General features: G+C 72.1%; 39 protein-coding genes. 10 read left to right on the top strand and 29 right to left on the bottom strand.

Translation table 11 applies throughout. From position 1 onward, the window contains the following. Positions 1 to 293 precede the first annotated feature (293 nt). Both ACFXKG_RS19875 and ACFXKG_RS19870 read left to right on the top strand, forming a co-directional pair. Positions 294 to 2,087, top strand: a complete 1,794-nt coding sequence (locus ACFXKG_RS19875) for a rhamnogalacturonan lyase (RefSeq protein WP_384840698.1) — start codon at positions 294 to 296, stop codon at positions 2,085 to 2,087. An 87-nt stretch (positions 2,088 to 2,174) separates the two neighbouring features. Further along, positions 2,175 to 2,999, top strand: a complete 825-nt coding sequence (locus ACFXKG_RS19870; RefSeq protein WP_384840356.1) for a pectate lyase — start codon at positions 2,175 to 2,177, stop codon at positions 2,997 to 2,999. 33 nt (positions 3,000 to 3,032) lie between these two features. Here ACFXKG_RS19870 and ACFXKG_RS19865 read toward each other — a convergent pair whose 3' ends face one another. From ACFXKG_RS19865 to ACFXKG_RS19850, 4 genes are all read right to left on the bottom strand, one after another. After that, positions 3,033 to 3,512 carry a hypothetical protein gene (locus ACFXKG_RS19865; RefSeq protein ID WP_384840353.1) on the bottom strand — a complete coding sequence of 160 codons (480 nt, stop codon included), beginning with the start codon at positions 3,510 to 3,512 and terminating at the stop codon, positions 3,033 to 3,035. A 164-nt stretch (positions 3,513 to 3,676) separates the two neighbouring features. Then, positions 3,677 to 4,855, bottom strand: coding sequence for an NAD(P)/FAD-dependent oxidoreductase (locus ACFXKG_RS19860; protein ID WP_384840350.1), 1,179 nt, complete (start codon positions 4,853 to 4,855; stop codon positions 3,677 to 3,679). 166 nt (positions 4,856 to 5,021) lie between these two features. Beyond that, a complete protein-coding gene (locus ACFXKG_RS19855) occupies positions 5,022 to 5,702 on the bottom strand; it encodes a response regulator transcription factor (RefSeq protein ID WP_384840347.1) in 681 nt (226 codons plus the stop codon). Continuing rightward, the gene (locus tag ACFXKG_RS19850) at positions 5,699 to 6,208 is read right to left on the bottom strand and encodes a MarR family winged helix-turn-helix transcriptional regulator (protein ID WP_384840344.1); all 510 of its coding nucleotides are present in this window, start codon (positions 6,206 to 6,208) and stop codon (positions 5,699 to 5,701) included. Before ACFXKG_RS19850 ends, ACFXKG_RS19855 begins: the two co-directional genes overlap by 4 nt. A gap of 92 nt (positions 6,209 to 6,300) precedes the next feature. Between ACFXKG_RS19850 and ACFXKG_RS19845 the strand changes: the two genes are divergently transcribed. Beyond that, positions 6,301 to 7,065 carry an SDR family NAD(P)-dependent oxidoreductase gene (locus tag ACFXKG_RS19845; protein ID WP_384840341.1) on the top strand — a complete coding sequence of 255 codons (765 nt, stop codon included), beginning with the start codon at positions 6,301 to 6,303 and terminating at the stop codon, positions 7,063 to 7,065. A 210-nt stretch (positions 7,066 to 7,275) separates the two neighbouring features. Here ACFXKG_RS19845 and ACFXKG_RS19840 read toward each other — a convergent pair whose 3' ends face one another. From ACFXKG_RS19840 to ACFXKG_RS19770, 15 genes are all read right to left on the bottom strand, one after another. Then, complete coding sequence (locus ACFXKG_RS19840) at positions 7,276 to 7,476, bottom strand: ferredoxin (protein ID WP_384840338.1); 201 nt, start codon at positions 7,474 to 7,476, stop codon at positions 7,276 to 7,278. A gap of 22 nt (positions 7,477 to 7,498) precedes the next feature. Next, the gene (locus tag ACFXKG_RS19835) at positions 7,499 to 8,149 is read right to left on the bottom strand and encodes a TetR/AcrR family transcriptional regulator (protein WP_384840335.1); all 651 of its coding nucleotides are present in this window, start codon (positions 8,147 to 8,149) and stop codon (positions 7,499 to 7,501) included. A gap of 2 nt (positions 8,150 to 8,151) precedes the next feature. Beyond that, positions 8,152 to 9,372 carry a cytochrome P450 gene (locus tag ACFXKG_RS19830; protein ID WP_384840332.1) on the bottom strand — a complete coding sequence of 407 codons (1,221 nt, stop codon included), beginning with the start codon at positions 9,370 to 9,372 and terminating at the stop codon, positions 8,152 to 8,154. A gap of 75 nt (positions 9,373 to 9,447) precedes the next feature. Next, on the bottom strand, positions 9,448 to 10,674 hold the full coding sequence (locus ACFXKG_RS19825; protein WP_384840329.1) for a cytochrome P450: 1,227 nt from the start codon (positions 10,672 to 10,674) through the stop codon (positions 9,448 to 9,450). A gap of 163 nt (positions 10,675 to 10,837) precedes the next feature. Next, complete coding sequence (locus ACFXKG_RS19820; RefSeq protein WP_384840326.1) at positions 10,838 to 11,911, bottom strand: alpha/beta fold hydrolase; 1,074 nt, start codon at positions 11,909 to 11,911, stop codon at positions 10,838 to 10,840. A gap of 293 nt (positions 11,912 to 12,204) precedes the next feature. Continuing rightward, positions 12,205 to 13,386, bottom strand: coding sequence for a macrolide family glycosyltransferase (locus tag ACFXKG_RS19815; protein WP_384840323.1), 1,182 nt, complete (start codon positions 13,384 to 13,386; stop codon positions 12,205 to 12,207). Positions 13,387 to 13,454: 68 nt separating this feature from the next. After that, a complete protein-coding gene (locus ACFXKG_RS19810) occupies positions 13,455 to 14,441 on the bottom strand; it encodes a Gfo/Idh/MocA family protein (RefSeq protein WP_384840320.1) in 987 nt (328 codons plus the stop codon). Further along, a complete protein-coding gene (locus ACFXKG_RS19805; protein WP_384840317.1) occupies positions 14,438 to 15,847 on the bottom strand; it encodes an NDP-hexose 2,3-dehydratase family protein in 1,410 nt (469 codons plus the stop codon). The genes ACFXKG_RS19810 and ACFXKG_RS19805 overlap by 4 nt, the downstream gene beginning before the upstream one ends. 43 nt (positions 15,848 to 15,890) lie before the next feature. Next, positions 15,891 to 16,634, bottom strand: a complete 744-nt coding sequence (locus ACFXKG_RS19800) for an NAD-dependent epimerase/dehydratase family protein (protein ID WP_384840314.1) — start codon at positions 16,632 to 16,634, stop codon at positions 15,891 to 15,893. A gap of 43 nt (positions 16,635 to 16,677) precedes the next feature. Beyond that, positions 16,678 to 18,000 (bottom strand): lipopolysaccharide biosynthesis protein RfbH, encoded by a 1,323-nt coding sequence (gene rfbH / locus ACFXKG_RS19795; RefSeq protein WP_384840311.1) that lies wholly within the window; start codon positions 17,998 to 18,000, stop codon positions 16,678 to 16,680. Positions 18,001 to 18,002: 2 nt separating this feature from the next. After that, positions 18,003 to 19,001, bottom strand: a complete 999-nt coding sequence (locus ACFXKG_RS19790; RefSeq protein WP_384840308.1) for an NAD-dependent epimerase/dehydratase family protein — start codon at positions 18,999 to 19,001, stop codon at positions 18,003 to 18,005. Next, positions 18,988 to 19,974 (bottom strand): dTDP-glucose 4,6-dehydratase, encoded by a 987-nt coding sequence (rfbB, locus tag ACFXKG_RS19785; protein ID WP_384840305.1) that lies wholly within the window; start codon positions 19,972 to 19,974, stop codon positions 18,988 to 18,990. Before rfbB ends, ACFXKG_RS19790 begins: the two co-directional genes overlap by 14 nt. Beyond that, entirely contained in the window at positions 19,971 to 21,038 is a 1,068-nt protein-coding gene (locus tag ACFXKG_RS19780) for a glucose-1-phosphate thymidylyltransferase (protein ID WP_384840302.1), read from the bottom strand. The genes rfbB and ACFXKG_RS19780 overlap by 4 nt, the downstream gene beginning before the upstream one ends. Before the next feature lie 118 nt (positions 21,039 to 21,156). Then, positions 21,157 to 21,729 carry a dTDP-4-dehydrorhamnose 3,5-epimerase family protein gene (locus tag ACFXKG_RS19775; protein WP_384840299.1) on the bottom strand — a complete coding sequence of 191 codons (573 nt, stop codon included), beginning with the start codon at positions 21,727 to 21,729 and terminating at the stop codon, positions 21,157 to 21,159. Positions 21,730 to 21,789: 60 nt separating this feature from the next. Then, positions 21,790 to 23,076: an activator-dependent family glycosyltransferase gene (locus ACFXKG_RS19770; protein ID WP_384840296.1), complete on the bottom strand. Its 1,287-nt coding sequence runs from the start codon at positions 23,074 to 23,076 to the stop codon at positions 21,790 to 21,792. A gap of 562 nt (positions 23,077 to 23,638) precedes the next feature. On the opposite strand from ACFXKG_RS19770, the gene ACFXKG_RS19765 reads away from it, so the two are divergent. The 6 genes from ACFXKG_RS19765 (at position 23,639) to ACFXKG_RS19740 (ending at position 32,630) form a co-directional block, all read left to right on the top strand. After that, on the top strand, positions 23,639 to 24,886 hold the full coding sequence (locus ACFXKG_RS19765) for a sensor histidine kinase (RefSeq protein WP_384840293.1): 1,248 nt from the start codon (positions 23,639 to 23,641) through the stop codon (positions 24,884 to 24,886). A gap of 80 nt (positions 24,887 to 24,966) precedes the next feature. Continuing rightward, positions 24,967 to 25,575 (top strand): DNA-binding response regulator, encoded by a 609-nt coding sequence (locus tag ACFXKG_RS19760; RefSeq protein ID WP_384840290.1) that lies wholly within the window; start codon positions 24,967 to 24,969, stop codon positions 25,573 to 25,575. 154 nt (positions 25,576 to 25,729) lie between these two features. Beyond that, complete coding sequence (locus ACFXKG_RS19755; protein ID WP_384840695.1) at positions 25,730 to 27,604, top strand: 2-oxoacid:acceptor oxidoreductase subunit alpha; 1,875 nt, start codon at positions 25,730 to 25,732, stop codon at positions 27,602 to 27,604. Continuing rightward, on the top strand, positions 27,597 to 28,673 hold the full coding sequence (locus ACFXKG_RS19750) for a 2-oxoacid:ferredoxin oxidoreductase subunit beta (RefSeq protein WP_384840288.1): 1,077 nt from the start codon (positions 27,597 to 27,599) through the stop codon (positions 28,671 to 28,673). The genes ACFXKG_RS19755 and ACFXKG_RS19750 overlap by 8 nt, the downstream gene beginning before the upstream one ends. Positions 28,674 to 28,848: 175 nt before the next feature. Beyond that, a complete protein-coding gene (locus ACFXKG_RS19745; protein WP_384840285.1) occupies positions 28,849 to 29,856 on the top strand; it encodes an AfsA-related hotdog domain-containing protein in 1,008 nt (335 codons plus the stop codon). A gap of 38 nt (positions 29,857 to 29,894) precedes the next feature. Next, entirely contained in the window at positions 29,895 to 32,630 is a 2,736-nt protein-coding gene (locus ACFXKG_RS19740; RefSeq protein WP_384840283.1) for a BTAD domain-containing putative transcriptional regulator, read from the top strand. A gap of 34 nt (positions 32,631 to 32,664) precedes the next feature. On the opposite strand, the gene ACFXKG_RS19735 is transcribed toward ACFXKG_RS19740, so the two are convergent. The 10 genes from ACFXKG_RS19735 to ACFXKG_RS19690 form a co-directional block, all read right to left on the bottom strand. Then, the gene (locus ACFXKG_RS19735; protein ID WP_384840280.1) at positions 32,665 to 33,534 is read right to left on the bottom strand and encodes a 4'-phosphopantetheinyl transferase family protein; all 870 of its coding nucleotides are present in this window, start codon (positions 33,532 to 33,534) and stop codon (positions 32,665 to 32,667) included. Continuing rightward, positions 33,443 to 34,297 carry a 2-oxo acid dehydrogenase subunit E2 gene (locus tag ACFXKG_RS19730; protein ID WP_384840277.1) on the bottom strand — a complete coding sequence of 285 codons (855 nt, stop codon included), beginning with the start codon at positions 34,295 to 34,297 and terminating at the stop codon, positions 33,443 to 33,445. Before ACFXKG_RS19730 ends, ACFXKG_RS19735 begins: the two co-directional genes overlap by 92 nt. Continuing rightward, complete coding sequence (locus ACFXKG_RS19725) at positions 34,294 to 34,560, bottom strand: phosphopantetheine-binding protein (protein ID WP_384840274.1); 267 nt, start codon at positions 34,558 to 34,560, stop codon at positions 34,294 to 34,296. The genes ACFXKG_RS19730 and ACFXKG_RS19725 overlap by 4 nt, the downstream gene beginning before the upstream one ends. Beyond that, complete coding sequence (locus ACFXKG_RS19720) at positions 34,557 to 35,579, bottom strand: 3-oxoacyl-ACP synthase III family protein (protein WP_384840271.1); 1,023 nt, start codon at positions 35,577 to 35,579, stop codon at positions 34,557 to 34,559. Before ACFXKG_RS19720 ends, ACFXKG_RS19725 begins: the two co-directional genes overlap by 4 nt. Next, positions 35,576 to 38,638, bottom strand: coding sequence for a type I polyketide synthase (locus tag ACFXKG_RS19715; RefSeq protein ID WP_384840692.1), 3,063 nt, complete (start codon positions 38,636 to 38,638; stop codon positions 35,576 to 35,578). Before ACFXKG_RS19715 ends, ACFXKG_RS19720 begins: the two co-directional genes overlap by 4 nt. Further along, positions 38,638 to 38,961 carry an acyl carrier protein gene (locus tag ACFXKG_RS19710; protein ID WP_384840268.1) on the bottom strand — a complete coding sequence of 108 codons (324 nt, stop codon included), beginning with the start codon at positions 38,959 to 38,961 and terminating at the stop codon, positions 38,638 to 38,640. Before ACFXKG_RS19710 ends, ACFXKG_RS19715 begins: the two co-directional genes overlap by 1 nt. A 136-nt stretch (positions 38,962 to 39,097) precedes the next feature. Next, positions 39,098 to 40,888: an acyl-CoA dehydrogenase gene (locus tag ACFXKG_RS19705; protein WP_384840266.1), complete on the bottom strand. Its 1,791-nt coding sequence runs from the start codon at positions 40,886 to 40,888 to the stop codon at positions 39,098 to 39,100. Then, on the bottom strand, positions 40,882 to 42,741 hold the full coding sequence (locus ACFXKG_RS19700; protein ID WP_384840263.1) for an acyl-CoA dehydrogenase family protein: 1,860 nt from the start codon (positions 42,739 to 42,741) through the stop codon (positions 40,882 to 40,884). Before ACFXKG_RS19700 ends, ACFXKG_RS19705 begins: the two co-directional genes overlap by 7 nt. A 1-nt stretch (position 42,742) precedes the next feature. Beyond that, positions 42,743 to 44,551 carry a fatty acyl-AMP ligase gene (locus ACFXKG_RS19695; protein ID WP_384840261.1) on the bottom strand — a complete coding sequence of 603 codons (1,809 nt, stop codon included), beginning with the start codon at positions 44,549 to 44,551 and terminating at the stop codon, positions 42,743 to 42,745. Between the two features lie 172 nt (positions 44,552 to 44,723). Further along, on the bottom strand, positions 44,724 to 46,658 hold the full coding sequence (locus ACFXKG_RS19690; protein ID WP_384840258.1) for an HAD-IIIC family phosphatase: 1,935 nt from the start codon (positions 46,656 to 46,658) through the stop codon (positions 44,724 to 44,726). A gap of 228 nt (positions 46,659 to 46,886) precedes the next feature. Between ACFXKG_RS19690 and ACFXKG_RS19685 the strand changes: the two genes are divergently transcribed. Then, on the top strand, positions 46,887 to 48,155 hold the full coding sequence (locus ACFXKG_RS19685) for an FAD-dependent oxidoreductase (RefSeq protein WP_384840255.1): 1,269 nt from the start codon (positions 46,887 to 46,889) through the stop codon (positions 48,153 to 48,155). The last annotated feature ends 71 nt before the right edge of the window (positions 48,156 to 48,226 follow it).

The following is a 48,226-nucleotide window of genomic DNA, read 5'->3' as shown; positions in this document are numbered from 1 at the left end:
TGTCTTGCGGGGGGTGGGCTCCGGCGCCTCCCGGGGGGGCCGGTTGGGGGGGGGGGGGCGGGGGGCGGCCCCCCCCCCCCCGGCCGGTCTCCCCGCCGAAACTTTCCCGACCCGAGCCGGCAACCTTTCCCGCACGGGCGGCGACCGGAGAGCACAGGGGCCCCAACCCCCCACCCCCTCTGGAGGATTCCGTGCGGTTCAGACCCCCACCCCCGGGCAGTTCCCACCCGCGCGCCCGCGGCCTGCACCTGCTCGGCGTGCTCGCTCCGGCCGGCGCGGTCGTCGCCGCCCTCATGTCCCCCGTGGCGAGCCCCGCGCAGGCCGCCGACGCGCCGCCCCAGGCCCAGCTCGCCGCCGCACGCATGGAGCGGCTCGACCGCGGCCTGGTGAGCGTGCACACCGGCAACGACAACCTGGTGAGCTGGCGCTGGCTGGCGACCGACGCCGACAACGTCACGTTCAACCTCTACCGCGGCTCGCTCAAGGTCAACACCGAGCCCATCACCACCACGAACTACCTGCACAAGGACGCGCCCAACTCGGCCGACTACACCGTGCGGGCCGTCGTGAACGGCACGGAACAGGCCGCCTCGCCCAGCGCCGTCCAGTTCCGGCCGGGCTATCTCGACGTACCCATCTCGGTGCCGCCGGGCGGCTCCGACTACACATACGAGGCGAACGACGCCTCCGTGGGCGACCTCGACGGCGACGGCGACCTCGACATCGTCCTGAAGTGGCAGCCCACCAACGCCAAGGACAACTCGCAGTCCGGGGTCACCGGCAACACCGTCGTCGACGGCTACACCCTCCAGGGGCAGCGGCTGTGGCGGATCGACCTCGGCCGCAACATCCGCTCCGGCGCGCACTACACCCAGTTCCAGGTCTTCGACTACGACGGCGACGGCAAGGCCGAGGTCGCCATGAAGACCGCCGACGGCACGGTCGACGGCACGGGCAAGGTCATCGGCACCGCCTCGGCCGATTACCGCAACTCCTCCGGCTACGTCCTGACCGGGCCCGAGTACCTGACCGTGTTCAACGGACAGACCGGCGCCGCGCGTTCGACCGTCGACTACGTGCCGCCGCGCGGCACCGTCTCCTCGTGGGGCGACTCGTACGGCAACCGCGTGGACCGCTTCCTGGCCGGCACCGCCTATCTGGACGGGGCCACGCCCTCCCTGATCATGGCCCGCGGCTACTACACCCGTACGGTCATCAGCGCCTGGAACTTCACCGGCGGACAGCTCACCCGCAAGTGGACGTTCGACACCAACAGCTCCACCAACACCGGCAAGGGGTACGACGGCCAGGGCAACCACGCCCTGACCATCGGTGACGTGGACGGCGACGGCCGCGACGAGATCGTCTACGGCTCGATGGCCGTCGACGACAACGGCGCGGGGCTGTGGACGAACAAGAACGGCCACGGCGACGCGGCCCACCTCGGCGACCTCGACCCGTCCCGGCCGGGGCTGGAGTACTTCAAGGTGGACGAGGACGGATCGAAGCCGTCGTCGTACTTCGCGGACGCCAGGACCGGGCAGGTCCTGTGGTCGACCCCGGCCTCCGGCGACAACGGCCGCGGCGTCTCCGGCGACATCTGGGCGGGCAGCCCCGGCGCCGAGTCCTGGTCGTCGGCCGACGGCTCGCTGCGCTCCACGAGCGGCGCCGCCCTGGGCCGCAAGCCGTCCTCGACCAACTTCCTGGCCTGGTGGGACGGCGACCCGGTGCGCGAACTGCTCGACGGGACACGCATCGACAAGTACGGCACGTCGGGCGACACCCGGCTGCTGACGGCCTCCGGCGTGCACTCCAACAACGGTACGAAGGCGACCCCTTCGCTCTCCGGCGACATCCTCGGCGACTGGCGCGAGGAGGTCATCTGGCCCACCGCCGACAACACGGCGCTGCGCATCTACTCCACACCGCACCTGACCGACCGGAAGATCACCACCCTGCTCCACGACCGGACCTACCGGACGGCACTGGCCTGGCAGAACACGGCGTACAACCAGCCGCCGCACCCCGGCTTCTTCATCGGCAACAACATGCCGACGCCACCGCGCCCGGTCATCACCACCCCGTGAAACCCACGCCACGGCACCCACGCCATGACACCCACCCCGTGACACCCACCCCCACACCCACACCCCCACCGAAGGAGCCGTCTCACCATGAGTGACCAGCAGCACGGCAAGCAGCTCAGTACCAGGTCCGGTACCAGGAGGCGCCGGTTCGTCGCCGGCGGCCTCGGCGCCGTCGCCCTCACCGTCGGCGCGCTCACCTCCGGACTGACCCTGCCCTCCGCGATGGCCGCCACCTGGCCGTCGGCCAACGGCAGCGAAGGCGTGGGCGCGACCAAGCCGGTCAGCGGCACCGTCGACGGCGGCATGAAGCGCTACTACGGCACCGGCGACCTCGGCACCGGCGGCCAGAACGAGGACCAGGACCCGCTGTTCAAGCTCGCCGACGGCGCGACGCTGAAGAACGTCATCCTCGGCGCCCCGGCCGCCGACGGCATCCACTGCTCCGGCAGCTGCACGCTGCAGAACGTCTGGTGGGAGGATGTCGGCGAGGACGCGGCCACCTTCCGGGGCACCGGCAAGACGTTCAACGTCGTCGGCGGCGGCGCCCGCAAGGCCGCGGACAAGATCTTCCAGTTCAACGGCGGCGGCACGCTGAACATCTCCAACTTCGCGGGGCAGGACTTCAAGACGTTCGTCCGCTCCTGCGGGAACTGCTCCTCCCAGTACAAGCGCACGATCAACGTCACCAACACGGAGATCACCGCGCCCGGCGGGGTCATCGGCGGGATCAACACCAACTACGGTGACTCGCTGACCCTGCGCGGCATCACCATCGTCGGGGACAGCAGCAAGAAGATCGTGCCGTGCCAGAAGTACATCGGCAACAACACGGGCGCCGAGCCCACGAAGAACGGCACGGGCCCGGACAGCACCTACTGCAAGTACTCCGCGTCGGACCTCACGTACCGATAAGCCCGGGGCGGCACTTCAGCGCCCGTGGTCCCGTCAGGGCCCGTAGACGTCTTCTCCGGTGCTGGTTCCGGTACCCGTACCGTTACCGGTGCCGGAGGAGGCGTACCCCTTGCCCTCCTCGACCGTGCCGCCGAGCTCGCCCTGAACGGCCTCCAGGTTCGGCCCCTTGTTCGTGCCGATCGCCCACCGGTTGCCGACCAGGTACCAACCGCCGTACATCTTCGCGTAGTCGACCCAGTCCCGCTGGTTCTGTTCCGTGGTGAAGGTGATGAGCGTGTACGGGAGCTCGCCCTTCTTGCAGACCCCTTGCCGGTAGTCCTGCACCTTCATCCTGATCTGGGCCTCACAGCCGACGGCCTCGGCGAGCTGCTCCACCGTGGCCGGTTTCGCGGCCTTCACCGGCTCGACGGAGGGCGCGGCGGCGCCGGCGCGCCGCTCCGGCTTCGCCGAGTCCTTGTCCTGGTCCGTGTCGCCGCCCCCGCACCCGGCGAGGAACAGCACCCCCACGGCCATCAGCCCCGCTGTCGCAGAACGGGGTCCCGGGCGTCGCGGCCTGTGCCGCCGGTGTGCGAGAAGGCGTATCACGCCCACGTATACGTACGCGGCGGCGCGCGTGTTCAACGCCGGCGCGACGCATTCCCGCGGCTGAGCCGGGCCGCGTGCTGAGCCGGGCCGCGTCACGCGGCTCCGCCGATGGCCTCCCGCCACGTGGTGCGGGTCGCGACGGCCTGCCGCCAGGGGCGGATCGCCTTCGGCGGCATCCCGACCGCGAGGACTCCGGCGAGGCGGTCGCCGGCGCGGTAGGCGACCACGCAGCGGCGCTCGCCGAGGTCGCCCGCGACGACGGCGACCTCCTCGTGGCCGCGCAGGTATCCGTACGCCTGGATCTTCATGTCGTACTGGTCCGACCAGAAGTACGGGACCGGCGCGAACGGCTTGCGCGCGTCCGGGCGGAGCAGGTTGCGGGCGGCTGCCATGCCCTGTTCGGCGGCGTTGGTACGGTGCTCGATCCGCATGTCGACTCCGAACAGCGGGTTGTGCCAGCGGGCCACGTCCCCGGCGCCGTACACACCGGGGGCGGCGGCGCTGAACTCGTCGCAGACCAGGCCGTTGTCGAGGGTCAGCCCGCTGCCGGTCAGCCACTCGGTGTTGGGCAGGGAGCCGACGGCCATCAGCACCTCGTCGGCGTCGACGACGCCGCCGTCGGCGAGCCGTACGCCGTCGCCCGTCACCTCGGTGACGCTCACGCCGGTGCGCAGCTCCACGCCGTGGTCGAGGTGGGCCCCGGACAGGACGCGGCCGACCTCCTCGCCGACCGCGTGGGCCAGCGGCACCGGGGCCGGTTCCAGCAGGGTGACCCGCGCACCGAGCCCACGGGCCACGGCGGCGGCCTCCGCACCGAGGAACCCGGCGCCCACCACGACCAGATGCCGCCCCGGGCCGAGCCGGTCCCGCAGCGCGAGGGCGTCGTCGAGGGTGCGCAGCACATGCGCGCCCGCGCCGGGCAGGGTGCGCGGCCGTACGCCGGTGGCCACGATCAGTCCGTCGTACGGCAGCGACTCGCCGTCGGCCAGCGTCACCGTACGGTCCTCGGGGTCCAGTCCGGTCGCGGCGACCCCGAGACGCAGGTCGAGGCCGAGCGCCTCCAGGTCGTCCGGGGAGCGCAGCGCCAGTCTCGCCCTGTCCCACTCCCCGGCGAGGATCTGCTTGGAGAGCGGCGGCCGGTCGTACGGGGCGTGCCGCTCGTCGCCGACCAGGGTGAGCATCCCCGCGTACCCCTCCCGGCGCAGCGTCTCGACGGCGGCGAGTCCGGCCGCCGAGCCGCCGACGACCACGATCCGCGTGCTCTGTGTCATGTCTCCGACTCTGTCTCTGTCCTCGGTGGGCGGGGGTCGCTCCGCGCGGGGCGGAGGGGTGGGTCTCCATGGAACCGGAACGGGCTGACGCCTTCCGGTCGGTTACCTGACGGGAAGCTGACGTGAGGCAGGTCACAGGAGTGACAGGGGTGCGGTGCCGTGACCGTCAGTGGCCCAGCCAGTAGCCGAAGCCCTTACGGGTGTGGATCAGGGGCGGGCCCTCCTGGTCGACCTTGCGCCGCAGCCGGGAGACCAGCTTCTCGATCGCGTTGTCGGCGCGGCCCTCGCCCCATACGTGCCGGCAGATCTGTTCCTTCGAGAGGACCTGTTCCGCGTTGACGAGCAGGTGGCGCAGGAGCCGGTATTCGGCGGGGGTGAGATCGAGCGTGCGCCGGCCGCGCCGGGCCCGGCAGGTGGCGTCGTCCAGGGTGAGGTCGTCGTAGCGCGGCGTCCCGGTCCGCCCCTCGGCGCTCCGGGTGCGCAGCAGCGTCTCGGCCCGGGCGAGGACCTCGGCGATGCGGAACGGTTTGGTCACGTAGTCGGCGCTGCCCGTGACGAGTCCGGCGGCCAGGGATTCGAGGGAGTCCAGGGCGGCGAGGAAGAGCAGCGGCGGCCGGTCGGCGACGGACAACCGGGGAAATTTGGCGAACCGCTTCATCCCGGGCATGGTCATGTCGAGGACGACCAGGTCGGCCGGCTGCTCCACGAGCCGCGACAGCGCCTCCCGTCCGGTGCTCGCCGTTCCGGTCCGGTAGCCGGCGAGCCCCAGGGTGGTGGTGAGCAGTTCCACCGTTGCGGGATCGTCCCCGACGATCAGGACCCGCCGCCCGTTCCCGCGGGCGCTCACGCGGTGCCCGGGGACCCGGCGTCGTCGTCCTCGACGGAATGGCTGAGGAAGTTGTCGACCATCCGATGGAAGAGGGTGGCGAGCTGGTGGAGGTCCTGCGGCGACCAGTCCCCCAGGGCCATCTCCATGCCCCGGCGGCTCGCGTCGCGGATCCGGTCGATGGCGTCGCGGCCGACCGGCGTGAGCTGGACGCGCTGGGCCCGGCGGTCGTCGGGGTCCGGGACGCGGGTCACGTAACCGGACTTCTGCAGCTGCTGCACCTGGCGGGTGATGTGCGACGCCTCGACGCCGAGGCGGACCGCCAGCTCGCCGGGGCGCAGGGCGTCGGAGTCGGCCATCGCCCGCAGGATGGCGACGGCGGCACGGTCCAGCGAGACACCGGCCAGCGCCATGAGGCGCTCGTGCTGCCGGACCCGGTTGGTCAGGTACGAGATGTGGGTGAGGGCGCGCTCGATCTCGATGATGTCGGGGGAGACGGGGACGGTGGTGTGCGGCGGTGTGGGCATGTGCATCACTTTATCATCTGCTTGCTTGACTCAAGTAACTCAAACGTGCTTGCCTGACGCAACGAACCGGGTCAGAGGAAAGCAGGCACACCATGAGCAGCACGGGCCTTGAAGGACGCAGTGTCGTCGTCACCGGCGCGGGATCGGGGATCGGCCGCGCCGCGGCCCTCCACTTCGCCCGGGAGGGAGCCCGGGTCCTGGTCGCCGACCTGAACCAGGAGGGCGCCGACGGCACCGTCGCCGCGATAGCGGAGGCGGGCGGCACGGCCCGCGCGGTCGTCGGCGACCTGAGCGACCGGGCCGTGGCGGAGCAGGTCGTCGCCGCGGCCGTGGAGAGCTTCGGCGGGCTGGACGTCCTGGTGAACAACGCCGGTGTCATGGACCGCATGTCGGCGCTGGGCGAGACCGACGACGCCGAGTGGGAACGGGTCATCGGGATCAATCTGACGGCGCCGTTCGTGCTGACCCGCGCCGCCCTGCCGCACCTGCTGGCCACGGGCAACGGCGCGATCGTCTTCACCGCGTCGGAGTCCGCTCTGCGCGGCAGCGCGGGCGGCGCCGCGTACACCGCGGCCAAGCACGGCGTGGTCGGGCTGACGAAGTCGCTCGCCGTGATGTACCGGACGCGGGGGGTCCGTACCAACGCGGTCGCGCCCGGCGGCACCGCGACCCACATGCGGGTCGACGCCAGGCCCGACGCCGAGGGTCCCGCCACGCTCGGCCCCTACCTCGGCCTGGTGGGCAAGGTGTCCGCGCCCGAGGAGCAGGCCGCGGCGATCGTCTTCCTCGCCTCGGACGCGGCGAGCAACATCAACGGCGCCGTACTGCCGGTGGACAACGGCTGGTCGGCCGTCTGAGCCCGTCCCGCCCGGTCCTTCCCGCCCGGCTCTTCCCGGCGGAAGCCACCGGGGCGGAGACGTTCCGCGTCGAACGTCTCCGCCCCTGGCCTCTCCGCCGCGGGCGGAGCGCGATCATGCGACCGGGCTCAACCGCGCGCGGTCTCCCCTGCTCAATCTCCCCGGCTCAGTCTCCTCGGCTCACTCGTCCCCGGCTCACTCGTCCTCGGCTCACTCGTCCTCGGTCACCGAGATCGCGGCGGCCGGGCAGACGGTGGCGGCTTCCCGGACGGTCGGCCACAGCTTCTCGTCCGGGCCGGGGTCGAGGAGCACCACGATCCCGTCCTCGTCCCGCTGGTCGAAGACCGCGGGCTCCAGCAGTACGCAGGTGCCGGCGCCGCAGCACTTGTCCTGGTCGACGGTGACTTTCACGGTCGTTCCTCTCTCGTCCTGTTCACGGGCGATGGGTCGTGGGGGCCAGCCACATTCCTACGAGGGCGTCCACCATGCCGGTGGCCGCGTCGTGCCAGCAGGAGTGGACCGTGCCCGCGCCCTCGGCCAGCGCGCGCTCCCGCTCCGCGCACATGTGCACCATCAGGTGGCGTGCCATCAGTCCGCGCTCCGCGTGCACCTCGGCCGGCAGATCGGGCAGCGTACGGTTCAGGCCCTCCACGATCCCCCGGAGCGCGGGGGACGTCATCGACTCCTCGATCATGGTGGCGCGCAGCGCCGGGTCGGTCATCGCCTGTGCGCAGAACCGCGCGTACCAGGTGGGGCTGCCCAGCGCCTCCAGATGCTCCGTCAGCGGGTAGACCAGGCAGGTCACCCAGACCCGTACATCGGTGGAGTCACCGGCGCCGGCCAGCCGCTCCGCCCTGATCCGTTCGATCTGCGCGGCGTGTTTGCGGGCGATCGCCCGCACCAGGTCCGCCTTGGTCCCGAAGTGGTAGCCGACCGCGGCGTTGTTCCCCTGTCCCGCGGCCTCGCTGACCTGCCGGTTGGAGACCGCGTACACGCCGCGCTCGGCGAACAGCCGCTCCGCGGCGGTCAGTATCGACTCCCGTGTCGCGCTGACCTGTTCGGCCCGTACGGTCCTGCCTGCCATGTTCACCATCTCACCGGTACTTCACGCAGCCCTCCGACCATCAGGCCTTCGAGCTTGGGGAGTTCTTCCACGGTGACAGCGAGGCGCAGCGTGGGCAGCCGGCGCAGCAGCACGTCCAGTACGGCCTGCAGCTCGGTGCGGGCCAGCGCCTGTCCCAGGCACGAGTGCGCCCCGGTGCCGAACGCCAGATGGACGTTGGGGGTGCGGCCGAGCTCCATCTCCCCCGGGTTCTCGAAGACCCGCTCGTCCCGGTTGGCCGCGCTCATGTTGCACATCATGGTGGTGCCGCGCGGCACCAGCGCCCCGCCGACCTCGGTGTCCTCGGTAATGTACCGCGGCAGGCCGAGCCCCCCGCTGGCGTCCAGCCGCAGCGCCTCCTCCACCGCGGAGCGCACCAGCGACCGGTCGGCGAGCAGCTGCTCCCAGAGCCGCCGGTCGCCGAGCAGCATGGCGGCCATCTTGCCGATCTGGTTGGCCGTCGTCTCATGGCCGGCGAGCAGCAGCCCGCGCCCGGTGGCGACCAGTTCCGCGTCGGACATCCGGTAGCCGTCGGCGCCGGTGGCCACGATCAGCTCGCTGAGCAGGTCGTCGGTCGGTGCGGCCCGTTTGGCGTCGATGTGTACGGCCATGTAGTCGGTGAACGCGCGGTGCGCCGCCTCGACCTCCTCCTCCGTGTAGCGGGTGAGGTTGAGCAGCGAGTCGGACCAGTGGGAGAACTCCTCCCGGTCCGACTCGGGCACCCCGAGCAGATCGCAGATCACCCACACCGGCAGCGGGAAGCCGAGTGCGGCCTTGAGGTCGGCCGGCTGGCCGCTCGCCACCATCTCGTCGATGAGCCGGTCGGCCATCGCCTCGATGCCGGGGCGGAGCGAGGCCATGCGCTTGGCCGTGAACCACTTCCCGACCAGCCGCCGCCACTGCTGATGCTCCTCACCGGTGTCCGGGACCGATGCCGACATCGAGCTGTTGAAGAGCCCGCCCGATGTGGTGGCGGAGATCCGGGCCGCGTCGGCGGCGTCGAGCCTGCGCGGGAACCGGGGGTCGGACAGCACCTGCTTGACGTCGTCGTACCGCGTCACGACCGACGCCTCGTCGCCGCTGGGCAGCTTCACCCTGGCGACCGGGCACTGCTGCCGGAGCCGCGCCCACTCGGCGGGCGGCTCCAGGGGCGCGTCGTTGGGGATGGGGTAGGTGAGGACCTGCTCGTCGTCGTTGCGGCTCATCGTGTCTCCTCGGTCAGGGAAGAACGGTCGGGGGAAGAGCGGTCGAGCGGAGAGCGCTGGAGTCCTGAGAGGCGGTCACCAGGCCACCGGCAGCTCGTACACGCCGTAGACGGACCCGTCGTGCTTGAACGGGATCTCCTCCATCGGGGCGGCCTGCCGCAGCCCGGGAACGCGCCGGTAGAGGGTGCTGTACGCGACCTGGAGTTCCATCCGGGCCAGCGTCTGGCCCAGGCACTGGTGGACGCCGAAGCCGAAGGCCAGGTGGCGGCGGGCGTCGCGGCGGATGTCGAGCCGGTCGGGGTCCTCGAACATGGCGGGGTCCCGGTTGCCGATGTCGTTGGGCACGATGATCCCCTCGCCCGCGCGGATCACCTCCCCGGCGATCTCGATGTCCGCCAGGGCCACCCGGCGGCGCCCGTTGTGCGTGATGTTGAGGTAGCGCAGCAGCTCGTCCACCGCCGAGGCGACCAGCGCCGGGTCGTCCGTGTCCCGGAGCAGGGCGAGCTGGTCCGGGTTCTCCAGCAGGGCGAGCGTGCCGAGCGCGATCATGTTCGCGGTGGTCTCGTGCCCGGCCAGCAGCAGGAGGACGCCCATCTGGGCCGCCTCGGAGCGGGTCAGCTCACCGGCCTCGATCCGTGCGACCAGCCCGGAGAGCAGGTCGTCGGCGGGGCGGGCGATCTTCTCGCCCATCAGCTCGTCGAGATAGCCGGCCAGCGCCGCCGAGGCGGCGGCCCGCTCCTCCGGGGCCGCCGCGCGGTTGATGAGGGTCTTGCTGTTCTCCTGGAAGAACTCGTGGTCCCCGTAGGGCACTCCGAGCAGTTCCGAGATGACCAGCGAGGGCAGCGGCAGCGCGAACGCCTGGACGAGGTCGACCGGTACGGGGCCGGCCAGCATGGCGTCGATCAGCTGGTCGGTGATCTTCTGTACGGCCGGTCGCATCGCCTCCACCCGCCGGACGGCGAACGGCGCCGTCACCATCCGCCGCAGCCGTGAGTGCTCGGGGTCGTCCATCAGGATGAACCCGATGGACCCCGCGCCGGAGACCGGCACGTCGCTCGGATAGCCGGGCCGGGTGATGTCGGAGCTGAGCCGCGGGTCACCGAGCAGGGTGCGCTGGTCCGCGTAACGGGTCACCAGCCACGGCGTGCTGCCGTCCCACAGCCGCACCTTCGCGAGCGGCCCTTCCTGTTGTTTGTCCCGCAGCCCGGGGGGCGGGTCGAACGGGCAGCGCGCCGCCCGTTCCATCGGAAACCCCGGTACGGCGGCGTGGTGCGGGTCCGCGGCGTTCAGTGTGCCGGCCATCGCTCGCTCAACTCCCTCGACTGCGCTCGGAACTGGTCCTTCCGGTGCGGTCAGGCAATCTCACCCCGTAATCTAAGTCAAGCATGTGACTTAAAAAGGCGCGCGCCGGCCGCCCGAACCGGCCACCCCCGTGGACTCCCCCTCTTCCCGCTCCCGGGCTCGCTCAGGAGGGGCGCGCGCCGGGTGACGTGGGGGAGGCCGGCCGGGGGCGGCGGCGCGCGAGGCGCAGCCACAGCAGCTGGGAGAAGAGCCAGCGCCGCATCGCGCCGAGATGGACGGGCGATCCGTGCACGTCGTCGAATGTCCTGAACCGGATGTCGTCGAGCGTCCTGCGCAGCAGCGCCTGCTCCGTGGCCGGGATGATCTCGTCGCGGCCGCTGGCGACGTACCGGACGGGGATCCGCACCTGCCGGAGCTGCTCCGGTGTGAGGGCGAATCCCGGCAGCAGCCGCCGGAGTGCGTCGAGGTCCTCGGCGCCGGTGAGGCGGCGCAGGGTGTCGGCCGTGATGCCGGGCACCCGGGGCCACCAGGTCTCGTCGGTGAAGAAGCCGGCGACGGGTGCGCCCACGGTGAGGACGCGGCGGATCCGCGGGTCCTCGGCGGCGGCGCGCAGGGCGAGATGGCCGCTGAAGCTGAGGGCGAGCATCGAGGTGTCGGAGACCCGGGCACGGCCGGCGAGCCGGTCGAGCAGGAAGCCGAGGGTGCGCCAGGAGTCCGGGCCGTAGGGGACGGTGTTCTCGCCGACGCCCGGCAGTTCGGTGACGACGGCGGCGAAGCCGAGTCGGCTCAACAGGGGCAGGAGCGGCGCCCACTGTTCCTTGACGCTGACGATGCCGCCCATGACGACCAGCAGCGGGCGGTCCCGGTCGAGCCCGGCGGCCCAGCAGGCGACGGTGCCGCCAGTGCCGTCGATGTGGGTGAACTCCAGGCGCTCGACACCGCCCCGGTCACGGCGCCACCGGTCGAAGGTGTCGACGCAGAGCCGCTGGGCGCCCAGTCGGCCGGCGTCGCCGTGGTACGGGAAACGGGCGAGCGCGTAGTGCCGGCACGCGTCGAGGAGGTCGCCGCGGTCGGCGGCGGCCCGGCCCTCGGCGGTCCACACCGCGGCCCAGGAATCCGGGTCCCCCGTGGTGTCGTTGGTGATCCGGGCGAGGACCCGCGTGGCGTGCTCGGCCGTCATGCCCTGGCCCCGGGCGTGCAGGCGGGCGAACTCCTTGAGTTCTTCGAGGTGGTCCATGGTTCTCGGGTCACTGTCCCGTTCGGTGGGTGGCGCCGTCGGGAGGGCGCCAGAGCGTGTCGCGGAAGTCCCGGCCGGGACAGCCGGTGTCGGCCGGTGCCGTACGGCAGGTCTCGCACGGCCGGTGTGTCGCACGGCCGATGTGTCGCACGGCCGATGTGTCGCACGGCCGATGTCGCACGGCCGATGTCGCACGGCCCGTGGGTCCGCGCCGGGAGGGCGCCGGGGCCGTGCGACACCGGTGGGGGGCCCGCCCGCGACACGGATCCGCGGCGCGGCGGCGGTGCTCGGGTTCAGCTCAGCCGGGCCAGGTACGACTCGACGGCGTCGGCCCCGACGGCCGGGCCGTTGACGGACCGCATGCGCTCCCCCATGGCCCGCACCCGTCCGGTCAGGGACGCGTCGCCCGTGACCTGGGCGGCGGTCTCGCGCAGGCTCTCCACCGTGACGTCCTCCTTGGCGAGGACCCGGCCGAGGCCCAGCTCTTCCACGCGCAGGGCGTTCGCCCGCTGCTCGTTGGTCTGCGGCACGGCCACCATGGGCACGCCGTTGTTCAGCGACTCCATGATGCTGTTCATGCCGCCGTGCTGGATGAACAGCCGGGCGTGGCGGAGCACGTCGAGCTGCGGCGCCCACCGTCGTACGTCGACGTTCGCGGGCAGCGGTCCGAGGCCGGCCGGGTCCGTGTGGTCGCCGACGGTGATGAGCACGTCCCACTCGGAGTCGCCGAAGGCCTCGATGGCCATGGTGAAGAACTCCGGCCAGTTCCTGGCCGAGGTGCCGAGCGAGATCAGCAGCACGGGCCGGTCCGCCGAGGCCGGCTCCCAGGTGCCCTGGTAGGGGCGTTCGGCGATGCAGGGGCCGGTGAAGACGAACCGTTCGTCGAAGGTCTCGCCGGCGTACTGGAAGTCGCGCGGGAGGAAGATGATGCCGAGCTTCCCGATCTCCGCGATGAAGCCCATCGGGTCGGCGGGCAGACCGAACTGCGGCAGCACGCCCGCGAGTTTCTGCACCGCCTCCATCATGCGCGGGTCGGTCAGCTCCGCCACCGGGAACTTCTCGCGGATCGAGAAGTGTTCGTTCGCCCCGAACACCGGATAGGTCCGGATCAGCGGAATGTCGTTCCCGGCGGCGAAGAACCGCGCGCCCCACGCCATGAAGTCGTGGACGATCACATCGGGCCGGTTCTCCTCGTAGAACGGCCCGACCTGCTCCACGAGGGAGAGCGCCTCGTCCAGGCACCGCAGCCCCTCGCCCGCGTTCTCCTCGGGGGTGAGCGGGACGCGGTAGAAGTCGCCGAAGACCGAGTCGTACCGGACCGGTTCGGCGCCGGCGGCCTTCACGATGGGGGCGAAGTGGTCGGTCACGGTGCAGGTGACGCGGTGGCCCCGCTTCACCAGTTCCTCGACCACGCCGATCGTGGGATTGACATGGCCTACGGCCGGAAAGTTGAAGAAAGCGATGTGGCGTTGCACGGGTGTCTCCTTTCATGCGCCGGCGGTGTCCTTCGGCGGTCGTCGCCGAGGGCCCGGTCGGCGGCCGCTCATCCAGTGGTGACGGGTGCTCCGCGCGAGGCGGAGCGGTGTGTCTCGTCGAGGAGTTCCGCCTGCCGCAGGGTGGTGTGGGTGTCCGGGAGGGTTCCGGCGCGTACCGCGGCCGCGAAGGCGGCGACGGTGGCGGCCACCTGGTCGTGCGGTGCGAGCCGGATCTCCTCGGTCTTCCCGCCGCGGTGCAGGCCGATGACGGGGGCGTGGTCGGCGGGCGGGGTGAAGGCCCGGTCGACGGTGATGCCGCCCTCGCTGCCCCACAGTTCGTACGAGGAGCGGTAGGCGTGCTCCATGCCGAAGGTGATCTGGGCGGTGACGGCGCCGGGAGTGCTCAGCAGCGCGGCGCCGGAGGTCTCGACGCGCCGTCCCGGGCCCCGGTCGAGGCGGGCGCCGACGACGTCGAGCCCGGGGCCGAGGAAGTGCAGTGCGGCCCGCAGGGGGTAGACCCCGACATCCGCCAGTGCTCCGCCGCCGAGTCCGGGGTCGTACCGGATGTCACCGTCCGGCAGCGGCGGGATGGTGAACACTGCCTGGAATCCACGGAGTTCGCCGATCGCCCCGTCGGCGATCAGGTCCCGCACGGCCCGGTGCCGGTGGTGATGGACGAACATGACGTTCTCCATGAGCACCAGGCCGCGGGCGCGGGCGAGTTCGAGCAGTTCCGCCGTGCGGTGGCGGTCCGTGGTCAGGGGCTTCTCGGCGAGGACGTGCCGGCCCGTGTCCAGTGCCGCCTCCGTCCACCGGGCGTGCAGCGCCGCGGGCAGCGGTATGTAGACGGCCTGGATGTCGTCGCGTTCGAGGAGCGCGTCGTATCCGTGCACGGGACGGCAGCCGAAGCGCTCCGCGACCTGCCGCGCCTTGGCCGGGTCCCGGCTGGCCACGGCCGCGATCTCGATGCCGGGGCAGGCCGCGAAGGCGGGAAGCATGCGGCGCACCGCGATGCCCGCGCATCCGAGCACCCCCACCCGCAGGGGGCCGGTCACCGGGGGCTCAGCGCCGTCGCGTGGAGGCAGGCGAGCATGGTGCGGGCCTGGACGTTGAGGTAGTGGCCGTGCCGGACCAGGAAGGTGAGCTGCTCGCGGGTGACCCAGGCGTAGCCGGGCGGCGGGTCGAGCGGGGCGTCGGCCTCGTCCGCGTCGACGATGAGGAAGCGGCTCTCGGCGTTGAGGAAGCGCCCGCCCTCCTCGGAGTGCACGACTTCGTACCGGATGCGGTCCGCGCCGGCCCGCAGCACGGTGTCCAGGAACCGGGGGCGTTCCCGCTCGGGCAGGTGGGCGTAGTTGTCGGGGGTGCACTGCACGGTCGGTCCCAGCTCGACGGTGTCGAGGAAGCCCGCCTCGACCCGGGCGTGCACCAGCACGTGCGGGACGCCGCCGAACTCGCGGGTGAGGAAGGCGGTGACACCCAGGCCGACCGGCTCGAAGAGGGGCTGGGTCCACCCCGTCACCTCGCGGTTTCCGGCCTGTACGGACACGGCCACGACGTTGAAGTAGCGGCCTTCCTCGTGCTCGATCGCGCTCTCGCCGCGCTTCCAGCCGGGGATGGAGTCCAGGGGGACGCGTTCGGTCCGTACGGAGTGGCGGGTGCGCTCTCCGGTGATCCAGGAGAGCAGTTCGATGTCGGAGTGGAGCGCGCCGTGCGAGGTGTCCTCGAAGGGCAGGCAGGACAGCACCGTACGGGAGTCCATGTTGACCACGTTGTCCCGGCGCAGCAGTGCGTGGATCTGTCCGAGGGTGAGCCAGCAGAAGTCGTCCAGCAGCGGGACGTCGCCCACCGCCTCCACGACCATGTTGCGGTTGGACTTGCGGTAGAACCACGAGCCGTGCTCGGACTGGAGCACGTCCGCGATGATCCGGCCGCGCTGCGGCCCGACGAAGTATTCGAGGTACTTGACGTCCGCGCCCTGGTGGGCCTTGGTGTAGTTGCTGCGGGTCGCCTGGACCGTGGGCGAGAGCTGGAGGAGGTTCGGGTTGCCCGGCTCCATCTTCGCCTGCATCAGGAAGTGCAGCACCCCGTCGAACTCCTTGACGAGGATGCCGAGGATGCCCACCTCGGGCTGTTTGATGATGGGCTGGTACCAGTCGGCGTAGGGGCCGTCGCCGTGCGGCTGGGCGTCCTCCGTGATGTGCAGGCCCTCGACGGTGAAGAACCGGCCGCTGCGGTGCACCAGGTTCCCGGTGGACTCCTCGAACGACCAGCCGTCCAGCTCCGCGAACGGTATCCGCTCCACCCGGAAGGCGTTGGCCCTGCCGCGTTCGGCCAGCCAGTCGTCGAAGTCCTCGGTACGCAGGTGCGCGCCCCGGGCGGCGGCCGACCGGGCGATACGGGCGGGCAGGCTCGGGTGCCCGGCTGTCTGGTTCTCAGCTGTCTGGATGAGTGGGGACGGCATCGGAGGGACTCCCCGCCTTTCTCGTGACGCGTACGCGGCCGGGTCAGGCATGTTCGGCCGCGAGGAAGTGGTTGAGGACCAGCTGGTAGTAGTCGGGGCCGAAGCCCATGTCGGCCACGTGGGGGACGAGGGCGCGGAGCTTCCGGGTGGAGATGGTGTACGGGACGCCCGTGGCCACGTACTCCGTGCGCGGTTCCAGCCCCAGCGCGCCGGCGAGATGGCCGACGATGTCTTCCACCGGGACGGCGAATCCGGAGGCCACGTTGACCGTGTCGGCCCGCGCGCCCGTGGCGAGCAGCCGGTCGATGACGGTGATCGCGTCGCCGACGCGGATCAGGTCACGGGTGGCGCCCCGGTGCAGGGTGACCACGCCCTCGCGTATCTGCCGTACGAGCGTGGGGACGAGCTGGTGGTACCGCCCGTACGGTCCCACCAGGTGCGCGAGCCGGAGGATGAGGTGGTCGGCCCCGGAGTCGCGCAGCTGCTCCTCCAGGGCGAGTTTGTGTGCGCCGTAGGGGGTGCAGGGGATCACCGGGACGTCCTCGCTGCCCGGCCCTTCGGCGCGCCCGTACAGTCCGGTCGCGGCCGTGGAGAAGAACAGCAGCCGCTGCCCGTCGGCCGCGCACCGCTTGGTGACATCGCGGAGCAGTGCGGCCTCCCGCGCGAAGTCCGCGTCGGAGGCGCCGCTCGTTCTGGATTCCCCCGCGGCGAGGGCCACGGTGTCCGGATGCCGGCCTGCCAGCGGACGCAGACAGCGCGCCAGGAATCCGGTTCCCACTATCTCCATCGTCGTCTTCCTGATCTCTGGGTGGGAGGCGATGGGTCCGGGCTCAGCCGCGCTGGGCCACGAACTCCTTGATCGTGGCGGTCACGTAGTCGAGCATTTCGTCGGTGAGACCCGGGTAGACGCCGACCCAGAAGGTGTGCTCGGTGATGATGTCGCTGTTGGTGAGGTCGCCGACGACGCGATGGGGCTGGCCGATGTAGGCCGGCTGGCGGGTGAGGTTGCCGGCGAACAGCCGCCGGGTGCCGATCTTCCGCTCCTCCAGGTGGGCGACGAGTTCGGCGCGGGTGAAGCGGGCCTCGGGGTCGACGGTGATGACGAAACCGAACCAGCTGGGCTCGGAGCGCGGGGTGGGCTCGGGGAGCAGCAGGCCCGGAACGCCGTCCAGCCCCTCGCGCAGCCGGCGCCAGTTGCGCCGCCGCGCCTCGATGAAGCCGTCGAGCCGGTCGAGCTGGGTGAGGCCCAGCGCGGCCTGGATGTCGGTTCCCTTCAGGTTGTAACCGACGTGGGAGAAGATGTACTTGTGGTCGTATCCGGCGGGCAGGTTGCCCATCTGGTACTCGAACCGCTTGAAGCAGGTGTTGTTCTTGCCGGGTTCGCACCAGCAGTCCCGCCCCCAGTCGCGCAGTGACTCCACGATGCGGGCCAGGCCGAGGTCGGAGGTGAGGACGCAGCCGCCCTCGCCCATGGTGAGGTGGTGCGCGGGGTAGAAGCTGACCGTGGTGAGGGCGCCGAAGGTGCCGGTGATCCGGCCGTCGTAGGTGGAGCCGACCGCGTCGCAGTTGTCCTCGATGAGGAAGAGGCCGTGCTCCTCGGCGAGTTGGGCGACCTCGGCGACCTCGAAGGGGTTGCCGAGCGCGTGGGCGATGATGATCGCCCGGGTCTTGGGGCCGATGGCCGCCGCCACCCGGTCGGCCGTGGTGTTGTACGTGGTCAGGTCCACGTCGACGAAGACCGGCAGGAGCCCGTTCTGCAGGATCGGGTTGACGGTGGTGGGGAACCCCGCCGCGACGGTGATCACCTCGTCGCCCGGCTTCAGCCGTCGGTCGCCGAGCTGGTGGGAGGTGAGGGCCGAGACGGCGAGGAGGTTCGCCGACGATCCGGAGTTGGTCAGATGGGCCTTGCGCCGCTTGAGGCGCTTGGCGAAGGCCGACTCGAACTTCCTGGAGCTGGGCCCGGCGGCGATGCGCAGGGTCAGCGCGGCCTCGACGATCGCGACCCGGTCCGCTTCGTCGAGGACCGCCCCGGACGGCCAGATCTCGGTCACACCGGGCACGAACTCCCGGTCGGGCGCGGTCTCCCGGTGGTATCTGCGGACCTCGTCGAGTACCCGCTCTTTGTTGTCGGCGGTTACGGCGGTATCGCTCATCGTCATTCCTTTTCGTTGGCTGGCGTCGGTACCGCGGCCGCGAGCAGGTCGCGCAGCGAGTCGTCGAGGGTGTGCCGCGGCTGCCAGCGCAGGAGCCGCAGCGCCCGGGACACGTCCAGTTGCAGCCACTCCGCGTCCGTGCGCGCGGGCCGGCCGGCGTCGGCCTCGGTGACCGGGAGGTCCACACCGCTGAGTTCGACCATGCGGTGGATCAGCGCACGCATCGGGACGGCCTCGCCGCGGCCGATGTTGATCACCTGGCCGCCGAGGTCGGCCGCCGGTGCGACGGCGGCGGCCCGTACGGCGTCGACGGCGTCGCGCGCGTCCACGATGTCGCGGTGGGCGCGCAGCGGCGGCAGCCTCAGCTCGTCCGGTGTCCCGCCCAACGACCGGGCGCGGGCGGCGGCGCCGAGGTGCGCGGCGACCGTGCCGAAGAGGCTGCCGGCGGGCACCCCGGCGCCGATCACATTGGCGAGGCGGAGCACCACACCGTCCAGGCCGTGTTCCGCCGCGGCCCGCAGCACGATCCGGGTGCCGAGGAGTTTGGTGCGCCCGTACGGGGTGACGGGGGCGGGCTCCTGCTCCTCGGCGGTGCCGGCCCCCGGTGTGCCGGCGCCGTACTCGTGGACGGTGCCGAGCTGGATGAAGCGCGGCGGGCGGGGCAGGCCGGCGAGTGACTCCGTGACCCGGGCGACCAGGTCCGCGTTGCCCGCGGCCATCTCGGCCTCGCCGGACCGCCAGACCCGGCCGGCCGCGTTGACCACCACGTCGGGCCGCACCGAGCCGAAGAACCCGGTGAGTTCCCGCGGGCCCGCCGCCAGCAGGTCCATGCGGACGGTACGCGGGTCCGCCGGGCCGCCCGGCGCCGGGCTCCGGGACACCAGGTGCACCAGGGCGCCGTCGGCGGTGAACGCCTCGCCGAGGCGGCGGCCCAGGTAGCCGGTGCCGCCGAGCACCACGACGCGGAGCCCGGCGGCTCCGCCGGTGTCAGCCGCCGTCATGTCCGGCCTCGTACAGGACGGTCTTCCACCAGTCGGTGTGGTCGCGGTACCAGGCCACCGTGGCGGCCAGGCCCTCCTCGAATCCGGTCAGCGGCGCATAGCCCAGCTCGTCGCGGATCTTGGACTCGTCGATGGAGTACCGCAGGTCGTGCGCCTTGCGGTCGGCGACGGGGCGGATCATCTCCGGTCCCGAGCCGGTCAGTTCGAGGAGCCGCTCGGTGATGGCGCGGTTGGTCCGCTCGTTGCCGCCGCCGATGTTGTAGATCTCACCGGCCCGGCCGCCCTGGAGCACGAGGTGGATGCCCCGGCAGTGGTCGTCCACGTGCAGCCATTCGCGGACGTTGCGTCCGTCGCCGTACAGCGGCACCTGCCGGCCCTGCAGCAGGTTGGTGACGAAGCGCGGGATGAGCTTCTCGGGGTGCTGGTACGGCCCGTAGTTGTTGGAGCAGCGCGTGACGGAGAGGTCCACCCCGTGGGTGCGCCAGTAGGTGCGGGCGACCAGGTCGGAGCAGGCCTTGGAGGCCGCGTAGGGGGTGTTGGGCAGCAGCGGCAGGTCCTCGGTCCAGGAACCCTCGTCGATCGAGCCGTACACCTCGTCGGTGGAGACGTGCACGACCCGCTCGACACCGCTGTCCAGCACGGCGTCGAGCAGTGTCTGGGTGCCCAGGACGTTGGTGCGGAAGAACTCCCCCGCGCCCTGGAGTGAGCGGTCCACGTGGGACTCGGCGGCGAAGTGCACCACGGCGTCGTGTCCGGGCAGCAGTTCGCGCAGCAGGCCCGGGTCGCAGATGTCGCCGCGGACGAACTCCAGGCGCGGGTGCGAGGCCGGCAGGTTGTCGCGGTTGCCCGCGTAGGTCAGCTTGTCCAGGGCGGTGACCCCGGCGTCCTCCCACCCCGCGTAGGTGTTCGCGAGGAGGTTGCGGACGAAGTGGGAGCCGATGAAACCGGCCGCTCCGGTGACGAGGATCCTCATGCCGCGACTTCCACTCGGGTGTGGTCTCCGACGACCAGGCGGTAGCGGTCCGTGCTCTCCAGCGTGGTGCCGACGGAGGCGGAGCGGCCGATGAGGGAGCTGCGCAGGCCCTGGACGCCGGTGACGGACGCCCCGTCCAGCGCGATGGAGTACTCCAGCCGGCTTCCGGTGACCACGCAGCCGCGTCCGATGGACGTGTGCGGGCCGATGTGGCTGTCCTCCACGACCGTGCCGGCGCCGATGATCGCCGGCCCCTCGATGCGGGAGCGCACGACGCGCGCCCCCTCTTCCACGACGACCGGTCCCGCCAGCACGCTGGCGCCGTCGACCTCACCGGCCACGGAGGGCCGCAGGCCCTCCAGGATGCGCTGGTTGCACTCCAGGACGTCCTCGACGTTCCCGGTGTCCTTCCAGTAGCCCTCGTACTGGCCGGCCCGTACCTCCGCGCCCGCCGACACCAGCCACTGGATCGCGTCGGTGATCTCCAGTTCGCCGCGGGCGCTGGGCTCGATGGCCCGGACCGCCTCGTGGATGGCGGGGGTGAAGAAGTACACGCCGATCAGGGCCAGGTCACTGCGCGGCTGCCGCGGCTTCTCCACCAGGCGCAGCACGGTGCCGTCGGGGCCCAGTTCGGCCACGCCGAAGGCCCGCGGGTCCGGGACCTTGTGGACGACGACATGGGCGGCCGGGCGGTGTGCGGCGAACTCCTCGGCGATGCCGGCGATCCCCTCGGGCAGCATGTTGTCGCCGAGGTACATCACGAAGTCGTCGTCACCGAGGAAGTCCCGGGCGATGGCGACGGTGTGGGCGAGGCCGAGCGGGGCCTCCTGCCGGATGTAGGTCAGCCGTGCCCCGAACCGCGATCCGTCCCCGAGGGCCTGGTGGATCTCGGGGGCGCGGTCGCCGACGACGACCCCGATCTCGGTGACGCCCAGGTCCAGGATGTTCCCCAGGACGTATTCCAGGACCGGTGTGTTCGCGATGGGGATGAGCTGTTTGGGCATCGAGTAGCTGAAGGGCCGTAGACGGGTGCCCGATCCGCCGGCCAACACCAGAGCCTTCATGGCAGGTCCTCTCGAATCATGTGGTGATGCCTCTTCGGGTCCGGTGCGCGATGTGCGCGGCCGCTCGGACGTGCCGTTTCGGCGTGCCGGCGGGTGGCGGGACGGAGATGTCGCCGCGTCAGGCGGCGTGGAAGTCGGGCAGCGTGCCCGCTGCCAGGGCCTCGGCCAGGGAGGGCGCCTGTGCGTCCTTGTCCGAGATCAGTGGTGCCCCGGCGCAGTTCCAGGGCAGGTCCAGGTCGGGGTCGAGCGGGTTGATGTCGATCTGTGTGCCGGGGACGTATGTGCTGGAGACGACGTAGCAGATGCAGCTGTCGTCGGTGAGTGCCAGGAATCCGTGGCCGACGCCTTCGGGGACGTACACGGACCGGCCCGAGGCGGCGTCCAGTTCGTTGACCTGGTGCCTGCCGAAGGTGGGCGAGCCGACCCTGAGGTCGACGACGATGTCGCGCAGCACGCCCCGGACGCAGGTGACGAACTTGGCCTGCCCCGGGGGGATGCTCACGCTGTGGATGCCGCGCAGGGTGTGGCGTCTGGAGACCGAGTAGTTGATCTGACGGGGTCGGAAGGTGATCCCCGCGGACCGCTCCAGTTCGTCGGTCCGCATCGACTCGTAGAACACCCCCCGGTCGTCGGAGAGTTGGTCCGGCTCGATCAGAAACGTGCCGGGGATGGTGGTTTCCTCGATGCGCACGACTCGCTCACCCTTTCGTCCTGGACTCGACTCGTGTGGTGCGGGCGCAGGCCCGGCGCTTCAGCCGCGGTGCTCCGCGGTCAGCCGCTCCAGGACCGGGACCACGTCCTTCGGCGCCGGGGCGGCCAGCATGTCCTCGTACAGTCCGCGGGCCCCGAGCTGGAAGGACGGCTCCTCGAGCAGCCGGAGGAGGTCCTTCCGTACGGTGTCGGCGTCGATCGCCGCCGGGTCGGCGGCCAGTCCCGCGCCCCGGCGGGCGACGTACCGCGCCGTGACCATCTCGTCCCACATCGGGAGCGGCACGACGAGCTGCGGCACCGTGAACGCGACGGCCGCGGCGAACGTCCCGCCGCCACCGTGGTGGATGATCGCCGAGCTGGTGGGCAGCACCTGGTTGAGCGGTACGTACTCGATGGCGCGGACGTTGTCCGGGAGCGTGCCCACGGCGGCGAGCTGCTCGCTGTTCAGCGTCGCCACCAGCTCCAGGTCCAGGCCGGACACGGAGTCGAAGAACTCCCGCATCGGGAAGCCGCTGTGCCGTCCGGCGAGCAGCCGGCGGCTCACCCCCAGGGTGAGCACCGCGCGGGGCCGCTCGGGCCGGGAGTGCAGCCACGGGGGGAGTGTGGCGGCGCCGTTGTACGGGACCCGGCGGACCGGGACGTACGTCAGGTCCAGCGGATCGCGCATCCGGGACTGGGTCAGGTCAAGGGTCCACTGGCCGACCAGTGTCTCCTCGGCGAAGTCGAGGCCGTAGCGCTCCAGCACCGGGCCCAGCCAGGTCATCCACGGGTCCTCGGTCAGGCCCGAGGCCGGATCGGCCAGCTCCTGCCGTGTCCTGGAACGGATCAGACCGGTGTTGTCCATGCCGAACAGAAGCCGCGCGTGGGCGGCGCCGCAGGCCCGCGCGGCCACCGCCCCGGTCGGCGCCAGCGGATCCCACAAAACCAGGTCGGGGCGCCAGTCGCGGGCGAACTCCACCAGTGTGTCGAGGACCGGCCGACGCCCGCCGCCCGCCGGCTCCGGCGGGTAGTACGCGTGGAACATGCCCGCCAGTACGGCCCTGGCCTGGCGCCAGGCGTTCTCGTCGGCGGGGTCGAGCGCCAGGGTGGGCCTGTTGGGGCCCGCGCCGGCCATGAGGGGTGCCAGCGAGGCGGTGAGTTCCTCCTTGCCGCCCAGCGACACCGCGGTGAGGCCGGCCGAGGTGATGTTCTCGATCACCTTCGGGTCGACCACCCCCTCGGGGCTCGCCACCACGACCTCGTGACCGGCACTCTGCAGCGCCCATGCCAGCGGGATGGCTGGGTAGAGATGTGCCGATGTCGGAAAGATGGTGAATAGAACGCGCATCGCTGACCTCTCCGAGACTGCCGGCCCGACGCCGACGGCGTGCTGTTCGCTCGAATCCTGCGAGGGGGCTCTAAAGAGCCGCTTGTGCAGAGCGGACAGGGAGCGGCCTCCCGGGGGCGGCCGGCGCGGCGACCGGGGCGGCGGTCGGCGAGGTGACCGGGGCCCGGGGCGGCGGCCGGCGAGGTGACCGGCGCGGCGGCCAGGCCTCAGGCCCCGCGCGGGCGTTCGGATGCCGCTGCGCGGGACGACAGGCGCCAGGGCCGGTCGCTCACCGCCCGGTTCCGGTTTCCCCGGCCACGACCGGAGCTGCCCCACGCCGGGGACATACCCGCACCCATCACCCTTTTAATGATCCATCCGCCACGCACCCGCCGGAACACCCACCCGCCGCGCCCCATACCGGGTGCCTGACCAGCAGAAACGGTGAAACGCCACGGAAGCATGACGATCGATTGGTTCCGCAAACTTGTGCCCACAAGACCCTGATCGCCGCACAGTCTTTACTGAGTTGACTTATCCTCGCCGCAGGATGACGCACATGTTGCGGGGGACAGTGCAGATGATGGACAGTCACGATCGTTCCGGCAGTGCGGACGAGTCGAGGGGAAGCAGACCCGAGGCGGTAACCCCGCCCAGTCCCAGCATCGGCATTCCCGTATCCCGGCCGGCCCGCGCCCTCCTCGTCGCCACGCTGCTCGGCTACGCGCTCCTCACCACCACGGGCATCCTGAGCGCCGGAATGCCGCCGACGGCCGAGGCGATCAGCCTGCTCCTCCTCCTGCCGGTCCTCGCCCTGCAGCTCCTCCACTCCACACCGGGCGGGAGCCGGGCCCCCCTGCCCCGGAGATGTCTGACCCTCGCCCTCCAGGCACTCCTGACGTACTTCCCCGTCGTCGTCCTCGGGACCTACTGGGAAACCATGGCCGGCTACCTGGCCGGCTCACTCCTGCTCCTGCTGCCGCCCCGGGTGGCCTGGCCGCTCTACGCCGCCGTGGGCCTCAGCATGCTCGTCCCGCCGCTCCTCGACGCCCGCACCGTCATCGAGAGCGCCGCCTTCTCCCACACCACGCTCCTGCCGGGACTCGTCCTCTACGGACTCGCCCGGCTGACGGAGCTGGCCGCACACCTTCACACCACCCGCGCCGAACTCGCCCGTCGAGCCGTCACCGGCGAACGGCTCCGCTTCGCCCGCGACCTGCACGATCTTCTCGGCTTCAGCCTCTCCTCCATCGCCCTCAAGAGCGAACTCATCCACCACCTCATCCCCACCCACCCGCAGCGCGCCATGGAGGAGGCCGGCGAAGTCCTGACCATCGCCGGCCAGTCCCTCGCCGATGTCCGCAGAGCCGCCGGCGGTTACCGCACCCTGTCGCTCCGTCAGGAGATCAGAACCGCACAGACGATGCTCGACGCCGCCGGCATCGACGTACGGGTGCGGGTCGAACTCGCCACACTCTCCCCCCACGTCGAGACCGAGCTCGCCACCACACTGCGCGAAGCCGTCACCAACCTCCTGCGGCACAGCAAAGCCCGACACTGCGCCATCGAAGCCGTCCAACAGGACGGCCTGGTCCGCCTCGTGGTCGAGAACGACGGCGCCGACCCCGCCCACCACAACCCCGGACCACACAGCGGCAACGGACTCGGCAACCTCCACGCACGCATGACCGCGCTGGGCGGACGCCTCGAAACGGGCCACGGGGAGGACGGCACCTTCCGTCTCCTCGCCGAAGCATCTGCCATGAGAACAGCGGACGCTTGCGCGGAACTGAAGGAGATCACCTTCCCGCCCAACGGATCAGCCGCATGACCACGCGCCCCCGCGGCAACGCCCCGGACCCCGCCGCCTCGCCACGATCCGGGCCCTCACGGACCACAGACGGGAGCTCAGTGATACGCATACTGATCGCCGAGGACATGAACATGGTCCGCGGCGCCCTGGTCGCCCTGCTGAATCTCCAGGACGATCTCGAAGTGGTCTGTGAGGTCGAACGCGGCGACGAGATCGTCGACATGGCGCTCAAGCACCGGCCCGAGGTCGCCGTCATCGACATCGATCTGCCCGGTGTCGACGGTCTGTCGGCCGCGACGCAGCTGCGCGAACGGCTCCCGCAGTGCGGCGCCCTCCTCCTCACCAGCCTCGGCCGGCCCGGCACTCTGCGCCGGGCCCTTGAGGCCCGGGTCTCCGGCTATCTCCTCAAGGACGCCCCCTCCTCCGAACTCGCCGCCGCGGTACGGCGGGTGGCCGCGGGGCACCGGGCCTTCGACCTGGAACTGGCGCTGGCGGCCTGGGGTGAGTTCGAGAACCCCCTCACCGACCGCGAGGCCCAGATACTGCGGCTCACGGCGGAGGGCGAGGAGGCACGGGAGATCGCCTCCGTGCTGCGGCTGTCGGTGGGGACCGTACGCAACTATCTGACCACCATCGTCAGCAAGCTCAACGCGCGTAACCGGATCGACGCGATCCGCATCGCCCGGGACGCGGACTGGCTGCCGTGACGGCGTCCGCCGGTCGCGGTCACGCGGCTTTGGCCGGTCACAAGGGCCGCTCAATACCGTGCGCCGGCAGACAGTTCGCCGCGTTGACGGGAAGGAGCGGCCTGTGGCCGTTGACACGACTCAGACGAGTGACCCGAGCCCCTCCGGGGACCACCTGGACGGAACGGCTCGTCCGGAGAAGGCGATCCGTCGTCTGGAGCGGGTGATCATTCGTTTCGCGGGTGACTCCGGTGACGGGATGCAGCTCACGGGTGACCGGTTCACCTCCGAGACCGCGTCCTTCGGCAACGACCTGTCGACCCTGCCGAACTTCCCCGCCGAGATCAGAGCACCCGCCGGAACCCTCCCCGGCGTCTCCTCCTTCCAGCTCCACTTCGCCGACCACGACATCCTCACCCCCGGCGACGCACCCAACGTCCTCGTCGCCATGAACCCGGCGGCGTTGAAGGCCAACATCGGCGACGTACCACGCGGCGCGGAAATCATCGTCAACACCGACGAATTCACCAAACGCCCCATGGCCAAGGTCGGCTACCACACCTCCCCCCTGGAGGACGGCTCCCTCGACGGCTACCACGTCCACCCGGTACCGCTGACAACGCTGACGATCGAGGCCCTCAAAGAGTTCGGACTCTCCCGCAAGGAAGCGGAGCGTTCGAAGAACATGTTCGCGCTCGGCCTCCTGTCCTGGATGTACCACCGGCCGACCGAGGGCACGGAGCGATTCCTTCGCGCCAAATTCGCGAAGAAGCCCCAGATCGCCGAAGCCAACGTGGCCGCGTTCCGCGCCGGCTGGAACTTCGGCGAGACCACCGAGGACTTCGCCGTCAGCTACGAAGTCGCCCCCGCCAGCTCTGCGTTCCCGCCCGGCACCTACCGCAACATCTCCGGAAACCTCGCCCTGTCCTACGGCCTCATCGCCGCAGGCCACCAGGCCGAACTCCCCCTCTACCTCGGCTCCTACCCCATCACCCCCGCCTCCGACATCCTCCACGAACTGTCCCGCCACAAGAACTTCGGCGTCCGCACCTTCCAGGCCGAGGACGAGATCGCCGCCATCGGCGCGGCCCTCGGCGCGGCCTTCGGCGGATCACTCGCCGTGACCACCACCTCGGGCCCTGGCGTGGCATTGAAGTCGGAGACGATCGGCCTGGCGGTCTCCCTGGAGCTGCCGCTGCTGGTCGTGGCCATCCAGCGCGGCGGCCCCTCCACCGGTCTGCCCACCAAGACGGAGCAGGCGGATCTGCTGCAGGCGATGTACGGGCGCAACGGTGAGGCCCCCGTCCCCGTCGTCGCCCCCCGCACCCCCGCCGACTGCTTCGACGCCGCCCTGGAGGCGGCACGCATCGCCCTGGTCTACCGCACACCGGTGTTCCTGCTCTCCGACGGCTACCTCGCCAACGGCTCCGAACCCTGGCGCATCCCGGAGGCGGACGAGCTGCCTGATCTGCGGGTGCGGTTCGCGACCGGCCCCAACCACGAGCTGCCCGACGGCACCGAAGTGTTCTGGCCCTACAAGCGCGACCCGCAGACCCTGGCCCGCCCCTGGGCCGTGCCCGGCACCCCCGGCCTCGAACACCGCATCGGCGGCATCGAGAAACAGGACGGCACCGGCAACATCTCCTACGACCCCGCCAACCACGACTTCATGGTCCGCACCCGCCAGGCCAAGATCGACGGCATCCACGTCCCCGACCTCGACGTCGACGACCCCGACAACGCCCGCACCCTCGTCCTGGGATGGGGCTCCACCTACGGGCCGATCACCGCCGCCGTCCGCCGCCTGCGCAAGACGGGCGCACCGATCGCCCAGGCCCACCTGCGTCACCTCAACCCCTTCCCCCGCAACCTCGGCGAGATCCTCGCCCGGTACGACAAAGTCGTGGTCCCGGAGATGAACCTCGGCCAGCTCGCCACCCTGCTCAGGGCGAAATACCTGGTCGACGCCCACTCCTACAACCAGGTCAACGGCATGCCCTTCAAAGCGGAGCAGCTCGCCACGGCCCTCAAGGAGGCCATCGATGCCTGACACGACGCTCGCCGGTGCCGGCGAACTGCTGAACCTGGTCCCCAAAGCCACGGCCAAGCAGTCCATGAAGGACTTCAAGTCCGACCAGGAAGTGCGCTGGTGCCCCGGCTGCGGCGACTACGCCGTCCTGGCCGCCGTCCAGGGCTTCATGCCGGAGCTCGGCCTGGCCAAGGAGAACATCGTCTTCGTCTCCGGCATCGGCTGCTCCTCCCGCTTCCCCTACTACATGAACACCTACGGGATGCACTCCATCCACGGCCGCGCCCCCGCCATCGCCACCGGCCTGGCCACCTCCCGCCGCGACCTCTCCGTCTGGGTCGTCACCGGCGACGGCGACGCCCTCTCCATCGGCGGCAACCACCTCATCCACGCCCTGCGCCGCAACGTCAACCTCAAAATCCTGCTGTTCAACAACCGGATCTACGGACTGACCAAAGGCCAGTACTCCCCCACCTCCGAAGTCGGGAAGATCACCAAGTCGACGCCGATGGGCTCCCTCGACGCGCCCTTCAACCCGGTGTCCCTCGCCATCGGCGCGGAGGCGTCCTTCGTCGCCCGCACCGTCGACTCCGACCGCAAACACCTCACCCAGGTCCTCAGACAAGCCGCCGACCACCCCGGCACGGCACTGGTGGAGATCTACCAGAACTGCAACATCTTCAACGACGGCGCCTTCGAAGTCCTCAAGGACAAAGACCAGGCCGCGGAGGCGGTGATCCGGCTGGAGCACGGGCAGCCCATCCGCTTCGGCACCGACGGCGCGAAAGGCGTCATCCGCGACCAGGCCACCGGCGACCTCCAGGTCGTGCCCGTCACCCCGGACAACGAGTCACAGATCCTCGTCCACGACGCCCACGCCACCAGCCCCACCACCGCCTTCGCACTCTCCCGCCTCGCCGACGCCGACACACTCCACCACACCCCCATCGGAGTCCTCCGCAGCATCGAACGCCCCGTCTACGACACCCTCATGACCAACCAACTCGACACAGCCGTCGAACAACACGGCAAGGGCGACCTCAGCACCATGCTCGCAGGCGGCGACACCTGGACCGTGGAGGCCTCATGACATACGTCGTCGCCCGGCCCCGCGTCCATGCGTGGGGGGCGCCGACACGCACACTTCAGTGTGGCTTCCGCGGTCCTTCAGCGGAGTCGGGCAACGTGCACCCCGTCAGACGCACACGTCCCCGCAACCGTTTCCGCAGAGCCGCCGGAGACCGCAGCAAAGGAATCCCCACCCCATGGACACCTTTACCGCACCCTCCCCCACTTTCCTCGGCACGCACCATCTGGTCCACCGGCCTGCCAGCCCCGAGGCCTTTCTGCTGAAGGCGACCGGGCCGATACGGCAGAACTTCGCCTTCTCCGCAGAACTGCCCGAAGAACAAAGGCTGTTCGGCAACTCCGTGTCGCCGTACCACGAGCTGCTCTTCCCCGTGGAGTCACTGCGCCAGACCATGCTGTTCGCGGCACGCCGGTACTTCAGGGTGCCCGCGAGCCGGCACCCGGTCGTGACCTCCAGCAGCGCCGAAATCACACATCTGGATGCCTGGCGCCGCGTCGGCACGCGGTCCGGGATCGCCCTGGAACTCGGGATGACGCCCCTCGACATCGTGGGCGGTGTGCCGCACGGGCTGGAGTGCGAGGCCGCCGTCTCCATCGACGGCGAGCGCTGCGGCACCGCCTCGGCCCGGCTGGCCTTCCTCGCCCAGGGCATCTACCACAGCCATCGCGGACTCGGGCGGCGGCAGAGCCAGGAGTCCCTGGCGGCCGGGCACGACGCCTTGGCCTCCCCGGGCCTGCCGCTGCCCGAACAGGTGGGTCACCGGGACAGCCGTGACGTCCTGGTCGGACTGCCCGAGCACACCGGAGCGGACGGCCATGACGAACTGACCTTCACCGTCGACGCCGGGGCGGCCGCCGGGACGCGGTTCGAGGCCGGCGCACCGGACGACGTCCCTCCGGCGCTGTTCCTGGAGGTGTCCCGCCAGGTGGGGCTGCTCGCCGCCGCGGAGCTGCGCGGCTTCGTCCCCTCGCACGCCGTGCTGTCCCGCTGGCAGGCCACCTTCCGCGGCTTCGCCGAGCCCGGGCTGCCGCTGCACTGCACGGTGCGGGAGGGATTGCGCCGCGCGGACGGGCGGGTGTGCCGGGACGCGGCGGGCCGGCCGGTGGTGGAGCTGCGGCTGTCGTTCCACCAGGGCAGCCGGGCCGTGGCGCGGGTCTCCGCGTCCGTGCTGCAGGACTGCTGAGCCGCGCGATGAGATATCGGGTACTCGGTCCCGTACGCATGACGGCTCGTACGCCGTCCGCGGCCAAGCCGCGCTCGGTCCTCGCCACCCTGTTGGTGCGGCACGACACAGTGGTGTCGACCCATACGCTGATCGATGAACTGTGGGGTGCGGAACCACCGCGCACGGCCACCACCACCCTCCAGGTGTACGTGTCCCAGCTCCGCAAGGCCCTGCTGGCGGACACCGGCGAGGCCGCGGCGGAGACGGGCCCGGTGCAGCCCCTGCTGACCCGCGCCCCCGGCTATCTGATGCAGACCGCCCCGGAGGAACTGGACCTGGCCGTCTTCGAGTCGCTGCGGGCCGAGGGCCGGGCCGCGTACGGCCGACGCGAGTACGAGGCCGCCTCGCGGGCGCTGAGCCGCGCGCTCGGGCTGTGGACGGGACCCGCGCTCTCGGGCATACCGCACGGCCCCTCCCTGGAGACCTCCGCGATCCGGCTGAACGAACTCCGCGCCGAGGTGCTGGAGCAGCGGATCTCCGCCGAGCTGCGGCTGGGACGCCACCATGAACTGGTCGGTGAGCTGATGGCACTGGCCCACGAACATCCGCTGCGCGAGACGCTGCGCTGTCACCTGATGGTGGCGCTCTACCGGGCCGGCCGGCAGTCCGACGCCCTGCAGGTCTATCACCGGGCGCGGCGCTCGCTCGTCGACGAACTGGGGGTGGAGCCCGGGCCGGTGCTGAGCAGGCTGCACGAGCGCGTCCTCGCCGCCGACCCGTCGCTGGCCTGGCACGGCGAGTCCGAGCCCCGGCCCGTCCCGGCCGGCGGGTCCGACGACCGGCCGTCGCACCCGCCGGCCGGCGGAGGGGCCGGCGGGTCCGCCCGGTACGGCCGGGACGCGGGGCCCACGGTGTGGCTGCCGCCGGCCGTGGCGGACTTCACCGGACGCGAGGACCAACTGGCCCTCGGCGAGCGGCTGCTGGCGGGCGATCCGTCCGGCGGGAACCGGGTGCTCGTGCTGTCGGGCCGGGCGGGCGCCGGAAAGACGGCGCTGGCCGTGCGGCTCGCCCACAACGCCGCCGACCGGTTCCCCGACGGACGGGTCCTGGTGCGGCTGCGGAACGCCGACGGGCGGGCCGTCGAGCCGAGGGCCGCCATGGCGGCCCTGCTGCGCCGGCTGAGCGGGCCACGGGCCACGGGAACGGACCCGGGCACGGAACCACTGCCGCCGTCCGAGACGGAGCTCGCGGAACTGCTGCACGAACGCACCAAGGGCCGGGCGATGCTCCTCGTCCTGGACGACGCCGTCTCGGAGGCACAGGTCCGGCCGGTGCTGTCGGCCGTGCCCGACAGCACGGTGGTCCTGACGAGCCGTCATATGCTCGGCGCGCTGGAGAGCGTGCGGCACCTGACCCTCGACGTGCTCCCCGCACGGGAGGCGGAGGCACTGCTCACGGCGTGCGGCGGCCCGCGGATGCGGGACGCCCCCGAGGCGGCGGGAGAGATCGCCCGGCTCTGCGGCCGGCTGCCGCTGGCCCTCCGGGTGGCGGCCGCCGGACTCGCGGCCCGCCCGCACTGGACCGCTGCCGGACTCGCCCGGCGGCTGCGGGACGAGCGGACCCGGCTGGCCGCGCTCGCGCTGGGCGATCTCGACGTACGCGGCACACTGCTGACCGCCTACCACGACATGGACGAGGAGGCCAGGCGCGCCTTCCGGATCCTCGGGCCGGCCGCGCTGCCCGACTTCGCCCCCTGGACCGCGACCGCGCTGCTCGCGACGGACCCGGTGGAGGCCGAGCGGCTCACCGAGGAGCTGGTGCGGGCCCATCTGCTGGAGGCGCGGCGGCGGCCGGGGCGGCTGGCCCCCGTGCGCTACAGCTTCCCCGCGCTGCTGCGGCCGCTGGCCCTGGAGGTGCTCGCCGAGGAGTCCCCGCAGGAGGGCCCCTCGGCCGTGGAACGGCTGTGCCGCGCCTTCCTGGCCCTGGCCAGGCACGCGGACGCGCGCATGGCGCCCGGCAGGGAACGGCTGGCGTACGAGGCCGGACCCCCGCCCGGGATCTCCCCCGAGGAGGTGGTCGGCAACGCGCCGCTGCGGTGGTTCCAGGAGGAGTGCGCGGGCCTGTCGGAGGCGGTGCGGCAGGCGCACGCGGCCGGGTTGTGGCGTCTGTGCTGCTCCTTGGCGTCGGCCGCGGCCGGCTACTACGAGGCGGGCGCCCTGTGGGACGCGTGGGAGGCGACGCACGATCTCGCGCTGGACGCGGCCCGCCGGTCCGGTGACGTCCACGCGGAGGCCGTGATCCTGCGCTCCCTCGGCGACCTGGCCTGGCAGCGCCATCGGACCGCGCTGGCGACCGAGCGGTACCGTCTCGCCCGGCAGCTGTTCCTCCGCCACGGTGACGAGGTGGCGGCGGGCCGCTGTCTGTCCGCCGAGGCGGACGCGCTCCTCGCCCTGGGGCAGGTCGCGCGGGCCGGACCCGCCTATGCGCGCGCCCTGTCGGTGAGCCGGCCGGCCGACGACGCGCGCGGCTCGGCGGAGTCGCTGCGCGGACTGGCCCTGGTGGCGCAGTGCGAGGGCCGCCACGAGGACGCCCTCGCCCGCATGGAGGAGTGCGAGAGCGCCGCGCGCTCCGCCGACGACCACCGCTGGACCGCGTACGCGTCGCGTACGGCGTCCGCCCTCCGCATCGCTCTCGCGGCGGGCGGGCCGGCCGGGGAACCCTCGGTCCCCCTCGAAGTCCGCCCCGGTGTCTGGCTCTTCCAGCCGTCAGGACCGGTCGGGCAGGCCGCGTGAGGTCCGCCCGCCCGCTGCCGTGGGGGCTGCCCGGCTACCCCGGCGCCGGGCGGGCGGGCCCCCGCTCCGCCTCGCCCACGGCCGCCAGTAGGGCGTCGACGATGCCGGGGTCCAGGGCCGTGGCCGCCGCCGGGTCCGTCGTGCGGCCGAAGCCGTCGTCGCCGACGGCGACACCGAGGGTGTAGCGGCCGGCGTACGACACGGTGCGGAAGGCCCATGCGCCGACCGTGCCGGGGGTGCCGTCGGGGCGCAGCACGTCCGTGGGGGCCCGGTCCGGGCTGAAGCCGAAGTCGGTGAAGCGGAGCAGCAGGCCGAGACCGACGGCCTTGCTGTAGGCCTCCTTCAGCGTCCAGAGGCGGAGCAGGGCGGGGTTGCGTTCCGCGAGGGGCATGGCCTCGATGCGCTCCGCCTCGTACGGGGTGCACATGTGCCGGACGAGACCGGACCCGTACAGGATCCGGTCGGCGCGCTCGGCGTCGACGCCGATGGCGCCGTCGGTGGCGAGGCCGACCAGCAGCAGGTCGTCGGTGTGGCTGAGGCTGATGTGCACACCGTCGTAGCCGCGCAGGAAGGGGCGGCCGGTGAGGCCGTAGCCGAGTTCGACGGACTCGGGCGGTACGCCGAGCGCGGCCGCGGCGGCGGACTTCAGCAGGAGGCGGGAGGCGGCGAACCGGGTTCGGACCCGCGGGTGTGTCAGCTCCTGGAAGCGCTGCCAGTCGTGGCCCAGGAGCGCGCGCAGCCCCGTGCCCGTCCCTTCCGGCCGCCAGTCGTCCTGGCGGGCGCAGAGCACGGCGGTCCCGTGCCGCGCCAGGTCAGCGCGTACCCTGCTCCAGTCCGCCGCCGAGGGGCCGGAGATCGTGATCGGCCTCCCGGGGTCCGGGGTCCGGCGACCAGGTGCCGTCATCGAAGGTCTCCATGGTGTGGTGGAGGTCGGACAGCACGTCGGCCGCGGTCGCGCCGTCGATCACCCGGTGGTCGAAGGTGAGGCCCAGTCGCATCATGGGCGCGGGCACCACGGCACCGTCGCGGACCACCGGACGGTCCACGACGCGGCCCGCGCAGAGGGTCACGGCGGTGCCGCCGGCCGAGTGGAAGCCGTCGACGGCGCGGTGGCCGAGGGAGCTCACCGAGACGGTGCCGAACACACCGGCGCGCCGGACCGGATCGCGCAGCGCGGCGGCGAAGGCGGCTCTGCCGAGCGGGACCGGGAGCCGGCCCAGCGTCCGTACGCCCTTGAACTCGGGCAGTTCGGCGGCCTGTTCGCCCCGGTAGCGGTCGACGCGTTCCTGGATCTCGCGCAGGTTGGCGGTCTCCAGGCCGGGGACGAGCGCCGAGAGCACGGTGCGCTCGCCCTCGACGGGCCGGTCCAGGGCGAGTTTGGCGGTGACGCCGTCGAAACGGACGATGCTCGGGCGGCGCAGCGCTCCGGGCCAGCCGGGCGCCATGACGGCGTTGGCCTCCGGGTGACGGTCGAGGACCCGCCCGGCGGCGTACAGCAGATAGCTGACGACCGAATAGCGCCGGCCGTTGTCGCGGGCGGCTGCGCGGTGGGCCCGGACACGGGTCATGTCGATGTCGGTGTCCAGGTGCACGGGCCGCTGGGCCGCCGCCCACTCCAGGAAGTACAGGGTGTGGCGGCGGCGCCGTACGGCGGTGGTGGTGCTCACCCGGACACCGCCAGCTCGTAGATCTCCTGGAGGCTGCGGGCCTCCAGGACCCTGCCGACCGGGATCCTGCGGCCGACGGCGGTTTCCAGGGCGGTGACGAGCTTGAGGAGGTGGAGCGAGTCCCAGTCGGGGAGTTCGTCGAGGTCGGCGGCGACCTGGCCGGGAGCGAGCGGCATGCCGGTCTCGTCGTCGACGAGCCGGACGTAGTCGTCGAGGGTGAAGCCGCCCGGGGCGGGGACGGGCGCGGTGCTGTCGGTGCTCATATCTTCTCCAGGGCGAAGCCGGCCTTGATCCATTTGCTGGACTCGACGGCGACCGCGAGGGCCCGCTCGCCGGCCGACATCCGTTCCAGCAACTTCTCGATCTGCAGGAAGGGCAGGGCGTTTCCGTTGTTGCCGGTGTCCGCGACGCACGAGACGTCCTTCGCGGTCGGCACGTCGAGTTCCTCGGTGATGCGGCGGGTCATCCGGCCGGACAGCTGGGGCGGGAGCAGGTAGTCGAGCTGGTCGGCCTCCCAGTCGAGTTCGCCGAGCATCTCCCAGAGGATCTCGGCCGCCATGACGGGCACGGACTCCTCGATGGCCTTGTAGTCCTCGGTGAGGGCCTGCCGGTCGTCGTACCGGTCGGCGAGCCCGAACCACTCGATGACCTGTCCGGGCTTGCGGCCGAGACCGGTGAAGCGGTTGAGGACGTGGCGCAGGGCGACGCGCTGTCCGCGCGGCTCGTCGGTGAGGACGGCCGCGCCGGCGCCGTCGCCGAACAGGACGTAGTTGACGAGGTCGCCGGGGGCGGCGCCGGAGACGTCACGCTGGAGGTCGAGGTGTTTGGTGCACACGTCGCCGCCGATGACGAGGCCGGTGCGGTACTGGCCGGAGGCGATCATCGACCGGGCGACGCCGAGGGCCTGTACGGCGCCGGCGCAGCCGGACTGGAGCTGGAAGGTGGGGACCTGGTCCAGGCCGAGCTGGTCGGCGACATGGTTGACGGTGGCGGGCATCAGGGTGTCGGGGGTGGCCGTGCCGAGGACGATGAACTCGATCTCGGACGGGTCGGCGCCAGGAGCGGCGAGGGCCCGCTCGGCGGCCTGCGCGCACAGGTCGGCGAGCGACCAGCGCACCTCGCCGGTGCCGAGGTCGCGGGCGAAGTGCCGCGTCCTGGTGCCGATGAAGACGTCGATCCACTCCTCGTTGATGCCGAGCACCTTGGACAGGGTGGCGTTGTCCACCGGGTCACCGGGCAGAGCGGTGCCGATGGAGGCGAGATAGCTCGTCGGAGCGGTCATGCGGTCCTCTCTTCTTCCCTGGGCGCCCGGTTCTCCCCGATGCCGCCCGCGTCCACGCCCACGCCCGCGTTCCCGGGCCCTGGCACCGTCGCGCCGAGTTCGCGGAGGAAGGCGACGAGGTCGCCGACCGAGGAGAGCCGGGGCAGCAGGTCCTGGACCGTCAGGGTGCCGATGCCGGCGAGGCGGGCCTCCAGCCGGTTCTTGAGTTCCATGATCATGACGGAGTCGAAGCCGAGATCCTCGTAGAGCCGGTCGTGCGGGCCGACGCCGGTGTAGCCGCCGACCAGCCGGACGGCGCCGAGGACGGCGTCCGCGACCGGGTCCGCCGGGCCGCCGGGCGGGTCCGGGGTGAGGAGGGACACGGGGGCGGTCCCCGGCTCCGGGTGCGGTGCGGACGCCCGTACAGCACCCGGACCCGGGGCCCGTACCGGATTCCTCGCCCAGTAGCGGTGTTCCGTGGAGAAGGCGTACGGGGGCAGCGGGTGCGCGACCCGTTCCTCGGGTGGGTACGCGGCGTCCCAGTCGGGGTCGACGCCGCCCCGGTACAGCTCGGCGAGGGCCTCGGCGAGGTCCCGGCCGGCGGACTCGGGACCGTGCACCGGCAGGACATGGGCCGGGCCCGCGCCCTCGGCGGGCCGGCCGAGGCGGCGTGCCATTCCGGAGAGCACCGGCCGGGGGCCGGTCTCCACGAGGTGGGTCGGGCCCTCGGCGAGCAGCGCGGCGGCGGCGTCCCCGAACAGCACGGTGGCGCCGATGTGTTCGGTCCAGTACGCGGCGTCCATCGCCTCGCCGTCGAGCAGCCGGCCGCGTACGGTCGAGTACAGCGGGATCTGCGGCACTCCCCCGCCGACCTCGGCGGCGATCGTCGCGAAGCGGTCCCGTACGGGCCGCATCAGCGGTGAGTGGAAGGCGTGCGAGACCTGGAGCGGGCGGGTGGTGATTCCCTCGGCCGCGAGTTCGGCGCCGATCCGTTCGAGGGCCGCCAGGTCACCGGAGAGCACCGTGGAGGTGGGGCCGTTGACCGCGCCCACACCGACCAGGGGTTCCCCCTCGATCCGCGCCCGGAGGTCTTCCCCGGCGGCCCGGACGGACAGCATGCCGCCGCCCGGGGGGAGTTCCTGCATCAGGGCGCCGCGGGCGGCGACCAGCCGGGCGGCGCCGTCCAGCGGGAGCGCCCCGGCCAGCACGGCGGCGGCGAACTCGCCGACGCTGTGGCCGAGGAGCAGACCGGGGCGGGCGCCGAGTTCCGTCAGGGTCCGGCCGAGGGCATGGCCGACGGCGAACAGCGCGGGCTGTGTCCACCGGGTGTGGTGGACCGCCTCGTCGCCGGCGAGGAGCAGGTCGCGCACGGACCGCCCGGTGTACGGGAGCAGGGCGGCGTCGGCCTCGTCGAGGAAGTGCCGGTACAGCGGCGACTGTCCGTACAGAGCGGCGGTCATACGGGGGTATTGCGAGCCCTGTCCGGTGAACAGGAACGCGATGCGGGGCCGGGCGGTGGGCCGGCCGGCGAGCCGGGCGAACAGCTCGGGGTCGGCGGCCGACTCGCGCAGCGCGGCGACGAGTTCACCGGTGTCGGTGGCGGCGGTCGCGTAGCGGTGGCGGTGGCCGGTCTTGACGCGGTTGCCGGCCCTGGCCAGCGGGCCCAGCGGGACGCGCCGCGCCGCGACCGCGTCCGCCTGGACGAGCAGGTTGCGGCGCAGCGCGTCGGCGTCCGGCGCGGTGAGGGTGAAGACGGCGGCGCCGATACCGCCCGGCGCGGCGCCGTTCACCGGTGCGGGACGGGCGGCGCGGCCGGGCGCGGACTCCAGGACGGCGTGGGCGTTGGTGCCGCCCATGCCGAAGCTGCTGAGTCCGGCGACGGTGGGGCCGGCGGGCAGCCGCAGCGGTGCCTTGAGCAGCCGGAGGCCGTGGTCGCGCAGGGCGAGCCGCTTGCTCTCCTTGGCCGCGAAGCGGCTGGCGGGGACCACCCGGTGGTGCAGGGACAGGGCGACCTTGATCAGTCCGGCGATGCCGGCGGCTCCCTCGGTGTGGCCGAGGTTGCCCTTGACCGAGCCGAGGGCCATGGGCTTGCCGGCCCGGTCGGCGTGGTGGTGGCCGAGTGCCTTGACCTCCATCATGTCGCCGAGAGCGGTGCCGGTGCCGTGGGCCTCGGTGAAGACCACGTCGGCGGGCTCGACCCCGGCCCTGCGGTAGGCGGCGCCGAGCACCTCCTGCTGGGCCCAGCGGCTGGGCGCGGTCAGCCCGTTGCTGCGGCCGTCCTGGTTGACGGCGATGCCCCGGATGACGGCGTACACGCGCTGGCCGTCGGCGATCGCGTCCCGCAGCCTGCGCAGCACGATCACGCCGACGCCCTCGCCGCGGCCGATGCCGTCCGCCTCGGCGCTGAAGGGCTTGCAGCGCCCGTCGGGGGAGGAGAGCCCGGCCTGGGTGTAGAAGATCGACAGGGCGGGGGTGAGGGCCACGTTGACACCGCCGACGAGCGCGTGGTCGCACTCCTCGGACAGCAGGGCGTTCACCGCGAGATGCGCGGCGACCAGCGAGGAGGAGCAGGCGGTGTCGACGGCGAGGCTGGGGCCCTTCAGGTCGAGGTGGTACGAGATCCGGTTGGCGGTCATGCAGTAGCCGTTGCCGGTGCCGGCCTGGGCGGTGACGTTCGGGTAGTCGGTGAGGTGCAGTTGCGCCCACTCGTTGCCCATGACGCCGACGAAGACCCCGGTCCGGGTGGCGGCGAGGTGCCGCGGAGCGATCCCGGCGTCCTCGACGGCCCGCCACGCGGACTGCAGCAGCAGCCGCTGCTGGGGGTCCATGGCGGCCGCCTCGCGCGGCGAGATGGTGAAGAACTCGTTGTCGAAGGCGTCCGGGTCGGCGATGAAGCCGCCCTCGGTGGTGTTGGTGTGTCCTTCCTCCCCGGCTTCGGAGTGGAACTCCTTGGCATCCCACCGCTGCCGGGGCACCTGCCCCACCCCGTCCGCGCCGCGCATCAGCAGGTCCCAGTAGGCGCCGGTGTCGGGCGCGCCCGGGAATCTGCAGTCGATGCCGACGATGGCCACGGGCTCCATCAAGCGCCGCCGCTCTTCGCGGTCTCCGCGCTCTCCGCGGTCGCCGTGGTCTCCGCGCTCTCTGTGGCGATCTCCTCCATGAGGTGGCCGGCGAGGGCGTGGACGGTCGGGTAGTCCCAGGCGACCGTCGGCTCCACCATGAGGTCGAAGTCGTCCTCGATGTCTCCGCACAGGCTGAGGGCGGCGACGGAGTCGAGGCCGTACTCCGCGAGGGGCACGTCCGGGTCGATCTCGTCGGGCCGCCGCTTGAGGTAGAGGGCGATGCGCTCGGCCAGCCACGTGGTCAGAGACTCGGTGGTGTGTCCGGTGGTCGGAACGGGCATGGTGGACTCCTCGGCGGGGATGAGCGGTTCTCGCCTGCTGTCGTGATGGTGTGCTGTTGTGCTGCCGTGCTGCCGTGCTGTCTGGCGACCGCCGCCGCGGGCGGGGGGGGATCCGCGGCGGCCGTGCGGGAATCCGTCAGCCGGTGAGCGGGGTGTCGTACAGGTCGTAGCCGCTGCGCGCGTGGAACCTGCGCAGGACCTCCTCGTGCATCCGGGCGTCCACGGACGCCGGGAGTTCGGCGGGCCGCCGGCCGAGCCGCCGGAGGAGCCGGTGCAGTACGGCGGCGAGCCAGGCGGGGTCGGCGAGAAACGCGTCGCCGCCGTCGCGGGCCGCCTGCTGCCGGACACCGATCGCCGAGGCGGCCGCGAGCAGGACGGCGTACCGGTCGGCGAGGGCGAAGGCGGCGGGGCGGGCGAGCGCCGTACGGTCCTCGGGGGCGAGCGCGCGGCCCGCCTCCTGGACCTGCCGCAGCTCGTCCACCAGTTGGAGCGTGAGCTGGTGGACGGCCCGCTCCTCGGGTGCCGCGCCGGGCGGGGTGTCCGCGGCCGCGACGAGCGTGGCGCTGAGCCCGTCCCGTCCGCTCGCCAGGGTGAGCCGGTCGTAGGGGATGTCCGGCAGGTCCGCGCGCGGCCGGAAGAGTGCGGCGGGGGCCGGCTGATCGCTGAACCAGGAGCGCCGGGCGAGCCGGGACAGCTGGGGGATGATCGTGGCCTGGCAGGCCGCGGAGCCGGCGTGGCCGAGGCTGAGCACCGGCAGGTCACGGAGGTGCTTCTGGAAGATTCCGTACTCCCCGTCACGGACGTAGAAGCGGGCCCCGAGCACGATCGAGAGCTCGCGCATCGCGTCGGTGAGCAGCTTCGGGACGAGGTACTTGGTGGCGGCGGCGAGGACACTGGTCTGCTCGGGGAGCAGGTGCACCGCCCGGGTCGCGGCCAGGGAGAGGCTGTCGCAGGTCAGGAGATCGGTGAAGGCTCCGGACAGGGTGGTCCTGGCGTGCGGGATCTCCATGACGGACGTGCGGTAGAGGCGTCGGCCCAGCGCGAAGCGCACCACGGTCCGCAGGGCCGTGTCGACGGTGCCGACCGCCATGCCGGGGAGCGCGGCCCTGGTGATCTGGAAGGCGCGCAGGGCGGTCTCGACCCCCTTTCCGGTCTCGCCGACGAGGGCCGAGGCGGGCACGGGTGTGTCGTCGAACCGGAGTCCGGACAGATGGCAGCCGCGCACGCCGACGCTGTCGTAGCGGGGCAGTACCCGCCAGGTGTCCGGGTCGAGCCCGTCGCGCTCGACGAGGAGGACGGAGTGGCTGCGGCTGCCGGGCGCGGGGCTGGTGCGGCTGAACAGGACCCAGGCGTCGGCGCGGCCGGCGTTGTTGATGACCTGTTTGGCGCCGTTCAGCAGGTAGCCGCCGCCCGCCGCGGGGCGGGCCTCGAACTCGTTGCGCACGAAGTCGTTGCCGTGCGCGAGTTCGTGGTACGCGACCGAGATCCTGCCGCCGCCGGTGAGGATCCGGGCGAGGCGTGCGCGCTGTGCGGCGTCCCCGGCGGCCCAGATGTTCACGGCGGCCATGAAGGAGGTGACACCGTAGCCGAGGCCGAGGGAGACATCGCGGCGGAACACCTGCCGCATGACACGGACCAGGGTGTCGAGCCGCTCCAGCCCGCCGCCCTCGGCGCGCGGCACGAAGTCGGCGCCGAGCCTCAGTTCGCCGAGGGCCCGCTCGCCGGCCCCGGAGAGTTCACCGGCCTCGTCCGCCTCGATCAGCCGGGCGTAGGACAGTTCGTTGCCCTCGTCGGTGGGGTCGCCCAGCCGCCGGTCCACCTCGGCCACGCGGGCCGCGGCCCGCGCCTCCTGTCCCGGTGCCCCGTGGCCGTCCCGTACCGCCCCGGTCGCCGGGTGCGCGTCCTGGGGCTCCGTGCCGATCAGCATGACGTCCTCTCCGTCGCGCTCTCCGTCGCGCTCTCCGACTCGCTCTCCGTCTCGCCGTCGGCCGCGGCGGGCATCGCGGGCCGCCGCTCGGGGCCCCGCTGCGGCAGCAGCGAGAACAGCCGGCCCGAGGAGCGGGCCGCCCGCAGGGCGCCGAGCAGTTCTTCGTTCGTCTCCGGGCCGGCCGTCGCCGGTTCACCGAGGCGGACCAGCAGCCGGTCGAGGGCGGCGTGCAGCCACAGGCCGTCGCGCCACAGCGCCCCCGTGCCGGGGTCGTCACGGACGTGGCCGGCGCTCCGCGTCCACAGGCCGATGCAGGCCGCTCCCGCCCAGCACAAGGCGTAGCGGCGCGCGACCTCGAAGGCGGCGGCCGGGACCTCGGTGAGCACGCCCTGGTACTCCGCCATCTCGGCGTGCACCGCGGTGGTGACGGCGAGCAGCCGCCGCGCGGCCCCGGCCACCGGGGCGAGCGCGGGGTCCGCTCCCGCCCGCCGGGTGATCTCGTCGACGGAGGCGGCGAGCCCCGCCATGAGGCCGCTGCCGTGCCGGGCGACCAGCGACAGCTTCGCGGGGTCCAGGGGCGGCAGCGGTGCGGCGAGGTCGCAGGCGGCGTCGCCGCCCGCCGTGTCGCCGGTACCGCGCCGGAAGCCGCGGACCAGTGGACGGAACTGGTTGACCAGGGAGTTGAGGTTGACGAGGGTGTTGCCGTCGAAGAGTCCGACGATGCGGTGGTCGCGCTCGACCTTCTGGAAGCGGCCGTCGGCGTGCACGTCCTTGAGGAAGGCGCGGGCGCCGAGCAGCCCGGTCAGGTCGGCGAGGACCTGGTCGGTGCCGGTGGGCAGCAGGTACTTGACGACGGCCGAGGTGACGGCGAGCTCCGCGGTCTGGGTCTGTACGGCGCGGGCGGCGACCAGGGCGACCGCCTCGTGCAGCAGTACGTCGGCGGCGGCACCGGCCAGCACGTGTCCGGCCTGCGGAAGGTCGATCAGCCGGCGGCCGTACAGCTCGCGCTCCTCGGCGAAGTCCAGACCGAGCCGCAGCCCGTGGTCTCCGGCGCCGAGCGACAGGGCCGCGCACATGGTGCGGGTGAGCTGGAGCGCCTTCAGTACGATCTCCAGCCCGGCGCCCTCCGCGCCGACGAGGGCGCCGCGCGGCACCCGGGCGCCGTCGAAGGCGATGCCGGAGATGTCGGCGCCGCGGATGCCGTGGGTGGGGATCTTCGGGAGGTGGCGGTAGGTGGTCCCGTCGAGTTCGCGCTTGTCCACGAGGAGGACGCTGAAGCCGCGCGGACCCCCGTCCGGGCGGGTGCGGGTCAGCAGCGACAGCACCGATCCCCGGGTGGCGTTGTTGATCAGCCACTTCTCGCCGCTGACCACCCAGTGATCCCGGGTGTCCGCCGCGTTGTCGTCGGTGTCCGCCGCGCTCTCGTCGGTGCGTACGTCGTTGGCCAGCAGGTCGCTGCCGTGGGCGCGTTCGGTGAGCCCGAGGGCGACCGGGACCCCGGCCATGATGTCGGCGCCGAGCCGGGCGCCCTGCTCCGGTGCGCCCGCCACCCATACGCAGACCCCGCCGAGGTAGGTCTTGCCGTGGCCGATGGCGCAGGTCAGATCGCGGCGGGCGACGGTGCGGACGAGCTGGAGCACCTGCTCGTAGTCGCGCAGCCTGCCGCCGTACGCGACCGGTACGTACTCGGCGGGCAGGCCCCACTCCTGGAAGCGGTGGCAGATGTCGGCGGGGAACTCCTCCTTGTCGTCGAGTTCCGCGCACCGCGCGTAGGAGAAGACCTCGCCGGGGTCGTCGGGGTCGCCGAGGAAGCGGTCGAACTCCTCCGCGAGCCGGTAGGGCGGGTGTTCCACGTCAGACCACCGGTTCCAGGGACTCGGCGGCATCGCCGGCTTCGGTGGCGTCGGTGGCTCCGCCGGTGGCGATCAGTTCGCGGACGGCCGGCTCCAGGATCTCGTACAGCGCGGTGATCCCGCCCTCCAGGAACAGCTTGCGCATCAGGGTGCGCTGGATCTTGCCGCTGGTGGTCTTGCGGATGGTTCCGGGGCGTACGAGCAGGATGTTGCCGACCGGGACGCTGAACTCCCTGCCGATGAGGCTCTGGACGCCCGAGGCGACGGTGTGCAGGTCGGTGGAGACACTGCCGGGGCGGACCTCCTGGACGGCCACCAGGTGCTCACGGTCGGTCTCGACGGCGAAGACGGCGCCCGCACCGGCGCCGAGGGCCTTGTCCGTGGACTGGACGGCGCGTTCGACGTCCTGCGGGTAGAGGTTGCGGCCCGCCAGGATGACCAGTTCCTTCAGCCGGCCGGTGACATACAGCTCTCCGTCGTGGAGTGCGCCGAGGTCGCCGGTGCGCAGCCAGCCGCCGTCCTCCTCACCCGTGCCGGAGATCGCCGCGTCGAATATCTCCTTGTTGGTCTCCGGCCGCTTCCAGTAGCCGGAGGCGACGCTGTCGCCCTTGAGCCAGATCTCGCCGACCTGTCCGCCGGGCTTCTCGACGCGGCTCTCCGGGTCGACGACGCGGACCTCGAAGTCCCGCGCGACCCCGCTGCTGACGAGGGAGCGGGTGGCGGCGTCCGCGCGCGGGCCGGCCAGTTCGCCGCGCTCCAGGGCCTCCGCGTCGACATCGATCACGCGGGCGGCGGCGGTCCGCGGGATGCCGGTGACCAGCAGGGTCGTCTCGGCCATGCCGTAGCAGGGGAACATGGCCTCGGGGCGGAATCCCGCGGGCGCGAAGCGCTCGGTGAAGGCCCGGACCGTCTCGGCCCTGACCGGTTCCGCGCCGTTGCAGGCGGTGGTCCAGGAGGACAGGTCGAGCGTCTCCAGCTGTGCGTCGGTGACCCTGCGCACGCACAGGTCGTACGCGAAGTTGGGGCCGCCGCCCGTCGTCATTCCGTAGTCGCCGATCATCTTCAGCCAGCGGTAGGGGCGCTTGAGGAAGGTGAAGGGTGCCATCAGGACACCCTGGGCGCCGAGGTAGAGCGGGTGCAGGATGTGCCCGATCAGGCCCATGTCGTGGTAGAAGGGCAGCCAGCCGCCGCACACGCTCTCCGGGCCGGTGCCGATCGACCGCTGGATCGCCGCCTCGTTGGCGAGCAGGTTACGGTGCGAGACCACGACGCCCTTGGGGTCGCTGGTCGAGCCCGAGGTGTACTGCAGGAACGCCAGGCTCTCCGGGGTGAGGGAGGGCGCGTGCCAGGCGGCCGCGTCGCCCTCGGCGGGATCGTCGGTGGCCAGGCAGGCCACATCGGTGAAGCCCTCCGCGGCCAGCCAGGCGGAGATCGCGGGAGCGTTGGCCGAGTCGGTGAGCACGGCGCACGCCTCGGCGTCGCGCAGGATGCCGGAGATCCGGGCGAAGTGCTGGCCCTGTTCGGTGGGCAGCGGCCCGGGCACGGCCACGGCACCGGCGTACAGGCAGGCGGTGAACGCCTTGATGAAGTCCAGGCCCGCCGGATAGAGCAGCAGGACCTGGCGGTTCGCGGCCTTACGCTCCTGGAGCCAGGAGGCGATCCGGCGCGCCTCGTGGCCGAGTCCGGCGGAGGTGAGGTGCTGCGGCACCGAGCCGCGGGCGTCGTCGGGCAGGAAGACGAAGGCATCCGCGTCGTCGCGGGCTTCGGTGCGTTCCAGAACCAGTTCCGTGAAGGTTCGGAAGTTCGTCAACGTCTTTCTCCGACCTCTCCGAGTTCCGCTGGCGTGGCGCCGGCACGGGTTGCTCTGACATCACCATCGTTGTCCGGGGCGCTAAGGAAACGCTTGTGCGTTTCCCGGCACCCGGTGTCCGGCACACCCGGCCTCCGGCACCCGGTGTCCGGCACCCGGTGCGGGGCCCAGGTCATCCGGTGCCGCCGCGGATGGCCGCGTCGAGGGTCACATGCCCGGGCGCCTCGGGCAGTCGGGTGAGCGGGTGCCTGAACTCGACCGTGCCGTCAGCCGATTCGGCGGCCGGCTCGAAGCCGAGCGAGGGGTAGAAGCCGCGCATCTTGTGGTTCTTGGCGGTGGGCCGGTAGCTCGCGCGTACCTCGGCCGCGCCCGACTCCACGGCGTGCTCCAGCAGCGCGGCGATGGCGGCCTGCTCGATGCCGCGGGCGAAGACCCGGCAGCTGAGCAGCATGTTGTCGATGCGCAGGGCCTCGTCCTCCCGGTGCGCGAAGAGGGCGCCGACGACCCCGTTGTCGCCGAAGCGGTCGCGGGAACGTACGGCCAGCACCAGGTGGTCCGGTGAGTCGAGCCGTTCGCGGACGTCGGGTATCTGGAGCCGGCGGGTGGTGAGGTTGAACTGGTTGGTGCGCAGGGTGATCTGGGCGACCCGGGCCACTTCGTGGTCGCGTACCGGGGTGATCTCGACGGACACGTCGAGGGCGCGCAGGTACTCCTCCATCGAGCCGCTGGCCCCCCGGAGGTCCCGCCGCTCCGCCTCCTGACGGTACTGGACGGCGCGGCCCCGGTCCTCGGTGGTCAGTTCCCGTACGTCGAACCAGCCGTCGGCGAGCAGCCGGTCGATGTGCAGCGCCGGTTCCTCGTCGAGGGCGATCACGGCGACCCCGGGAAGCGAGGCGGCGACGAGGCCGCGCTCGAAGGGCGAGTCGTCGGCGAAGACGAAGCTGTCGGTACCGAGATTGAGCCGGTCCGCGATGTCGCGGATGTTGCCGTCCTTGGGCTCCCAGTCGGCGCTGATCCGGACGAAGTCGGCCTCGCGCAGGATCATGTCGGGGTGGTCGCGGAGCACGTCCAGCACCGGCTCCCGGTCGTTCTTGCTGCACACCGCGAGCAGGACGCCCTGGCCGCCGATCTGCTTGGCCACCCGCTGGAACCGGCCGAAGGCCTCGCCGCGGTAGGTGGTGGCGGCGGCGATGCCGTCGGGTCCGTCGTCGCCGAGGACGCCGTCCCAGAGGGTGTGGTCGAGGTCGAGGACGAGGACCTTCTTGGCGCCGCCGCGCAGCGTCCGCAGCAGATGGCCCGCCTGACGCGCGTACCTGGCGAGCACCTCCTCCCCCAGGTGCACCTTGGCGTAGGCGGCGAGCCGGGGGTCGCGGACCGGTCCGCCCTCGGCGATCAGCGGATCCAGGTCGACGACGTGCAGCCGCGGGTGCGCGGCGGCGAGCCGCAGCAGACCCACGTTGAACTCCCGCCAGATGATGGAGAGTTCGGTGCGGGACCGGTGGTCGACCAGTTGCTGTGTGTGCTGGGACAGCAGCGGCAGGGTGTTGAGTACGAGCGTCCCGGTGCCGTGCTCGTCGTAGCGGGCGGCGAGCCCGTCGAGGAGGTCGAGCTTCCCGGCGACGGCCCTGGCGACGTCCTCCGTCCCCCAGGGCAGCGGCAGTTCGTCGAAGACGATCTGGGCGTCGAGAAGGCACAGGGCGAGTTCGGTGCCGGGGGCGTACAGGTCGCTGCCGGTGTCCTGGAGGTCGCGCAGCCACGCGTCGTGGTCGCCGACGCGTACGCGCAGCGGGATGCCGTGGCGGGCGAGTTCCGCGTGGAGCGGCGCGGTCAGCCCGTCGAGGGTGCCGTGTCCCGTGACGGCGACGGTGGCGGGTACGACGCCGGGGTGACGCTCCGCGATGTCCTCGGGAGCGACCTTGGCGAGCAGCCGGCCCGCGCGGGACAGCCGGGCGAACCCGTCGTCCCGCTGGGCGAGTTCGGCGAGCAGTGCGGGCACCGCCGGGTACTCGGCGGCGAGCCGCCGCTCACCGTACAGCGCGCGCAGTCGGTCGAGGAGGCCGGCGGGGCCGGTGCGCTCGGGATCGGACGTCGTCACTGCTGTGCTCACGGTCGGTGCGCCTCTCTGCGGGGGCGGGCGGGCGCTTGGGAGCTTGCGCCCGGACCCTAAAGACGGGCTTGCGCGCGGGGGCGCGCCTGCCCGTGTGGCCCGCGCGCCGACTGCCGCGGGGACCGCGCCCCGATCCTGGCGGGACCCCCCGCAAGAGGTGCTTTAGGCCGGCTGCGGACCATCGGTCGATGACGACTCCTTACTGTCCTTCTGAAAGGCAGCCTGACGATGACAACTGAGCTGACCGCGGACGTGTGTGTGGTCGGAGGAGGCCCGGCGGGACTCACGCTGGCCGTCGAGCTCGCCAAGCGTTCGGTCTCGGTGGTGGTCCTGGAACAGAGCGGTCACTTCGACCGGTCGTTCCGGGGCGAGTCGGTCTCTCCGGACTCGGTGTGGCTGCTCGACGGGCTGGGTGTCCTCGGCCGCCTGGACGGCGCCTACCGGCAGATGCACGGCATGGAGATCGTCGACTCCGGCAGCACGGTGCTGCGCGCCGACTTCCGCCGCTTCCCGTACCCGCACCCCTACCCCGTGGAGATGCCCCAGCCGGCGCTGCTGTCGGCCCTGGCGGGCCTCGGGCAGGAGGAGCACCCGGAGCACTTCACCCTGGTGCGCCGGGCGACCGCCACCCGTCTGCTGCGCGCGGGCGGCGAGAGCGGTCCGGTCACGGGGGTGGTGGCCCGCACCCCGGAGGGGGAGCTGACCGTACGCGCGGCGCTCACCGTCGCGGCGGACGGCCGGTTCAGCAAGGTCCGTGAGATGTCGGGCCTGCCGTACACGAAGCTGCCGCTGGACCGTGACGTGGTGTGGCTGAAGCTGCCGTTCCCGTCCGAGTGGGACGACCGTACGTATCGCATCCGGATCCGCGGCGACCAGCACGGGCTGTTCATCCCGACCCACCCGGACAGTGTGCGCGTCGGTTTCAACATCCCCAAGGGCGGGCTGAGGGAGCTGCGCGCCCAGGGTCTGCCCGCGTTGTACGAGCGGCTGGACCGGCTCGCTCCCGAGCTGGCCGACGCGGTGCGCGGTGGGATCCGCTCCTGGTCCGACACCTCGATGCTGGACATCTTCACCACGACGGTGCCGCGCTGGTCCATGCCGGGCCTGGTCCTGATCGGCGACGCGGCACACACGCTGACGCCGATCCTCGGGCAGGGCGTCAATCACGCGATCATCGACGCGGTGACGCTGGCGCCGCTGGTGCGCGACGCCCTCTACACCCTCGACACTGATGGGGACGAGGCGGCGCTGGCACGGGCGGGTGCCGAGTTCCAGCGGCAGCGGGAGGAGTCGGTCTCGCGGTCGCGCGGTCTGCAGCTGCGGCAGGAGCGGCTGTTCGCCCTGCACGGCGTCGGCGGTGTCGGCCGCCGCTCGCTGTACCGGGTGGTCGACCGGAGCCAGAAGCTGAAGGAACGGGTGCTGGCCGGCGCGTACTTCCAGCTGCAGAAGCCCGGGCCGCATGCCGTGGCGGCGCAGTCCTCCGCCACCCGGGTGTGACGGGTGTGTCCGTGGACCCGGTGCGGGTCGGCGGACGGCACGCAGAGGCCCCGGCCCGCACGTTCCCGTGC

The sequence above is a fragment of the Streptomyces sp. NPDC059255 genome, assembly GCF_042752355.1.
Classification (GTDB): Bacteria; Actinomycetota; Actinomycetes; order Streptomycetales; family Streptomycetaceae; genus Streptomyces.
This window is presented reverse-complemented; position numbering and strand designations above follow the sequence as displayed.

Coding starts and splice junctions, on each gene's coding strand:
- ACFXKG_RS19875 (WP_384840698.1), top strand. CDS start 294: ATGTCCCCCGTGGCGAGCCCCGCGCAGGCCGCCGACGCGCCGCCCCAG.
- ACFXKG_RS19870 (WP_384840356.1), top strand. CDS start 2,175: ATGAGTGACCAGCAGCACGGCAAGCAGCTCAGTACCAGGTCCGGTACC.
- ACFXKG_RS19865 (WP_384840353.1), bottom strand. CDS start 3,512: ATGGCCGTGGGGGTGCTGTTCCTCGCCGGGTGCGGGGGCGGCGACACG.
- ACFXKG_RS19860 (WP_384840350.1), bottom strand. CDS start 4,855: ATGACACAGAGCACGCGGATCGTGGTCGTCGGCGGCTCGGCGGCCGGA.
- ACFXKG_RS19850 (WP_384840344.1), bottom strand. CDS start 6,208: ATGCCCACACCGCCGCACACCACCGTCCCCGTCTCCCCCGACATCATC.
- ACFXKG_RS19845 (WP_384840341.1), top strand. CDS start 6,301: ATGAGCAGCACGGGCCTTGAAGGACGCAGTGTCGTCGTCACCGGCGCG.
- ACFXKG_RS19835 (WP_384840335.1), bottom strand. CDS start 8,149: ATGGCAGGCAGGACCGTACGGGCCGAACAGGTCAGCGCGACACGGGAG.
- ACFXKG_RS19830 (WP_384840332.1), bottom strand. CDS start 9,372: ATGAGCCGCAACGACGACGAGCAGGTCCTCACCTACCCCATCCCCAAC.
- ACFXKG_RS19825 (WP_384840329.1), bottom strand. CDS start 10,674: ATGGCCGGCACACTGAACGCCGCGGACCCGCACCACGCCGCCGTACCG.
- ACFXKG_RS19820 (WP_384840326.1), bottom strand. CDS start 11,911: ATGGACCACCTCGAAGAACTCAAGGAGTTCGCCCGCCTGCACGCCCGG.
- ACFXKG_RS19805 (WP_384840317.1), bottom strand. CDS start 15,847: ATGCCGTCCCCACTCATCCAGACAGCTGAGAACCAGACAGCCGGGCAC.
- ACFXKG_RS19800 (WP_384840314.1), bottom strand. CDS start 16,634: ATGGAGATAGTGGGAACCGGATTCCTGGCGCGCTGTCTGCGTCCGCTG.
- rfbH (WP_384840311.1), bottom strand. CDS start 18,000: ATGAGCGATACCGCCGTAACCGCCGACAACAAAGAGCGGGTACTCGAC.
- ACFXKG_RS19790 (WP_384840308.1), bottom strand. CDS start 19,001: ATGACGGCGGCTGACACCGGCGGAGCCGCCGGGCTCCGCGTCGTGGTG.
- rfbB (WP_384840305.1), bottom strand. CDS start 19,974: ATGAGGATCCTCGTCACCGGAGCGGCCGGTTTCATCGGCTCCCACTTC.
- ACFXKG_RS19780 (WP_384840302.1), bottom strand. CDS start 21,038: ATGAAGGCTCTGGTGTTGGCCGGCGGATCGGGCACCCGTCTACGGCCC.
- ACFXKG_RS19770 (WP_384840296.1), bottom strand. CDS start 23,076: ATGCGCGTTCTATTCACCATCTTTCCGACATCGGCACATCTCTACCCA.
- ACFXKG_RS19765 (WP_384840293.1), top strand. CDS start 23,639: ATGGACAGTCACGATCGTTCCGGCAGTGCGGACGAGTCGAGGGGAAGC.
- ACFXKG_RS19750 (WP_384840288.1), top strand. CDS start 27,597: ATGCCTGACACGACGCTCGCCGGTGCCGGCGAACTGCTGAACCTGGTC.
- ACFXKG_RS19745 (WP_384840285.1), top strand. CDS start 28,849: ATGGACACCTTTACCGCACCCTCCCCCACTTTCCTCGGCACGCACCAT.
- ACFXKG_RS19740 (WP_384840283.1), top strand. CDS start 29,895: ATGACGGCTCGTACGCCGTCCGCGGCCAAGCCGCGCTCGGTCCTCGCC.
- ACFXKG_RS19735 (WP_384840280.1), bottom strand. CDS start 33,534: ATGACGGCACCTGGTCGCCGGACCCCGGACCCCGGGAGGCCGATCACG.
- ACFXKG_RS19725 (WP_384840274.1), bottom strand. CDS start 34,560: ATGAGCACCGACAGCACCGCGCCCGTCCCCGCCCCGGGCGGCTTCACC.
- ACFXKG_RS19720 (WP_384840271.1), bottom strand. CDS start 35,579: ATGACCGCTCCGACGAGCTATCTCGCCTCCATCGGCACCGCTCTGCCC.
- ACFXKG_RS19715 (WP_384840692.1), bottom strand. CDS start 38,638: ATGGAGCCCGTGGCCATCGTCGGCATCGACTGCAGATTCCCGGGCGCG.
- ACFXKG_RS19710 (WP_384840268.1), bottom strand. CDS start 38,961: ATGCCCGTTCCGACCACCGGACACACCACCGAGTCTCTGACCACGTGG.
- ACFXKG_RS19705 (WP_384840266.1), bottom strand. CDS start 40,888: ATGCTGATCGGCACGGAGCCCCAGGACGCGCACCCGGCGACCGGGGCG.
- ACFXKG_RS19685 (WP_384840255.1), top strand. CDS start 46,887: ATGACAACTGAGCTGACCGCGGACGTGTGTGTGGTCGGAGGAGGCCCG.